The sequence below is a fragment of the Flavimaricola marinus genome (assembly GCF_900184895.1).
Classification (GTDB): Bacteria; Pseudomonadota; Alphaproteobacteria; order Rhodobacterales; family Rhodobacteraceae; genus Flavimaricola; species Flavimaricola marinus.
In genome coordinates, this window is record NZ_FXZK01000001.1 from 1,306,398 (window position 1) to 1,360,749 (window position 54,352).

Annotated in this window: 60 protein-coding genes (2 of these 60 only partly in view); 21 read left to right on the forward strand and 39 right to left on the reverse strand. The window is 62.6% G+C overall.

Annotated features, from left to right (window positions below):
* Nucleotides 1-691: the 5' portion of an ABC transporter substrate-binding protein gene (locus LOM8899_RS06315; RefSeq protein WP_093991228.1), read on the reverse strand. 413 nt of this gene lie to the left of the window's left edge; only the first 691 of its 1,104 coding nucleotides appear in the window; its start codon is at nt 689-691; the stop codon falls past the left edge of the window.
* Nucleotides 692-973: 282 nt separating this feature from the next.
* Between LOM8899_RS06315 and LOM8899_RS06320 the strand changes: the two genes are divergently transcribed.
* Nucleotides 974-1,381, forward strand: coding sequence for a GFA family protein (locus tag LOM8899_RS06320; RefSeq protein ID WP_093991229.1), 408 nt, complete (start codon nt 974-976; stop codon nt 1,379-1,381).
* On the opposite strand, the gene LOM8899_RS06325 is transcribed toward LOM8899_RS06320, so the two are convergent.
* From LOM8899_RS06325 to LOM8899_RS06345, 5 genes are read right to left on the reverse strand one after another with little or no spacing between them, the layout of a single operon-like run.
* The gene (locus tag LOM8899_RS06325) at nt 1,378-2,181 is read right to left on the reverse strand and encodes a GNAT family N-acetyltransferase (RefSeq protein WP_093991230.1); all 804 of its coding nucleotides are present in this window, start codon (nt 2,179-2,181) and stop codon (nt 1,378-1,380) included. The two genes, LOM8899_RS06320 and LOM8899_RS06325, sit on opposite strands and share 4 nt — an antisense overlap.
* Nucleotides 2,178-2,621, reverse strand: coding sequence for a MarR family winged helix-turn-helix transcriptional regulator (locus tag LOM8899_RS06330; RefSeq protein ID WP_093991231.1), 444 nt, complete (start codon nt 2,619-2,621; stop codon nt 2,178-2,180). The genes LOM8899_RS06325 and LOM8899_RS06330 overlap by 4 nt, the downstream gene beginning before the upstream one ends.
* Nucleotides 2,618-3,451 (reverse strand): carbon-nitrogen hydrolase family protein, encoded by an 834-nt coding sequence (locus LOM8899_RS06335; protein ID WP_093991232.1) that lies wholly within the window; start codon nt 3,449-3,451, stop codon nt 2,618-2,620. The genes LOM8899_RS06330 and LOM8899_RS06335 overlap by 4 nt, the downstream gene beginning before the upstream one ends.
* Entirely contained in the window at nt 3,448-3,705 is a 258-nt protein-coding gene (grxC, locus tag LOM8899_RS06340) for a glutaredoxin 3 (protein ID WP_093991233.1), read from the reverse strand. The genes LOM8899_RS06335 and grxC overlap by 4 nt, the downstream gene beginning before the upstream one ends.
* Before the next feature lie 36 nt (nt 3,706-3,741).
* Nucleotides 3,742-4,458 carry a ComF family protein gene (locus LOM8899_RS06345; RefSeq protein WP_093991234.1) on the reverse strand — a complete coding sequence of 239 codons (717 nt, stop codon included), beginning with the start codon at nt 4,456-4,458 and terminating at the stop codon, nt 3,742-3,744.
* Nucleotides 4,459-4,486: 28 nt separating this feature from the next.
* On the opposite strand from LOM8899_RS06345, the gene LOM8899_RS06350 reads away from it, so the two are divergent.
* Nucleotides 4,487-5,317, forward strand: a complete 831-nt coding sequence (locus LOM8899_RS06350) for a methyltransferase domain-containing protein (RefSeq protein WP_093991466.1) — start codon at nt 4,487-4,489, stop codon at nt 5,315-5,317.
* 60 nt (nt 5,318-5,377) lie between these two features.
* Nucleotides 5,378-6,457, forward strand: a complete 1,080-nt coding sequence (gene hemH / locus LOM8899_RS06355) for a ferrochelatase (protein ID WP_093991467.1) — start codon at nt 5,378-5,380, stop codon at nt 6,455-6,457.
* Here hemH and LOM8899_RS06360 read toward each other — a convergent pair.
* The 4 genes from LOM8899_RS06360 to LOM8899_RS06370 all read right to left on the reverse strand — a co-directional run bounded on the left by LOM8899_RS06360 (nt 6,454) and on the right by LOM8899_RS06370 (nt 8,232).
* The gene (locus LOM8899_RS06360) at nt 6,454-6,642 is read right to left on the reverse strand and encodes a hypothetical protein (protein WP_093991235.1); all 189 of its coding nucleotides are present in this window, start codon (nt 6,640-6,642) and stop codon (nt 6,454-6,456) included. The genes hemH and LOM8899_RS06360 overlap by 4 nt on opposite strands.
* Nucleotides 6,643-6,722: 80 nt before the next feature.
* A complete protein-coding gene (locus LOM8899_RS23690) occupies nt 6,723-7,226 on the reverse strand; it encodes an endonuclease/exonuclease/phosphatase family protein (RefSeq protein WP_245820448.1) in 504 nt (167 codons plus the stop codon).
* 15 nt (nt 7,227-7,241) lie between these two features.
* The gene (locus LOM8899_RS23695; RefSeq protein WP_245820449.1) at nt 7,242-7,523 is read right to left on the reverse strand and encodes an exonuclease/endonuclease/phosphatase family protein; all 282 of its coding nucleotides are present in this window, start codon (nt 7,521-7,523) and stop codon (nt 7,242-7,244) included.
* A 100-nt stretch (nt 7,524-7,623) separates the two neighbouring features.
* Nucleotides 7,624-8,232, reverse strand: a complete 609-nt coding sequence (locus LOM8899_RS06370) for a L,D-transpeptidase (protein ID WP_093991236.1) — start codon at nt 8,230-8,232, stop codon at nt 7,624-7,626.
* A gap of 159 nt (nt 8,233-8,391) precedes the next feature.
* Here LOM8899_RS06370 and dalA point away from each other — a divergent pair, with 159 nt between their 5' ends.
* Nucleotides 8,392-8,904 carry a divisome-associated lipoprotein DalA gene (gene dalA / locus LOM8899_RS06375; protein WP_093991237.1) on the forward strand — a complete coding sequence of 171 codons (513 nt, stop codon included), beginning with the start codon at nt 8,392-8,394 and terminating at the stop codon, nt 8,902-8,904.
* Here dalA and LOM8899_RS06380 read toward each other — a convergent pair.
* From LOM8899_RS06380 to hslO, 10 genes are all read right to left on the reverse strand, one after another.
* Nucleotides 8,901-9,551: a DUF1801 domain-containing protein gene (locus LOM8899_RS06380; protein WP_093991238.1), complete on the reverse strand. Its 651-nt coding sequence runs from the start codon at nt 9,549-9,551 to the stop codon at nt 8,901-8,903. The genes dalA and LOM8899_RS06380 overlap by 4 nt on opposite strands.
* Nucleotides 9,552-9,589: 38 nt before the next feature.
* Nucleotides 9,590-10,048, reverse strand: a complete 459-nt coding sequence (locus tag LOM8899_RS06385) for a L,D-transpeptidase family protein (RefSeq protein ID WP_093991239.1) — start codon at nt 10,046-10,048, stop codon at nt 9,590-9,592.
* 128 nt (nt 10,049-10,176) lie between these two features.
* Nucleotides 10,177-11,373, reverse strand: coding sequence for a class I SAM-dependent RNA methyltransferase (locus LOM8899_RS06390; protein WP_093991240.1), 1,197 nt, complete (start codon nt 11,371-11,373; stop codon nt 10,177-10,179).
* On the reverse strand, nt 11,370-11,879 hold the full coding sequence (locus tag LOM8899_RS06395; protein ID WP_133064983.1) for a P-loop NTPase family protein: 510 nt from the start codon (nt 11,877-11,879) through the stop codon (nt 11,370-11,372). The genes LOM8899_RS06390 and LOM8899_RS06395 overlap by 4 nt, the downstream gene beginning before the upstream one ends.
* 8 nt (nt 11,880-11,887) lie before the next feature.
* Nucleotides 11,888-13,738 (reverse strand): ABC transporter ATP-binding protein, encoded by a 1,851-nt coding sequence (locus LOM8899_RS06400; protein WP_093991242.1) that lies wholly within the window; start codon nt 13,736-13,738, stop codon nt 11,888-11,890.
* The gene (locus LOM8899_RS06405; RefSeq protein WP_245820450.1) at nt 13,735-15,600 is read right to left on the reverse strand and encodes an ABC transporter ATP-binding protein; all 1,866 of its coding nucleotides are present in this window, start codon (nt 15,598-15,600) and stop codon (nt 13,735-13,737) included. Before LOM8899_RS06405 ends, LOM8899_RS06400 begins: the two co-directional genes overlap by 4 nt.
* A gap of 4 nt (nt 15,601-15,604) precedes the next feature.
* Nucleotides 15,605-17,464 carry an ABC transporter ATP-binding protein gene (locus tag LOM8899_RS06410; protein ID WP_093991243.1) on the reverse strand — a complete coding sequence of 620 codons (1,860 nt, stop codon included), beginning with the start codon at nt 17,462-17,464 and terminating at the stop codon, nt 15,605-15,607.
* A 180-nt stretch (nt 17,465-17,644) separates the two neighbouring features.
* A complete protein-coding gene (locus LOM8899_RS06415) occupies nt 17,645-18,790 on the reverse strand; it encodes a CCA tRNA nucleotidyltransferase (RefSeq protein ID WP_245820451.1) in 1,146 nt (381 codons plus the stop codon).
* Nucleotides 18,787-19,389, reverse strand: coding sequence for a CoA pyrophosphatase (locus LOM8899_RS06420; protein ID WP_093991244.1), 603 nt, complete (start codon nt 19,387-19,389; stop codon nt 18,787-18,789). Before LOM8899_RS06420 ends, LOM8899_RS06415 begins: the two co-directional genes overlap by 4 nt.
* Nucleotides 19,386-20,387 (reverse strand): Hsp33 family molecular chaperone HslO, encoded by a 1,002-nt coding sequence (gene hslO / locus LOM8899_RS06425; protein ID WP_093991245.1) that lies wholly within the window; start codon nt 20,385-20,387, stop codon nt 19,386-19,388. The genes LOM8899_RS06420 and hslO overlap by 4 nt, the downstream gene beginning before the upstream one ends.
* A gap of 79 nt (nt 20,388-20,466) precedes the next feature.
* Between hslO and LOM8899_RS06430 the strand changes: the two genes are divergently transcribed.
* From LOM8899_RS06430 to LOM8899_RS06445, 4 genes are all read left to right on the forward strand, one after another.
* The gene (locus LOM8899_RS06430; protein WP_093991470.1) at nt 20,467-20,904 is read left to right on the forward strand and encodes an NUDIX hydrolase; all 438 of its coding nucleotides are present in this window, start codon (nt 20,467-20,469) and stop codon (nt 20,902-20,904) included.
* A gap of 126 nt (nt 20,905-21,030) precedes the next feature.
* Nucleotides 21,031-21,819: a GGDEF domain-containing protein gene (locus LOM8899_RS06435; RefSeq protein WP_168770476.1), complete on the forward strand. Its 789-nt coding sequence runs from the start codon at nt 21,031-21,033 to the stop codon at nt 21,817-21,819.
* 96 nt (nt 21,820-21,915) lie between these two features.
* Nucleotides 21,916-23,142, forward strand: a complete 1,227-nt coding sequence (locus LOM8899_RS06440) for an argininosuccinate synthase (RefSeq protein WP_093991247.1) — start codon at nt 21,916-21,918, stop codon at nt 23,140-23,142.
* On the forward strand, nt 23,139-23,597 hold the full coding sequence (locus tag LOM8899_RS06445; RefSeq protein ID WP_168770477.1) for a GNAT family N-acetyltransferase: 459 nt from the start codon (nt 23,139-23,141) through the stop codon (nt 23,595-23,597). Before LOM8899_RS06440 ends, LOM8899_RS06445 begins: the two co-directional genes overlap by 4 nt.
* Here LOM8899_RS06445 and LOM8899_RS06450 read toward each other — a convergent pair.
* Together LOM8899_RS06450 and LOM8899_RS06455 are read right to left on the reverse strand one after the other, a co-directional pair.
* A complete protein-coding gene (locus LOM8899_RS06450; protein WP_093991249.1) occupies nt 23,594-24,286 on the reverse strand; it encodes a sulfotransferase-like domain-containing protein in 693 nt (230 codons plus the stop codon). The genes LOM8899_RS06445 and LOM8899_RS06450 overlap by 4 nt on opposite strands.
* Nucleotides 24,287-24,374: 88 nt before the next feature.
* Nucleotides 24,375-25,274, reverse strand: a complete 900-nt coding sequence (locus LOM8899_RS06455; protein ID WP_093991250.1) for a D-amino acid aminotransferase — start codon at nt 25,272-25,274, stop codon at nt 24,375-24,377.
* Between the two features lie 135 nt (nt 25,275-25,409).
* Here LOM8899_RS06455 and msrA point away from each other — a divergent pair, with 135 nt between their 5' ends.
* Nucleotides 25,410-26,063, forward strand: coding sequence for a peptide-methionine (S)-S-oxide reductase MsrA (msrA, locus tag LOM8899_RS06460; RefSeq protein WP_093991251.1), 654 nt, complete (start codon nt 25,410-25,412; stop codon nt 26,061-26,063).
* A 95-nt stretch (nt 26,064-26,158) separates the two neighbouring features.
* On the opposite strand, the gene LOM8899_RS06465 is transcribed toward msrA, so the two are convergent.
* Together LOM8899_RS06465 and LOM8899_RS06470 are read right to left on the reverse strand one after the other, a co-directional pair.
* On the reverse strand, nt 26,159-27,049 hold the full coding sequence (locus LOM8899_RS06465) for a ribokinase (protein ID WP_093991252.1): 891 nt from the start codon (nt 27,047-27,049) through the stop codon (nt 26,159-26,161).
* A 69-nt stretch (nt 27,050-27,118) separates the two neighbouring features.
* Nucleotides 27,119-29,374, reverse strand: a complete 2,256-nt coding sequence (locus tag LOM8899_RS06470) for an NADP-dependent malic enzyme (RefSeq protein WP_093991253.1) — start codon at nt 29,372-29,374, stop codon at nt 27,119-27,121.
* A 128-nt stretch (nt 29,375-29,502) separates the two neighbouring features.
* Between LOM8899_RS06470 and mutS the strand changes: the two genes are divergently transcribed.
* A complete protein-coding gene (mutS, locus tag LOM8899_RS06475) occupies nt 29,503-32,133 on the forward strand; it encodes a DNA mismatch repair protein MutS (protein ID WP_245820452.1) in 2,631 nt (876 codons plus the stop codon).
* Between the two features lie 68 nt (nt 32,134-32,201).
* Here the strand turns inward: mutS and LOM8899_RS06480 are convergent, their stop codons facing one another.
* Together LOM8899_RS06480 and hrcA are read right to left on the reverse strand one after the other, a co-directional pair.
* Complete coding sequence (locus LOM8899_RS06480; protein ID WP_093991255.1) at nt 32,202-32,759, reverse strand: nucleotide exchange factor GrpE; 558 nt, start codon at nt 32,757-32,759, stop codon at nt 32,202-32,204.
* Between the two features lie 15 nt (nt 32,760-32,774).
* Complete coding sequence (gene hrcA / locus LOM8899_RS06485) at nt 32,775-33,839, reverse strand: heat-inducible transcriptional repressor HrcA (protein WP_093991256.1); 1,065 nt, start codon at nt 33,837-33,839, stop codon at nt 32,775-32,777.
* Nucleotides 33,840-33,972: 133 nt separating this feature from the next.
* Between hrcA and rph the strand changes: the two genes are divergently transcribed.
* Genes rph through hemW form a run of 3 tightly spaced genes read left to right on the forward strand, consistent with a single transcriptional unit; the run spans nt 33,973 to nt 36,451 of the window.
* Complete coding sequence (gene rph / locus LOM8899_RS06490) at nt 33,973-34,680, forward strand: ribonuclease PH (RefSeq protein ID WP_093991257.1); 708 nt, start codon at nt 33,973-33,975, stop codon at nt 34,678-34,680.
* A gap of 3 nt (nt 34,681-34,683) precedes the next feature.
* Nucleotides 34,684-35,292: an RdgB/HAM1 family non-canonical purine NTP pyrophosphatase gene (gene rdgB, locus LOM8899_RS06495; protein WP_093991258.1), complete on the forward strand. Its 609-nt coding sequence runs from the start codon at nt 34,684-34,686 to the stop codon at nt 35,290-35,292.
* Nucleotide 35,293: 1 nt separating this feature from the next.
* Entirely contained in the window at nt 35,294-36,451 is a 1,158-nt protein-coding gene (gene hemW, locus LOM8899_RS06500) for a radical SAM family heme chaperone HemW (protein ID WP_370739301.1), read from the forward strand.
* Here the strand turns inward: hemW and LOM8899_RS06505 are convergent.
* The 7 genes from LOM8899_RS06505 to hemJ form a co-directional block, all read right to left on the reverse strand.
* Nucleotides 36,448-37,335, reverse strand: coding sequence for a ParB/RepB/Spo0J family partition protein (locus LOM8899_RS06505; protein WP_093991260.1), 888 nt, complete (start codon nt 37,333-37,335; stop codon nt 36,448-36,450). The two genes, hemW and LOM8899_RS06505, sit on opposite strands and share 4 nt — an antisense overlap.
* A 19-nt stretch (nt 37,336-37,354) precedes the next feature.
* Nucleotides 37,355-38,152: a ParA family protein gene (locus LOM8899_RS06510; protein ID WP_093991261.1), complete on the reverse strand. Its 798-nt coding sequence runs from the start codon at nt 38,150-38,152 to the stop codon at nt 37,355-37,357.
* Nucleotides 38,145-38,759, reverse strand: coding sequence for a 16S rRNA (guanine(527)-N(7))-methyltransferase RsmG (gene rsmG / locus LOM8899_RS06515; protein WP_245820453.1), 615 nt, complete (start codon nt 38,757-38,759; stop codon nt 38,145-38,147). Before rsmG ends, LOM8899_RS06510 begins: the two co-directional genes overlap by 8 nt.
* Nucleotides 38,756-40,633, reverse strand: a complete 1,878-nt coding sequence (gene mnmG, locus LOM8899_RS06520) for a tRNA uridine-5-carboxymethylaminomethyl(34) synthesis enzyme MnmG (protein WP_093991262.1) — start codon at nt 40,631-40,633, stop codon at nt 38,756-38,758. The genes rsmG and mnmG overlap by 4 nt, the downstream gene beginning before the upstream one ends.
* Before the next feature lie 15 nt (nt 40,634-40,648).
* On the reverse strand, nt 40,649-41,932 hold the full coding sequence (mnmE, locus tag LOM8899_RS06525; RefSeq protein WP_093991263.1) for a tRNA uridine-5-carboxymethylaminomethyl(34) synthesis GTPase MnmE: 1,284 nt from the start codon (nt 41,930-41,932) through the stop codon (nt 40,649-40,651).
* A gap of 30 nt (nt 41,933-41,962) precedes the next feature.
* Entirely contained in the window at nt 41,963-43,234 is a 1,272-nt protein-coding gene (gene rho / locus LOM8899_RS06530) for a transcription termination factor Rho (protein ID WP_093991472.1), read from the reverse strand.
* Nucleotides 43,235-43,363: 129 nt separating this feature from the next.
* Complete coding sequence (gene hemJ / locus LOM8899_RS06535) at nt 43,364-43,813, reverse strand: protoporphyrinogen oxidase HemJ (protein WP_093991264.1); 450 nt, start codon at nt 43,811-43,813, stop codon at nt 43,364-43,366.
* Between the two features lie 416 nt (nt 43,814-44,229).
* Here hemJ and LOM8899_RS06540 point away from each other — a divergent pair, with 416 nt between their 5' ends.
* Genes LOM8899_RS06540 through dnaQ form a run of 4 tightly spaced genes read left to right on the forward strand, consistent with a single transcriptional unit; the run spans nt 44,230 to nt 46,934 of the window.
* A complete protein-coding gene (locus LOM8899_RS06540) occupies nt 44,230-44,829 on the forward strand; it encodes a Maf family protein (protein WP_093991265.1) in 600 nt (199 codons plus the stop codon).
* On the forward strand, nt 44,826-45,659 hold the full coding sequence (locus LOM8899_RS06545; protein WP_093991266.1) for a shikimate dehydrogenase: 834 nt from the start codon (nt 44,826-44,828) through the stop codon (nt 45,657-45,659). The genes LOM8899_RS06540 and LOM8899_RS06545 overlap by 4 nt, the downstream gene beginning before the upstream one ends.
* Entirely contained in the window at nt 45,656-46,255 is a 600-nt protein-coding gene (gene coaE / locus LOM8899_RS06550) for a dephospho-CoA kinase (RefSeq protein ID WP_093991267.1), read from the forward strand. Before LOM8899_RS06545 ends, coaE begins: the two co-directional genes overlap by 4 nt.
* Nucleotides 46,248-46,934 (forward strand): DNA polymerase III subunit epsilon, encoded by a 687-nt coding sequence (gene dnaQ / locus LOM8899_RS06555; RefSeq protein WP_093991473.1) that lies wholly within the window; start codon nt 46,248-46,250, stop codon nt 46,932-46,934. Before coaE ends, dnaQ begins: the two co-directional genes overlap by 8 nt.
* A gap of 3 nt (nt 46,935-46,937) precedes the next feature.
* Here the strand turns inward: dnaQ and secB are convergent, their stop codons facing one another.
* Together secB and LOM8899_RS06565 are read right to left on the reverse strand one after the other, a co-directional pair.
* Nucleotides 46,938-47,459, reverse strand: a complete 522-nt coding sequence (gene secB / locus LOM8899_RS06560; protein ID WP_093991268.1) for a protein-export chaperone SecB — start codon at nt 47,457-47,459, stop codon at nt 46,938-46,940.
* Nucleotides 47,460-47,535: 76 nt separating this feature from the next.
* Nucleotides 47,536-48,024, reverse strand: a complete 489-nt coding sequence (locus LOM8899_RS06565) for an FxsA family protein (RefSeq protein WP_093991269.1) — start codon at nt 48,022-48,024, stop codon at nt 47,536-47,538.
* Nucleotides 48,025-48,133: 109 nt separating this feature from the next.
* Between LOM8899_RS06565 and LOM8899_RS06570 the strand changes: the two genes are divergently transcribed.
* Genes LOM8899_RS06570 through LOM8899_RS06580 form a run of 3 tightly spaced genes read left to right on the forward strand, consistent with a single transcriptional unit; the run spans nt 48,134 to nt 50,462 of the window.
* Nucleotides 48,134-48,796, forward strand: a complete 663-nt coding sequence (locus LOM8899_RS06570; RefSeq protein ID WP_093991270.1) for a Tim44/TimA family putative adaptor protein — start codon at nt 48,134-48,136, stop codon at nt 48,794-48,796.
* The gene (gene mltA, locus LOM8899_RS06575; RefSeq protein WP_093991271.1) at nt 48,793-49,854 is read left to right on the forward strand and encodes a murein transglycosylase A; all 1,062 of its coding nucleotides are present in this window, start codon (nt 48,793-48,795) and stop codon (nt 49,852-49,854) included. The genes LOM8899_RS06570 and mltA overlap by 4 nt, the downstream gene beginning before the upstream one ends.
* Nucleotides 49,854-50,462, forward strand: coding sequence for a Smr/MutS family protein (locus LOM8899_RS06580; protein ID WP_093991272.1), 609 nt, complete (start codon nt 49,854-49,856; stop codon nt 50,460-50,462). The genes mltA and LOM8899_RS06580 overlap by 1 nt, the downstream gene beginning before the upstream one ends.
* On the opposite strand, the gene LOM8899_RS06585 is transcribed toward LOM8899_RS06580, so the two are convergent.
* A complete protein-coding gene (locus LOM8899_RS06585; protein ID WP_093991273.1) occupies nt 50,445-51,665 on the reverse strand; it encodes an MFS transporter in 1,221 nt (406 codons plus the stop codon). The genes LOM8899_RS06580 and LOM8899_RS06585 overlap by 18 nt on opposite strands.
* 108 nt (nt 51,666-51,773) lie before the next feature.
* Complete coding sequence (hslU, locus tag LOM8899_RS06590; protein ID WP_093991274.1) at nt 51,774-53,081, reverse strand: ATP-dependent protease ATPase subunit HslU; 1,308 nt, start codon at nt 53,079-53,081, stop codon at nt 51,774-51,776.
* Nucleotides 53,082-53,222: 141 nt separating this feature from the next.
* Here hslU and LOM8899_RS06595 point away from each other — a divergent pair, with 141 nt between their 5' ends.
* Nucleotides 53,223-53,474, forward strand: a complete 252-nt coding sequence (locus LOM8899_RS06595; RefSeq protein WP_093991275.1) for a BrnA antitoxin family protein — start codon at nt 53,223-53,225, stop codon at nt 53,472-53,474.
* On the opposite strand, the gene hslV is transcribed toward LOM8899_RS06595, so the two are convergent.
* Nucleotides 53,471-54,025, reverse strand: coding sequence for an ATP-dependent protease subunit HslV (gene hslV, locus LOM8899_RS06600; protein ID WP_093991276.1), 555 nt, complete (start codon nt 54,023-54,025; stop codon nt 53,471-53,473). The two genes, LOM8899_RS06595 and hslV, sit on opposite strands and share 4 nt — an antisense overlap.
* Before the next feature lie 126 nt (nt 54,026-54,151).
* Nucleotides 54,152-54,352 carry the 3' portion of a thioredoxin gene (gene trxA, locus LOM8899_RS06605; RefSeq protein WP_093991277.1) on the reverse strand. It continues 120 nt past the right edge of the window, so 201 of the gene's 321 nt are visible here — the last part of the coding sequence; its start codon lies beyond the right edge, outside the window; its stop codon occupies nt 54,152-54,154.

The window sequence follows — 54,352 nt, forward strand, 5'->3', positions numbered from 1 at the left end:
CCAGCGTCCCGGCCTTGCCGATGACGGGAACGAAGTTGCCCGCAGCGTTCAGCTCGGCAAAGAATTCCAGACCGGCTTCGGCGGCGGCCGTGCCCGGCTCTGCGCCGCGGGCCATGCCTGCGGCCATGACCGCGAGGATCGCCTGATTCGACGACCGCGGGTCACCGGCAAGGGCGACAGCACCGGCGTATTCGGGCTTCAGCAGGTCTTCGAAGCTTGTCGGGACGTTGTCGATCAGATCGAGGTTCACGATGAACGACATCACGCCGTAATAGTCGCCATACCAATGACCGTCGGCGTCCTTTGCGCTGTCGGGGATCGAATCCCATGTAGACACTTTGTAGGGCTGCAGCAGCCCTTCTTCCTGAGCGGCCGGGCCAAAGGCCAGACCGACGTCGATCACGTCGGGTGCCTGCGGGCCGGTGTTGCCCATGTTGGCACGGATCGCTTCGAGCTCGTCGGCGCTGCCGGCGTCCGGGTTCAGCTCGTTGACCTCGATATTGGGATACATCTCCTTGAAACCGGCGATGACGTCGCCGTAGCCGCACCAGGTGTGCGGCAGGGCGATCGTGGTGACCCGGCCGTCGGCTTCGGCGGCGGCGACGAGATCATCCATGGATTGGGCGACGCCTTGCGACGCGATAAGCGCAGCGGCGACAAGTGTTGGGGCGAAAGAAATCGAACGGTGCATGTGGCAACTCCCTGTTGCAAAGATGGGTGGCTGTGGTTCCGATGATCCGGACCCTATACCTCCGCAGCGTGTCGGTTGGATGACACTTGAGCCGGACTTTGGCCCAAACTTCGGACCTTGGGAAGCCGTAAACTGACCCGGCGCGCCGACTCTCTGCAACCTGATCGCTTGCGCGCCGTTTGCTTAATATCGCATCCCTTTGCCATCGGCGGCGCCCCTGAAACGAATTGCTGCAGGTGCCGATCGCCGCTAGCCTCTGCACAGCAAAGAGGGAGGGAAGCCATGCTGACCGGAACGTGCCATTGCGGCGCCGTTCAATGGCGCTTTGACGGGATGCCCGAGAGCGCGACGGCCTGTAGCTGCACGATCTGTCGCCGCTACGGCGTGCTGTGGATCTATGATTACGAGGGTGAGAGGATCACCGTGACCGGCCCTCAAACCGCCTATCTGCGCAGCGACCTCGACGAAGACGACGGTGGCATCACCTTCAATTTCTGCCCGACCTGCGGCTGTGTCGCGAGCTGGCGCGGTGTGAATCCGCAAGAGGATGGTCGCCGGAGAATCGCCGTCAACGTTCGCCTGTCCGAGCCAGAGACCGTCGCCCACCTTCCGATCCGCCATTTCGATGGGCTGGAAACGTGGGAAGATTTGCCCGATGACGGGCGCACCGTGGCCCATATGTGGTTCTAGGCCGGGAGTTTGGCGCCGTCGCTGGGTTTGGTCGCGCCGACGATCTGTTCGGCGAGCGCAAAGCCCATTGAGCGGTAGAGCCTGCCTGCGTTGCTGTCTGCCTCGGCGACGATGACGGGCATGGCCTGCGGCGCCCGGCCTAGCGCAAAGGCGTAGGAGTGAAAAAGTAGCGCCGAACAGATGCCCCGTCGCCGATGCGTCGATTTGGTTTCGACCGATTGATAGCGCGCCACCTTTTCATCGTGGAACATGCCCATGTCGGCCACCAACACCTCTCCGTCGAACGCGCCGAACCATGCGCCGAGGCCGTCGGCGATCTGCCGCCGTCTGTTGGCGTTGCGATTCACGAGATAGGGCAGATGCGTGGCCGGATCGTAGCCTTCTTCTGTCGCCGTTTCGAGCATCAGATCAAGCGCCTGCGCCCAGTCTTCATTCCCGAGCAGCGGGCGGATCACGATCCCCTCGGGCGGCTTCGCTGCGCGGATCGGCCCGGTGAGCGTCAGCACGTCGAAGGCTTCGGCCTCGTAGCCAAGCGGGGCGAGGACGGGCGCGATGCTGGCCGGATCCGGCCCAGAAAGATCCCAGACGATGGCCCCGTGCGCGGCCTGTGGGTGATCTGCCTCGAACTGGGCGACCGCATCCAATGGATCGGTGGGCCCAAGAAAGATCACCTGATTGCCGTGCCAGTAATTTGGCTCTGACGGTGTGCGTTGCACGATCCTGTCGGGATATTCCTCGAAGGTGCTGATACCCGTCTGCGCCAGCCGCTCGCTGGCCATGCCGAGGGATCGCATGGTCATTCCGGAAGCTCGAGCGCGCTGCGCAGCGCCCGTAAAACGGGGAGCGACAGGCGGGCCTGATCGGCGCCCGCCTTGGAAACCGCCTCTCCGATGATCGGGATGATCACCGCGACGGCGGCATTCCTGGCTGCCAGCCCGGACGGGCTGATCGACACCAGCTTGCGCCGGGCATCATCCCAATCGGGCCGGATATGGACCCAACCCGCCCATTCGAGCTTGCCCAACGTGTTGGTCATCGCGCCGCGGGTCAGGTTGAAGGTACGGGCGAGCTGCGCGGGCGTCCGCTCGGCTCCGCCGTGGGCCAACTGGTTGAGAACCGAGAAATGCGACAACTCCATCCCCTTGGGCAGAGCCTTGGCCAGCCTGTTGCGGGCAAGCTGGTCCACAGCGAGAATCTCGCTGAAGAGCGTGACGGCAAGGTTGTCGATCTCATTGCTCATTCGGGGCCTTGGTAGGGGCGGTCGTGTGAGAGGGCGGCGATGCGTCCCCGCGCTTTTGCCACTTCCTGCCTGTCCAGATCAACATATGTGATCCCCGGCTCGGTTCCAGCATCGGCCAGAACCTCGCCCCAAGGCGCCACGGCGAGCGTATGCCCGTAGGTGCGCCGGGTCTTGTCGGTATGGGTCGGATGGGTGCCGGTTTGCGCGGGGGCAAGCACGTAGCACCCCGTCTCGATCGCCCGCGTCCGAAGCAGCGTCTCCCAATGCGCCGCACCGGTCACCGGCGAGAAGGCCGCCGGGACGGTCAGGATCTCGGCCCCGGCCTTGGCGAGGGCGCGATGCAGATGAGCGAACCGCACATCATAGCAGATCGTCAGCCCAAGCTCTCCGAACGGGGTCTGCGCCGTGACCGCTCGATCGCCGGGACGATAGGCCGCCGATTCGCGGTAGGTTTCGGTGGGCGAGACATCGACGTCGAACATATGGATCTTGTCATATCGGGCCGCGATCCGCCCGCCGGGGTCGACGACGAAACAGCGATTGGCAAAGCGACCGTCGGCGTCGGTGGTCTTGAGCCCGAGCGAGCCGATCAGCAGCCAGACGCCCAGCGACGCGGCCTCGGTCCGGAGGGCGGCGAGGGTCTGATCGTCGGCCTCGGATTGCAGAACGTCTTCCTGCCATGACCGGCTGCCCGACATGCAATTCGTCATCTCCGGCGTGGCGATGAAGCCCGCACCTGCGCCCGCCGCTTCGCGCATCATCTGGGTGATGACCGGGATATTCTCGGCCGGGTCGTCGCTGGAGCAAAGCTGGAGGAGCGCGGTTTTCATGCCGACAGCAGCGGGTCGAGTTTCCCGGCCCGGTCCAGCTCATAGAGATCGTCGCAGCCGCCGATGTGCTTGCCGTCGATGAAGATCTGCGGGACGGTCCGCCCGCCGTTGGCCCGCTGGGTCATCTCGGCCCGCCGTTCGGGCTGTGCCATGACGTTGACCTCGGAGAAGCTGGCGCCCTTGGATGTCAGCAGCCGTTTGGCCGCGTGACAGAACCCGCAAGTGGGCGTGGTGTAGATTTCGACTGTGCTCATGGTTGATCGTGTCCTTTGTGGAACTCACCCCATGATCTAAGCCTCTTTCGCCGCTCGGGCCAGTAGCAGGACGCAAACATCTTTTGCGCCGGCCTGCATTGCCGCCTCTGTCGCCGCCGAAAGGGTGGCTCCGGAGGTCATCACGTCATCGACGAGCATGACCGATTTGCCCTGCAGCTTTCGCCCGCGTCGTGGATGCGGATGGATCGCGTCCGCCAGCGTATCGAACCTTTGGTCCTGGGTCTTGCCGCCGAGGCTGGCCGTGCGTTTCGTTCGGACCAGCGAATCCGCAAGGAACGGCCTGTCGAGGTGGCGGGCGACGTTCTTGGCCAAGAGGGCCGATTGGTTGTATTTGCGCTGCAACAACCGGGTCCAGTGCAGCGGGATCGGCACGAGAACGGTGTCGTCCTGCAGCATCGGCTGCGCCGCGACCGACATCCACAGGCTGCCGGAGCTGGCGATGTCGGTCCGGTCGCCATGTTTAAGGCCGAGCACCATTTTCCGACCGTTGTCCGCGTAGCGCATGGCCGCCCGCCCCCGTGACCATGGCCGTTCGACCGCCATGCAATCGTCGCAAAGCACGTTCGGGTCGTCGTCGTGCCCCATCAGCGGCGCTCCGCAGGCGTTGCAGACAAGCCCGGCGATGAACGGCGTATCCCGCCAGCAGGGCCCGCAGAGCGCGAAATCCGTCTCGACGAGATCGCCGCAGGTCATGCAACGGGCCGGATAGATGATGCGCAGTGCGCTTTGCATTTTCGTCTCGCCCCCTTACATGAGCGGCATGACCACGCCGCCACCCCTTTTCGACCGCGCCGCCGTAGAGCGCCACCGCGCCCGCGCAGCGCGGGCCCCGGAGCTGTTCCTGCAGGCGCATGTCGCCGATGGATGTCAGGAGAGGCTGGAAGAGGTTAACAGAACGTTTACGGCACCGGCGATTGTCAGCCCGTGGCCGTCGCTGTGGCAGGATCGCCTGCAAGGCGCCCGGATCGTGCCCGACACCGAGGTACTGGATCTGCAAACCGACAGCCACGACCTCGTCGTTCACGCCCTGTCGCTGCACTGGGCCAATGATCCGGTCGGGCAGTTGGTCCAGTGCCGCCATGCCCTGCGCCCGGACGGGATGCTGCTGGCGACCCTCTTTGGCGGGCAGACCCTGCAGGAATTGCGCCGTTGCCTTGCGCAGGCCGAGACGGAAGTGACCGGCGGATTGTCTCCGCGCGTCGCTCCGATGGGAGAGATCCGCGATCTGGGCGGCCTGCTGCAAAGGGCGGGCTTTGCCCTGCCGGTGGCCGACAGCGATGTGATCCCGGTGAGCTATGCCAGCGCCCTGCACCTGATGCGCGATCTGCGGGCCATGGGCGAGACCAACGCCGTCGCTGCCCGACTGACCCGCCCCACCACACGCGCCGTGATGCTGCGCACGGCCGAGATCTATGCCCAGAGCTTTGCCGATGCCGACGGACGCATCACCGCCACCTTCGAGGTCGTCACGCTCACCGGGTGGGCCCCGGCCGCCAGCCAGCCCCAGCCCCTGCGACCCGGTTCCGCCTCGACTCGGCTTGCCGATGCGCTAAAGACGACGGAGACACCCCTTGATCCGTCGGGGAATTGACCGCGACACCAAATCGCCTATTTGAACAGGAAGCCTGAAATGACTGCCAAGGATCGGCCAATGTTCGATGCAACGTCGCCAGCGAATACCGAGACCGTCGCTGTATGCCCTGCCCACGCCCCTTCGGATCATCCCAAGGTCAAACCGGCCCGTGTCGGCATCCTGCTGGCCAATCTCGGCACGCCTGACGGCACAGACTATTGGTCGATGCGCCGGTATCTGAACGAATTCCTGTCGGACAAGCGAGTGGTCGATTACTCGGCCTGGCTGTGGCAGCCGCTGTTGCAGCTGATCATCCTGACCAAGCGCCCCTTCTCGTCCGGGGCCGCATATCGCTCGATCTGGAACACGGAGCGCGACGAGAGTCCGCTATTGACGATCACCCGCGATCAGACCGATGCGATCCGCGCCCAGATGCAGGCCCGGTACGGCGACGACGTGATGGTCGACTTCTGCATGCGCTATGGCAATCCCTCGACCAAGTCCAAGGTCCGCGAGATGGTCGATGCGGGCTGCACCAAGATCCTGTTTTTCCCGCTCTATCCGCATTATGCCGGCGCCACCTCGGCCACCGCCAACGACCAGTTCTTCCGCGCCCTGATGGAGGAAAAGTGGCAGCCCGTGGCCCGCGTCGTCGAGCCTTATTTCGCCAAGCCGGCCTATATCGAGGCGTTGGCGCAATCCATCGAGCGGGCCTATGCCGCGGCGGAGGAAAAGCCGGAGGTGCTTGTCTGTTCCTACCACGGCGTGCCGGAACGCTACCTGCGTGAGGGCGACCCCTATCACTGTCAGTGCCAGAAGACGACGCGGCTGCTCCGCGAGCGGCTTGGCTGGGACAAGACCGAGATCACCACCACCTTTCAGAGCCGCTTTGGCCCCGAAGAATGGCTCAAGCCCTACACTGTGGAAGAGGTCGCCCGGTTGGCTGAGATGGGCAAGAAACGCATTGCGGTTTGCGCCCCTGCGTTCAGCGCCGATTGCATCGAGACGCTGGAAGAGATCAACGAGGAAATCCGCGAGAGCTTTGAACATGCGGGCGGCGAGGCGTTTACCTATATTCCCTGCCTCAACGACGATCCCGCGCACATCGAGGCCTTGTCCGGCGTGATCGAAGACAACCTGCGCGGTTGGCTCGACTAGTTGCTCTTGCCCGCCAGCAGGGCGATGACGGCGACGATCGAAAGCATCATGTAGGGCAGGACCCGGTCCATGGTTTCCTCGCCCGCGGTGGCGTCCAGCACGGCTTGTGGTGCGGGCGTGTAGCTCTGATCGGCGTGGGCGGTCGTGGCGGTTGCGAGGGCGGCTGCGAGGATCAGGGGCTTCATCTGGGGCTCCGGTGGACTGCGTTGTCAGAGCCTAACACGTTGTGGGAACGATTGGACAAGTAAATCCCCGCGGTGCCGCCCTAGATTTCCAGCACGAGCGGGCAGTGATCCGACACTTCCGGATCAAAGATCACGTCGAAATGGCCCACCGCCTCCGGTTGGTCGATCAGCATGTAGTCCGCGAAACGCGCCGGTTTGGTGTAGTGCGAATTGCGGGTGCTGGTGAACCCGCGTGACGTGACCAATTCGGTGAACCCGGCGCGGTGCAGCTTTGTCAGCGTTTCGCTCTCCGGCTCGACGTTGAAGTCGCCGCAAACGACCCGCAGGTCACCCGGCTCGGAGACCTGGTCAGATAGCGCCAGTAGCCTGTCTGCCTGCGCTGCCCGCTCTGGCGTGTCCATCTTGCCAGCCAGATCGCGGAGCCCGTGCATATGGGTGATGCTGACCGGGCGCTGGCGCGCGAAATCATGGACCCGGATCGCGTGGGCGCTGCGCGACCGGGGGTGTTCGCCGTAGCCGTCGGGTGAAAACGCCTTGTGGACAAAGCCTTGGGCCTGACCGATGACCGGGATCGACCGATGCACGAAAGTCGCCAACCCCTATTGAGACGGGATCGCGACGTCACCGTCCCAGAGCACGCCCTGCGCGGCGGGGCAGAACGTCGCGACGTGATCGGGAAGCGCCTTGCAGACATCGGAAAAGAAATTGGCCCGTTGTGGCAGCACATGGTCGCCGTCGCGGTAGGTCAGCCACTCCTGATCCGTTTGCGGACTGTGCACCACTTCTTGCAGGCACAGAACGTCGGGCTGCTCGGCCCCGACATAAGCCACGAGTTCGGCGTGAAGTTTGCCGCCCCAGCCATTCAGGCAAATGATCCGCATCGCTATTCCTCCGTGTGCGCAAGGTGATGGATCGCACACGGGGAGGCAATGAAAAAGGCCCCGCATCGGGGGCCTTGTCCGGTTCCATCGCTGGAACGTGTCAGATCAACAGAACCTGCGTGCCGACGTTGGCCAACTCGAACAGCTCTGTGATGTGCTCGTTGTAGAGGCCGATGCAGCCGTTCGACGACCGGCGTCCGATCTTGCGCGTGTCGTGGGTGCCGTGAATCCGGTAGTATTGCCACGACAAATACAGCGCCAGCGGGCCGAGCGGGTTGTTCGGATCGCCACCCTCGACGACTTCGGGCCATTCGGGATTGCGCTCGCGCATGGACGGGGTGGGCCGCCACGTGGGCGCGACCACTTTTTGCGTGACCGAGGTGGACCCGAGCCGGGTCAGATCGTCGGTCAGCGGCACCGACGTCGGATAGAGCCGGTAGGTGTTGCCGTCCTCGGACCAGAAATGCAGTGCGCGCGACTGGATATCACAAAGGATCGCGCCGTTGTTCAGATTGGCGAAATACGGCTGCCAGTCGAGCGACCGGAAGCTGGAGATGTTGCGCTGCACCTCGTTCAGATCGCGTTCGACCTGTGTCGAGTTCTGCATCGTCTGGGCAAGCGCCGGAGCGGCGAGCGTTCCGCCGAGGGCCGCAGCCGTCGTGGTGATAAATCTGCGCCGGTTCAGGCCGGTTTTTGCATCGCGGGTCATGTGCCTCGTCCATCCTTGGATTGGTTGAGCGCAAATTAGATGTTTCAAGGTCGCGCCGCAAATCAAACTCACGTCAGATCGGCCAGTCTGCGCCGATCCGTGTTTGAAGTGCGTCACGCTTGTCGCTAAGCAAGATGAGGACAATCGGAAGGTGACAGCATGTTGCGGCGGAATTTCTTGATCGGCATGGCTCTTACGGGGCTTGCGGCCTGTTCTTCGGGACGATCAGCGGCCATTGGCCCGGACGGTCTGCCTGTGCAACAGGTCTACCGCATCACGCCCCAGGACGCCGAGGAGATCCCGTTTCGCGTGCTGGACGGGTTGAACACCCTGCGCAGCGCTTCCGGCGCCGGGCCGCTCGTGCTCGACAGCCAGCTTACGGCCGCCGCCGCGACCCATTCACGCGATATGGCCGTGCAGAACCGCCCGTGGCATTTCGGGTCGGACGGGTCCTCACCGATCGACCGGATCCGGCGGGTCGGTTATGCCGGCAACCTTGTCGGCGAGACCATCTCCGAAACCTTTGAAACCGAGCTGGAGACGCTGGCTGCGTGGATCGAGATGCCCGAGACGCGCGCCGTCTTGCTGGATCGCAGCGCGACCCGGATGGGCCTGTCGTGGTATCAGGAAGACGGTGGCAAGATCTGGTGGACCCTCGTTCTGGGCAACTAGGTCTTGAGCTGCTTGTGAGATCCGTCGCACCGCGGAAACCGCTTGGACAGCCCACAGATGCAGTCATGGATCCCTTTGCCCTGCAGGATACGGTCCCGGTAGCCTTCGATCCGTGACGTGCGGGTCTTGGACTGTTTGGCGCCGCCGATGGTCAGGTTGTAGCCCCGCTGCCGCCCTCTGGTCAGGGCCTCGAAGGCGGCCTTGAATTCAGGGTCGGCCGCAAGAACGGCCTGAATTTCCGGCACAAGCTCCAACGGCTCGTCGCGCTTGAAATCGACCTTGGCGCCGGATTTCTGAAGCTCGATGGCTTCTTCGACATAGGCCCGCAGGATCGGCTCCATCTGGCCGACGCCCTGACCCTCGTCGAACTTCATCCAGCGCGAGGCCTGACTGTTTTCACCGGGTTTGAGCAGGATTCCGTTGGGATCACTCATCAACGACCCCTTGAAGAAGCTGACCGCGGCGCAATCCTTGAGCGCGTAGAGCATGGCGACGTTGCCACCGTCATAGGTGTAGCAGGGGTTCCGCCACTTGACGGTCTCGCTGAGTTCCGTGTCGAGCAGGATCGCCCGAAGCGCACGCAATTCGTCACGCCACCGTTTGGCGCTGTCGATCTGGGCTGTGACCTTCGGGTCCGGTTCGCTCATCGCGTCTGCCTTTCGCTGCGGCTCGTCGTGCGATGTGGTCAGGCCCAGATGTAGATCGGTGTCCCGTCACGCACCATCGAGTAGATCTCTTCGATCTCTCTATTACTAACGGCGATACACCCCCACGTCCAATCGTCCTGCCCGCGGTAGCGGTCGGGTGTTCCGTGGATGAAGATGTCCCCACCGGGCGGCATCCCCATCGACTGCGCCACCGCTCTATCATTGGCATTCGGGTAGGAAATGCCCAGCGACAGGTGAAAGCGGCTGTTCGGGTTGCGTCGGTCGATCCAGTATTGCCCCTCGGGCGTGCGCCCGTCGCCCTCGATCCGCTTGTGCCCGGTGGGCGCAAAGCCAAGCTCGAACCGATAGCTCTTGAGCATGGTGTTGTTGTGCATCAACTGCATCTTCCGCTGACCCTTGTAGACCAGCACACTCGTCACGTCCGGCCCGCGATAGGTCAGGAACCGGGGATCCGACGACCCACAGGCCGCGATCATTGAGACGCCACCCAACAAGAGAAACCGCCTGGTAAACTTTGTCACCGAAGTCTGCCCCAAAGAAAGAAATACTCAGTCGCTATACTGTGTTTCGCGCGATCCAGCTAGCGTTCCCTAACACGGTTTCGTCAAGACCGCGTGAACGCGGCAACAACTTCGACGTGATTTGACCAGCGGAATTGGTCGACCACCTGCACCGGCTGCATGGCGTATCCGGAGCTGATCAGAATTCGGGCATCGCGCGCAAAGGTGACGGGGTTGCACGACACCATCGCCACGACGGACGGGCCGCCTTGAGCCAGCTCTCCCATTTGCGATTCGGCGCCGGCACGCGGCGGGTCGATGACGGCTGCGTCGAATTTCGTCAGTTCGTCAGGCAGGAGCGGCCGCCGGAACAGGTCCCGCGTTTCGGTGCTGACCCGCTTGAGCCCGGTGGCGACCCGCCAGCCCGCATCGAGCGCTTTAAGCATGGCCGCTTCGGATTCCACGGCGTGGACCTCGGCCGTTTCGGCCAGCGGCAGCGCGAAGGTGCCGCAGCCGGAAAACAGGTCGACGATCCGGTCGGCCCCCTTGGTGATCCGTTTGACCTCGGCCACGAGCGCCGCTTCGGCATGGGCCGTGGCTTGCAGAAAAGCGCCGGGCGGCGGCACCACATGCGCCCGGCCGAATTTCTGGGCCGGTGGTTGCAGGGTCACGACCGGCTCGTCATTCCAGACCAGCCGCGCGAGGCCGTGGTTTTGAGCAAAGGCCGCCAGTTCGATCCGAAGCCCGGAGGTCAGCGGCTTTTCCGTCAGCACCGCCACGTCCGGCCCCGCGAGGCTGTGGGTGACGATGAAGTTGACCTCGGCCTTGCGGGATGCGGCGATGACCGTCAGCTCTTCGAGCGTCGGGATCAGCGCGGTCAGTTCCGGCAACAGCAGCTGACAGTCCGGCACCGCGACAAGCGTGTCCGAGGCGCGGGCATGGAAGCCGACCAGTGCACCCTTTTTGGTTCGCCGCCCGGACAGCCGCGCCCGACGCCTCGATTGCGCCGGCGATGTGGTGATCCCGGCGATGTCGGTTTCGATCCCTTGCCCTGACAGAGCCTTGGCCACGATCCCGATCTTCCAAGCGGCGACGTAGTCGTCGCGCGCGTGCTGCACGGCACAACCACCACATGATTTGTAGTGCCGACATGGCGCCGCGACCCTGTCTGCCGACGGCGTCAGGATGCGCACGGAGCCGTCTGCCTGCACCTCGACCTCTTCGCCCTGAAGCGTCCGCGCGATCAGGCTGCCGTCGGTGGCCCGGCCCATGCCGTGATGCGTGAGGGTCTCGATTTTCATGTGCTGGCCTTTTGCGGCGAGAGTTGCGCGACAAGGGCGTCAATCTGCGTTTGATTGCGTAGGGTCAATGTCTTTTCCGCCGGAAGCCCGGCAATGAAGGCTGCGTCACGGGCGCGGTTCTTTGTGGCGGTCGTGACGATCCACCAGAGGAATTCAGGTGCGAATTGTTCGGGACACCCCGGTGACATGTCCGGCCGGACGGTTCCGTAATAGCGCCAGATCCGCTTCATCACCCGCCAGAGCCGAGTGACGACACCCAGATCGAGAAACACCACAAGGTCGGCCCGTGCGGCGCGACTGTCGTAGGTTTCCGACAAGCCGCCTTCAAAGATCCATTCGGGGGACTTCTCGACGGCGCGGGCCATCGTCAGCTTTTCCGCTTTGGGCCGCTCGACCCAGCCCGGCATGTGGTGGATATGGTCCATATGGTGCACCGGCAGGCCGGTCACGGCCCCCAGATTCCGGGCAAGCGTCGACTTCCCGGAGCCGGGCGCACCTATGACCATGATCCGGTTCATTCCGCGGCGGATTGGCTTTCGAGATCGTCATCGGTCGACAGGAATCCACCCGACTGCCGGTTCCAATAGCGGGCATAAAGTCCGCCTTGGGCGAGCAGTTCGTCGTGGCTGCCTTCTTCGACGATCCGTCCGGCGTCGAGCACGACGATCCGGTCCATGCTGGCGATGGTCGACAGGCGGTGCGCGATGGCGATAACGGTCTTGCCCTCCATCGCGGCCTCAAGCGCCGTCTGGATCGACGCCTCGACCTCGGAATCGAGCGCCGACGTGGCTTCGTCCAGCACCAGAATGGGCGCGTCCTTGAGCAGCGCGCGGGCAAGAGCGATCCGCTGCCGCTGTCCGCCGGAGAGCTTGACGCCTCGTTCACCGAGATAAGCATCATAGCCGACCCGCTTGCCGAAATCGGTGAGCGACTTGATGAAGCCGTGCGCCTCGGCCCGCTTTGCCGCGTTGATCAATTCCTCTTCGGTGGCCTCGGGCCGCCCGTAGAGAATGTTGTCCCGTGCGGTGCGGTTGAACATGGCGGTCTCTTGCGTGACCATCCCGATCTGACGCCGCAGGCTTTCCTGCGTAACGCCACGCAAATCCTGCCCATCGATGCTGATCGAGCCGGTCTCGGTGTCGTGCAAACGCAAGAGCGTGCTCACCAGCGTGGATTTCCCCGCGCCAGAGGCCCCGACGATCCCGAGCCGTTCACCGGGCGCGATCCTCAGATTGATGTCCTTGATGCCACCGATCTTCTGCCCATAGGCAAAGGTGACATTGTCGAAGACGACTTCGCCATTCGTCACGTCGAGCGGCTTGGCATTCGGATCGTCGACCAGCCCGTGCGGCGGGGTGAGCGTGACCATGCCGTCTTCAACTTCGCCGAGGTTCGAGTAGATCGACATCAGGGTAAAGCTGACCCAGCCGGTCATCTGACCGATCCGCAAGGCGATAGCACCGGCGGCGGCGATGTCGCCCGCGGTGGCCTGACCCTGCCGCCACAGGATCAGCGTGCCGCCGAGCATCATCACCGGGATCAACCCTGCCAGCGTCATCAGCGCCAGCCGGAACCATGCGTTGAGCACGCCCATGTCGGCGGCCTTGAGCCGGAAGATCTCCATCGCGCCAAGGGCGGCCTGATCCTCGTGTTCGGCGTGCGCAAAGAGCTTGACCGTCTTCATGTTGGTGATGGTATCGACCACTTGCCCCGACAGGTTGGCCCGCGCATTCGCCCGTGCCTTGGCCCGTTTGCGGATCCGCGGCAGGAACCATGTGATCAAATAGAGATAGGCCAGCACCCAAAGCCCGAACCCCAAAGCCACCCGCCAGTCGATCGACAGCAGCAGGATCGTGGAGCCGATGAGCGATGCCAACGCAAAACAGAGGGTGTTCACGAATTCCGAGGTGACCTCGGTCACCGCGCTCGACACCTGCATCTGCTTTTGCGCGATCCGCCCGGCAAAATCGCTGTCAAAGAAGCTGATCGAGTGCCCCATCGTCCAACGGTGCAGCTTTGACAGCACCAGGGGCGCAAGGTTAGGTTGCAGCACGATGGTGTTCATCGCCGACGATCCGGACAGCGCAATCGGCCGGATCGCGAGAAACAGGATGGCACAGCCCAGAACGAGCCAGATCTGTTCAGACCAGAATACCTCCGGTGCGCTCAGATCGGTGGCGTCGATCACCCAGCCCAGCGCGAGTGCAGCCAGAACCTCGGTCATGCCGGCGAGTGCGGCGATCAGACCGGACGCCGCCAGAAACCAGCCCGCACCCGACAGACACCACGCAAAGAACCGCCACAGAGTGCGTGGCGGCGGCCCTTCCGCGGGCTGGAAAGGGTCTATCAGTTCTGTGGTTCTCACGCGCTTGCCTCCGAAGTCGCATCGACTCGGATGAAACCACCTGACTGGCGGTTCCAAAACCGGGCATAGATGCCGTCTTTCGCCAAAAGATCATCATGTGGCCCCGCCTCGACGATGCGGCCAGCGTCCAGCACAATGATACGGTCCATTTTTGCAATGGTAGAGAGCCGGTGTGCAATGGCAATGACGGTTTTTCCTTCCATCATCCCGTAGAGCGTCGACTGGATCGCGGCCTCGACCTCGGAATCGAGCGCCGAAGTCGCCTCGTCCAGCACGAGGATCGGTGCGTCCTTGAGGATCACCCGCGCCAGCGCGATCCGCTGCCGTTGACCGCCCGAGAGCTTGACCCCCCGCTCTCCAACATGGGCGTCGTAACCGGTCCGCCCCTGGGGGTCTTGCAGCGTGAGGATGAAGTCATGCGCCTCGGCCTTTCGGGCGGCGGCGATCATCTGTTCTTCGGTGGCGATGGGCTGGCCATACAGGATGTTGTCCCGCACCGACCGATGCAGAAGCGAGCTGTCCTGCGTGACCATGCCGATGGCGGCGCGAAGGCTGTCTTGCTGGACGCCCGCGATATCCTGCCCGTCGATCAGAATCCGTCCCGTCTCTACATCGCGGAACCGCAACAGCAGGTTGACCAGCGAGGATTTGCCCGCCCCGGACGGCCCGACGAGTCCGATCCGTTCGCCGCCCTTGACCGTGAGGTCGATCCCGTCAAGGCCGCCGGAGCCCTTGCCGTAGTGATGGCTCAGCCCCTGATAGTCGATCTGCCCGTTGCTCACCGTCAGCGCCGGCGCGCCGGGTCTGTCGATCACCGTTTGCGGCACGGCGATGCTTTCCAACCCTTCACGGATCGTGCCGAAGTGCTCGAACACCCGCACGGTCATCCACATGATCCAGCCGGTCATGGTGTTGAGCCTGAGCGCCATCGCCACAGCGGCGGCGACTTCGCCAATCGACAGGTGCCCCGCCGACCAGAGCCACAGGGCGGGCCCGACGACCATCAGCATGGCGGCCGAGTTGAAGATCGCCATCGCCCCCTGCTGCATCGCGAACAAGCGCATGAGCGCACCGAACCGCAGCCGGTGCCGCCGCATCGCGCTTTTGGCAAAGGCCTGTTCCCGTTCGGCGTGGGCAAAGAGCTTGACCGTTTCGATGTTGGTGTAGCTGTCCACCACCCGCCCGGTCACAAGGCTGTTGCGGTGGCTAAGCGTTTCCGCCGTCTTGCCCGCCTTTGGCGCGAACCACAGCACAAAGCCGACAAACGCCAAGATCCAGAACGCCATCGGCACGGCAAGTCGCCAATCCATGCCGGTCAGCAGGATCAGCGTGAACACGGCAAAGATCGCAGCCTGCCAGAAGGCTTCGAACGCGAGAAAGGCGCTGTCTTCGACGGCGACGCCGGTGTTGAGCACCCGGTTTGACAGCCTGCCTGCGAAGTCGTTCTGAAAGAAGCCGACGGCCTGGCCCAGCAGGTGCCGATGCGCCCGCCAGCGGACTTGCGGCAGCATGTTTGTCGAGATCCCCGCAAAGAGTATCATCGCGTTCAAACCCACGGCAAACGGGCGCAGCAACAGCAGGAAGATCGCGGCCAACAGGACCTCGCCCCCGTAGTCACCCCAGAATGTCGCCGGGCCGGCGCTCATCAGATCGACCAGCCGCCCTGCATACCAGATCAGGCCAAGTTCCAGCACCGCAACGACGGCCCCGGCCACACCGGCAATCGCGATGACCGTCTTGAACGGCCGGAGATGCGACAGGGCAAAGCGAAGGGGTCGCGCGTCGGGCGTGCTCTCGTGGTATGGGGCGAAGGGATCGACCAGACCTTCGATCCAGACGAATATCCGTTTGATATAGTGCATCGCCCTACTCCGCCGCCGACGCGACACCGGAGCCGTCATCGCCCAGAAATCCGCCAGACTGCCGCGCCCAGAACCGGGCGTAGATGCCATCCTGAGAAAGCAGGTCCTGATGGCTTCCGTCCTCGACGATCCGTCCGTCCGCCATCACGACGATCCGGTCCATCTGCGCGATGGTGGAGAGCCGGTGCGCGATGGCGATCACGGTCTTGCCCTGCATCATGCCGTAGAGCGTATTGAGGATCGCGGCTTCGACCTCACTGTCGAGCGCCGATGTCGCCTCGTCCAAGAGCAGGATCGGCGCGTCTTTAAGGATCACCCGCGCCAGCGCGATCCGCTGCCGTTGCCCGCCGGAGAGCTTGATCCCGCGCTCGCCGACCCGTGCGTCATAGCCCGTGCGGCCGTCGCTGTCCTCCAGCGTCTGGATGAAGTCATGCGCCTCGGCCCTGACCGCGGCGGCGATCATCTCGTCTTCGGTTGCATCCGGCCGCCCATAGAGCAGGTTCTCGCGCACCGACCGGTGCAGCAAGGCGCTGTCTTGCTGAACCATGCCGATGGCACCGCGCAGGCTGTCCTGCGTCAGCATCGAGATGTCTTGGCCGTCGATCTCGATCCGGCCGGTTTCCGCGTCGTAGAACCGCAGGAGCAGCTTGACGAGCGTCGATTTGCCGGCCCCGGACGCCCCGACCAGGCCGACTTTCTGGCCTGCCGGGATGGTCAGGTTGATCGCGTGCAGACCGCCGGTGTCCTTGCCGTAGTGATGGCTCAGATCGCTGATCCGGATTTGCCCCGGGCCCGCCAAGAGCGGTTTGGCCTGCGCCGCATCGATCAGCGTGATCGGCTGGGCGATGGTTTGCATCCCCTCGGACACGACCCCCAGTTCCCGAAAGAAATTCGACACCGCCCACATGATCCAGCCCGACATGGCGTTGAGCCGCAGCGCCAGAGCCGTCGCCGCGACGACCACGCCGACAGTGGCCGTGCCACCCATCCAGAGGATCAGCGACAGCCCGACAACGAGCACGATCAGCAAGCCGTTCAGCAGAACAAGCGCGAAGTCCATGATCGTGTAGAGCCGCATCTCGACCTGAAAGGTCTTCCGGGCTTCTTCGATGGCTTCCTTGGCATAGTCCACCTCGCGGTCGTGGTGTGCGAACATCTTGACCGAGTGGATGTTGGTGTAGCTGTCGACCACACGCCCTGTCACCGCGCTACGGGCGTTGGACGCCGCCTCGGAGGCGGGTCCGATCCGTTTGATCACCCACCGCACGAGCAACAGGTAGGGCACGAGCCACAGCATCATCGGAACGATCAGACGCGGGTCTGCATCGCCCAAGAGCACCGCAGCCCCGATGAGATAGACGATGGCAAAGGCGATCGCGTCGAACAGTTGAAACACCACCTCGCCGGCGGCGGGCGGGGTTTGCATGATCCGATTGGCGATCCGTCCGGCAAAGTCGTTCTCGAACCAGCCGACGGACTGCCGCAGCACATGCCGATGCGCCCGCCACCGCACAAGCGTGCCGAAATTGGGCAGGATCGAGTTGTTGAGCAGGCCGACCTGAAGCACCTGCAGAGCGGGCCGCAAGGTCAGGATGAACACAGCCACGAGGATCAGCTCGACCTTGTGATCGGCCCAGAAGGCGGTCGCCGTCGTGTCCGACAACATATCCGTCAGCCGCCCCATATAGGCGATCAGCCAGATTTCGATCAGCGCCACGATCGCCGAGCTGATCCCGGTGACCACGAACACCTTTTTGAACGGCTGGGCATAGCTTTTCAGGAACGCGAACAGCGTCGCTGGCGGGGTATGGTTTTCCTCATAGGCAACATAAGGATCGACAAGGTTTTCAAAGAAACGAAACATAATGAGGCGCTCCGGTTGAGCGTGAATGGCAATAGGTGAAGGCGGACATTCGGTCCGCCATAACAGGATCAGACCGATTAAATCGCTCGGAGTAGAACCCTGTTATCCATATTGCGTCTCCTCATTGGGTTTGAGGGATTTACCCCAAGAACGCCATTCTGTCACCCCGCAAAATGCGGGTCACTTCAGCAGCGCCTCTTTGGTGAGGGTAAATCCCGAGGCGATCCAGCGGGATTCGACCTGTTTCAGCCGGTCGCCCAGCGCCTTGCCGGATAGCGTCGGCATCAGGTCTTTCGCCGTGACGGGGCAGCTTTTCTCCGCCCCGGCGAGCGCCTCTGCCACCACTGTATGGACCAGTGTCCGCTCTGACGCTGCGGCGCGCAGAGCGAGGATATCGACGGCCAGTTTCCCACCACGTCGATACCCCAACTCGCCGGGCGTTTCGGTGCCTTGCAGGCCGTTGCGAAGGATTTCGAACTGTCGGCTCTCTGCCCGGCTCAACCTCAAGGCGTCGGTCGCGTCGTCGACCCCCAACGCCGCCAGTCGCCGGAGCCAGTCCGGCGCGAGCGCGGCAGTGCGTTCGACATGGATGAGCACGGTGAGAAGCCCGGTCCCCGCCCCCGGCAATATCCGCAGCAAGGCCCCGCAGGACCGCATCGATGCCATTGACGGTGCGGGATCGCGCGCGCCCAGGAGCTTGCGCATCTCGGCACCGATCCGTTCCGCCGAGACATGCTCCAACCCGTCGAGCCCGCTCGCGCAGGCCGCCAGCCCTTCGGCGTCGATCCCGTCATCAGGGTTGCCGTAGATCGCGGTGAACCGGAAGAACCTCAGAATACGCAGGTAATCCTCTGCGATCCGGGCCTCGGCGTCACCGATGAACCGGACGTGCCGCGCCTGTAGGTCCGCCAGTCCGCCCAACGGATCGGCAACGGTTCCATCCGGCCCGGCATAGAGCGCGTTCATGGTGAAATCGCGCCGGGCTGCGTCTTCTGCGATGGTGTCGGAGAACTGGACGGTCGCGTGCCGCCCGTCGGTGTCCACGTCGCGCCGAAATGTGGTGATCTCGTAGGGCTTTCCTGCGTCGATGACCGTCACTGTGCCGTGGTCGATCCCGGTGGGAAGCGCCTTGAGCCCCGCCGACTTTGCCAGCGTCATGACATCGTCGGGGCGGGCGTCGGTCGTGATGTCGATATCGCTGACGGGAGCGCCGAGCAGCGCATTCCGGACGCATCCGCCGACGAACCAAGCCTGATGGCCAGCCTCCGTCAGCATCGCCATCACCTTGCCTGCCTCGGCCACGAAGGGTGCGTCGATCTTGGTCACCGCGCCACACGCTCGGCCAGAGCCCGCAACATGCGCGCCGTTGCGCCCCAGATGTAATACGGCCCGAAAGGCACGGTGTAATAATAACGCTTCCGCCCCTGCCAGCGCCGCCCCTCGACCCGGAAATTGGCCGGGTTGGTGACGTGGCTCAGCGGCACTCGGAAAATCTCGGCCACCTCGCCCGCCTCGGCGCGTTCGTCGAACGGCTCTCGGACGAAGCCGATGACCGGCGTCACGACAAAGCTGGTGACCGTTTCGTGGGTCGGCAAAGTGCCAAGCACTTCGACTCTGTCGGGGTGCAGGCCGATTTCCTCGTCGGCTTCGCGCAGCGCGGCGGCGATGGGATCGGCGTCGCCGGGGTCTTGCTTGCCGCCCGGAAAGGCGATCTGCCCGGGGTGATGTTTCAGACGGGCCGACCGTTTGGTCAGGATCACATCGACTCCATCCCGCCCCTGCTGAAGCGCACAGAGCACGCCGGCGGGCCGCAGCTTGCGTCCTTCTGGAAGGATCAGGCCTGGATTGAGATCGAAATCGGACGAGGTGTCGCCCGGAAGCGCAAGCGCCCGGGCGACGTTTTCGATGGCGTCAGGCCGTGTCATTCGGCCCCGTCGCTGGCGGCGTTCTCGGCCTCGAACCCGACGGATTTGGGATCGAGAACATAGTGCGCGCCACAGAACTGACAGTCCGCGGTGACGGTGCCTTCTTCGGTCGTCATGTGGCCGATGTCCTTGGCGGAGTAGATCGACAGGCTTTGCCGAACCTTATCCTCGGAGCAGGAACAGCCGAACACGACAGGCTGAGGGTCAAAGACCCGCGGGCCTTCCTCGTGGAACAACCTCACCAGAAGCTCGGTCGGCTGCACGGTGGGGCCGATCAGCTCCATCTCCTCGACGGTATCGAGAAGAACGTTGGCGCGGTTCCAGTTCTCGCCTTCTTCCTCGTCGAGCACATCGCTGGCATCGAGCAAGCCGTCTTCGCCGGACGGGCCGTCTTTGGCAAAGGGCGACGCCTTCGGCATGTGTTGCAGCATGACGCCGCCTGCACGCCAGGTTTCACCCTCGCCCGGCAGCTGCGACCGGCCATGCGAGAGCGAGAACCGCGTCGGCAGTTGCTCGGATTGGGCGAAGTAGGTTTCCGCACAGGCCGACAGCGACCCGCCGGCAATCGGCGTGATCCCCTGGTAGGGTGTGTTGCCCTCGCCCTGATCGATCAGGATTGCGAAATAGCCTTTGCCGATCTGGCTGAACGGATCGGCCAACAGATCGAGCCGTTCGGCGTCGTAGCTGGCATAGGCCCGGATCTGAGCCGGCTTCCCGTCGGCAGTCGGACCGTAGTAGTCGGTGGCGATCAGGCGCGCAGGACCATCGCCGCGCACCTGAAGCGACAGCTTCCAGCGCAGTTTCACGGTTTGCCCGATCAACGCGGTGAGCAAAGCCATCTCGGCGACGAGGCTTTCGATCACCGGGGGGTAGTTGTGCTGTGCCAACACATTGTCCAGAACACCGTCGAGACGGGCCACCCGGCCACGAATATCGGACCGGTCGAGTTGGAATGGCAGGACGGTATCGTCCCAGGCTATACGAGCGCCAAGGGTCATGGTCTTTCCTTACAAGGTCGGAGTTGGCATACCGCGTCCATATAGGGTCGTCCAGCGCAGCACCAAGGGGGTGGCAGATATGATCAAACGGTATGGCACGCCACCGCAAACCGGTCGACGCTACAAAATGCGCCCCGGCGTCTATGCCGTTCTGCCGCGAGACGGAATGGTTCTGTGCACGCTGCAGGAGGCTGAAACCGCCGAAATCCAATTGCCTGGCGGCGGGATCGATCCCGGCGAGCACCCTATCGCAGCGCTTCATCGCGAGGTCTTTGAAGAGACCGGCTGGAGCATCGCCGCCCCCCGCCGCATCGGGGCCTTTCGTCGATTCACCTTCATGCCGGAATACGATCTTTGGGCGGAAAAGCTGTGCACCATCTATGTGGCTCGCCCGGTTCGGCGGCTTGGCCCGCCGATCGAGCCAGACCATTCCGCCCTGTGGCTGCAGCCCGAAGCCGCCCGCGATTTCTTGTACAATGAGGGAGATAAAGCCTTCTTGGAACAAGCAGTTCTGTGAATTCATTAACGACTTTCGAGAGTTTCTCCATTATCTTTACAGATTAGGCAGGCCGCGAAAGGGCGGCCAAATCTTTGAGAGGTGCGGTGGGTTTGGAGAATGTGCGCAACTGGATCGGAACGCTTGTTGGCGAAGTCGACGAACCGACTATTCAGCTACTTGAGGCGCTCGCCATGTCCGGCGCGGCGCGGCACCATTCTGCACACCGACAACATCGACGACTGGATCCGTTCCGCAGCGTCACGACGCGGCAAGAGCCCCCATCGCAGGTTCGAGACAGACCTTCACGACGGCCGCTGGCTGATGGCGAGCGAAACCGTTCTGCCGAACGGCTGGAATCTGTTCGTCGGTGTCGAGATCACGGATCTGTTTCAGTCGGAGCAATCCTTGCGCCAAGACCGGGACATCGCCATGAAGGCATCTCAGACAGACGATCTGACCGGAGTGTCGAACCGTCGTCATATCATGGCCTGTCTCGATGATCTGTTGGCGGGGCGTTCGGCCTATGGCCCAGTCCACGGTTGCACCTGTCTGATCGACCTGGACCATTTCAAACTGATCAACGACGATTACGGTCATCCCACCGGCGACCGCATCCTCATGCGCTTTGCCGAGGTCGTTCGCCAGAACATCCGCCCGAAGGATAGCTTTGGCCGCGTCGGCGGCGAGGAGTTTCTGCTGAATTTGCCGGTCACGACGGTGGACGAGGCCCATTGGATACTGAAGCGCCTCTTGGACACGGTCAGCAAAGCGCCTCTTCTCGACTCGGAGCCGGACCTGATTGTCAGGTTTTCCGCCGGCCTGTGCGGTTTCGTCGGCGGCGAAACATCGGGGCAGATCTATCGCCGCTGCGACACGGCGCTTTACAACGCCAAGGCCGAGGGCAGGAACCGGATTCAAATCGCACGGAACTGAGCCGCCGCCCGTTGCATTCAGCAGTCTACCTTGCCCCTAGGGCGGAAACCGAGTATCGCGCGTCGTCAAATATACCTGATTCAAAGGCTATAGCTCATGACCGCCCCCAAGAAAGTCGTCCTTGCCTATTCCGGTGGTTTGGACACCTCGATCATCCTCAAGTGGCTTCAGACGGAATACGGCTGCGAGGTCGTCACCTTCACCGCTGACCTTGGGCAAGGCGAAGAGCTGGAGCCCGCCCGCAAGAAGGCGGAAATGCTGGGTATCAAGCCCGAGAACATCCACATCGAAGACGTGCGCGAGGAATTCGTGCGCGATTTCGTTTTCCCGATGTTTCGAGCCAATGCGCTGTATGAGGGCCTGTATCTCTTGGGCACGTCGATCGCCCGCCCGCTGATTTCCAAGCGTTTGGTCGAGATTGCCGCTGAGTCCGGGGCCGATGCGGTGGCGCATGGCGCGACCGGCAAGGGCAACGATCAGGTTCGGTTCGAACTGGCCGCCTATGCACTCAACCCCGAGATCAAGGTGATCGCTCCTTGGCGTGAATGGGACCTGTCGTCCCGGACCAAGCTGCTCGCCTATGCCGAAGCCCACCAGATCCCGATCGCCAAGGACAAGCGCGGCGAGGCCCCGTTCAGCGTGGACGCCAACCTGCTGCACACCTCGTCCGAGGGCAAGGTTCTGGAGAACCCCGGCGAAGAGGCCCCCGATTACGTCTATCAGCGCACCGTCGCCCCGGAGGACGCCCCAGATACGCCCGAAATGGTGGAGATCACCTTTGAGCGCGGCGATGCGGTGGCGATCAACGGCGAGGCGATGTCGCCCGCCACGATCCTGACCAAGCTCAATGAGTTGGGTGGCAAGCACGGCGTCGGTCGGCTCGATCTGGTCGAAAACCGTTTCGTCGGCATGAAGTCCCGAGGGATCTACGAGACCCCCGGCGGCACCGTCCTGCTGGAAGCGCACCGCGGCATCGAGCAGATCACGCTCGATAGCGGCTCTGGGCACCTCAAGGATTCGATCATGCCGCGCTATGCCGAGCTGATCTACAACGGCTTCTGGTTCTCGCCCGAGCGCGAGATGATGCAGGCCCTGATCGACAAGAGCCAGGAACACGTCAGCGGCACTGTTCGCGTGAAGCTCTACAAGGGTAGCGTTCGCACGGTTGCCCGCTGGTCGGATCATTCGCTCTATTCCGAGGCACATGTGACCTTTGAGGACGATGCAGGCGCCTACGATCAAACGGACGCGCAAGGCTTTATCCAGTTGAACGCCCTGCGCCTGAAGCTGCTGGCCTCGCGCAACAAAAGATTGGCGAAGTGATTACCCTTCGGCCAGTCGAGCGGGATGATTTACACCCGCTCTTCCGGCTGAAGGTGACGGCCGAACAGGACGGCTGGGTCGCGCCCAACGAGTTCACGCTGGCGCAGGCCCCCTATGAAACCGGGGCCTACGTCTTTGCGATCCGCAACGACGATGAGATCGTTGGTTTGCTGGCGATGATCGACTTTCGCGAGCATGCCTATGTGATGGAAGGCGAAGATCGCGAAGCCGCCAATTTGTGGCGGTTGCTGATCGGGGCAGACCATCAGAACAAGGGCTATGGCCGTGCGGCGATGGGTCTTGCCTTTGATTGGGCCAGAGCGCGCGGCAATCCAAGGTTCGGCACCTCGGTCGTGCCCGAGAATGCCGCAGGTCTGGCGTTTTATCGCAGCCTTGGCCTAGAGCCGACAGGGCTGATCGTTGACGGCGAAACCGTGCTGTCCCGCGACCTTTAGAGTTTGAGTTTCGCCAGCTTTTCATAGTGCGGCAGGGCGGCGTCGCGCAGCGCCGCGTCGCGTCCATCGAGCACCGGCAATTCCCCTTCGCCGCCCGCGAACCCCGTTGATTTGTGCACCGCCCCGTACCAGTGATCGGCCCATACGCCATCATAGGGCCGCGCCCCCGCGGGCCATCTGAGCATCGCTGGATCAAATGGCAGACCGATGGCGGCGCAGAGCCTTTCAAGCACACCCTGTGGATTTGCCCGCACGTCAAAGCTATCGATCACGACGCCGCCCAAGTGGTCGTAAAGCTCGGCCTGCCGCTGAAAGCCGATGTCGTTTGACGTGATCTCGGACCGCTTTGCCCCATAGCTTGCGATCACCCGTGCGGGATGTCGGATCAGGTGCACGTTTATGCAATCCTTGGCCCATTCCAGCGGAACGTCCGGCAGCATGTGATGCGTCATCAACTTGAAATAGCTGTGCGGCGTTTCGGCAGTTTGGGCCAGATCGGCAATGACCTGCATGGCATCGGTCGGCTGGGCGGCGAGGATCGCGTCGTTCATCGGGTGGATGATCCCCGTGGCATGCAAGTAGGACGCATAGAACGGCTCGTCCCAAGCCGTTACATCCGCCCTGTTTCCGAAGGCATACATCATCGCTGTCGACAGATTGCGTGGCCCGGACCACACGGCGATTTTCATCTGTTGCTTCCTTTATCGAAATGACGGAGCGGGGGTTTCACACCCCCGCACCCCCGTGGGATATTTTCGACCCAAAGAAGCACTGTGGTCATGCGCCGACGAGGCTTTTGTAGAGACCGCGAAGCCGTTCGGTCATCGGGCCCATTTGGCCCGTGCCGATTTGCCGCCCGTCTATTTCGCCGACTGGCGTTTGTGCTCCGAACGTCCCTGTGAGGAACGCCTCGTCTGCGCCATAGGTTTCGACGAGGCTGAAATTACGTTCGAATACAGGGATGTCGTTGGCTCTGCACAGGTCGATGACCTTTTGCCGGGTGATCCCGTTCATGCAGTAGTCTCCTGTCGATGTCCAAACCTCGCCCTTGCGCACGATGAAGAAATTGCAGGCGTTGGTCGTGTTCACAAAACCATGAACGTCGAGCATCAGCGCCTCGTCGGCGCCGGCCTTTTCCGCGGCGATGCAGGCGAGGATGCAGTTGAGCTTGGAATGGCTGTTGAGCTTGGGGTCCTGGGTCATCGGCAAGCCCCGCTGGTGCGGCACCGTGGCGAGCCGGATCGGCCGCGGGATGGATGGCTGCGAGTGCTCCATGATGATGACGATGGTCGGGCCTGACCGGCTCAGGGAGGGATGCTGGAAGGGCCGCGTCTTGACCCCACGTGTGACCATCAGGCGGGCGTGTGCGTCATGGGTCATGCCGTTCGCTTTCGCCGTATCATCAAGGGCTTGTGCGAGATCGGCTCGCGTCAGACCTATGTCGAGGTCGATGGCCAAGGCCGCCTCGAAGAGCCGATCGAGATGTTCCTCCCGGAACGACCATTTGCCGTGGTAGAGCCGCAGCCCCTCCCAAACCCCATCGCCCAGCATGAAGCCGCTGTCGTACACGCTGACCATCGCCTCGGCCTTTGGTTTCAGAGCCCCGTTGACCCATATCAGGATCGCCTCGTTGCGGACGTCCTCGTGGGCTTGGTGTGTGGTGACGTGATCGGCCATTTGATCCCCCTTTTCGGCGGACGCTAGGCAAATGCGGGAAATGTTCCAAGGGGTAAAAGGGCCGTGATCAGCGCGCTCGGACCGTTGCACGGTTTGGGGCTTTGGGCACAGTGTATCAGACAAAGGAGACCTGTGATGTCTGATTTTCGCAATACATTCAAAATGATAGCTCTGGGCGTGGCGGTTGTCGCCGGCCTCGTTCTGCAATCGACCGGGGCCAAGGCCGATACGATGGTCGTCGCGGGGGGCTGTTTCTGGTGCGTCGAGGCCGATTTCGAGAAGGTGTCCGGGGTCTCGGAGGTTGTTTCCGGTTTTGCCGGCGGGACCGTCGCCAATCCCACCTATCGGCAAGTCACCGCAGGCGGTACAGGGCACTATGAGGTTGTGCAGATCACCTATGATCCAAGCGTCGTCACCTATGATCAGCTTCTTTACCTATTCCTGCGGTCTGTCGATCCGCTGGATGCGGGGGGGCAGTTCTGTGACCGGGGTGAGAGCTACAGGACCGCGATCTTTGTCGAGACTGCGGCCCAACGCCAGTCGGCCGAGAACGCGATTTCCCAAGCGGGTCAGGAACTTGGCCAGCGTATAGCGGTGCGGATCGAGCCGGCGGCCACCTTCTATCCGGCGGACGATTACCATCAGGACTATTACCGCGGCCGCCAGATCGTAGTGACACGGCAAGGTCCGAAGACGCAGGCCAACGCCTATGAGTTCTACCGAAACGGCTGTGGCCGGGATGCCCGTGTCCGCCAAATCTGGGGCGACGACGCACCTTTTCTGAACTGACGTTAACCCGGCCGAATCACCGGTGCGGTCTGCCGTCGGTGTGACGTCGGTATCGCGTCGGTGTCATTTTCAGTATCGGCGCGGGCGGCCGAACGTTACCCCTGCGAACGGTCGGGCTGCAGAAAGGCCTGCACTTCGGCCAGATCGGGGATCGCATCCGCCGCGCCGGGCCGCGTGACCATCAGCGCCCCAGCCCGCATCGCAAGCCCGATGGCCTGGCCCATTGGCATCCCGCGATCGAGCCCGGCGAGGACGTATCCGGTGAAGGTGTCCCCCGCTCCTGTGGTGTCGACGGGGGTCACCGGGATCGCGGGGAAATCTTCGACCGTGCCGGACCGATTGTCGAACCATCGCGCCCCATCGGCGCCGAGGGTGACAATCACATCGTTGACCTCCAACGCGCCGGGGGCAGTGCCGGTGGCCGCCTCGAGCTGCGCCGCCTCCACCTCATTCAGGATGAGAAAGTCGATCAGCGGCAGGACCGCGGCGACGGACTGCGCATCGAACGGTGCTGCGGCATAGCCGACCTTCAGCCCCATCTCGCGGGCCAGGGCGGCAGCCTCGGCCTGAAGGTTCGTTTCGTTCTGCGTGAGGAACCAATCGCCCACCTCTGCCTCGGCCAGCGCCGCGCGGATGGCCTCGATCGGCAGCGCACGATTGGCTCCCGGAAACAGGATGATGCTGTTCTCACCATCCTCAGCCACGGTGATGATGGCATGACCGGACGGCACATCCAGCCGCTTGATCCAGCGGTTGTCGACGCCGTACTCGGTGAGCCGGTCCACGGCCCAGCCTCCCTCCGGCCCGACCGCCCCGATATGTCCGATGCGCGCGCCGGCACGGGCGCATGCGACGGACATGTTGGCGCCTTTGCCGCCCAACCCGGTGGTCAGATCGGTCGCGGCCAAGGTCTCACCCGGTGCGAGGATATGGTCCACGGCATAGACATGATCGGCATTGATCGAGCCGAGGTTCCAGATGGTCATCGCGCTGCCCTTTGCTTCTTTGGGTCAAAAATATCCCCGCCGGAGGCTCCCACCTCGCCGCAACCACCGTCAGCCGACATTGCAGGCCGCCATGATCGCCATATTGAGGATGTCGTTCGAGGTCGAGACCGACGAACAAATCTGGATCGGCTTGTCGACCCCGGTCAGGATCGGCCCGATCACCGTTGCCCCTGCCATTTCCTGCATCAGCTTGACCGAGATCGAGGCCGAATGCCGGGCCGGGACCACCAGCACGTTTGCCGCTCCGGTGAGCCGGCTGAACGGATAGTGCTCTTGCGCCTTAGGGTTCAGCGCCACATCCACCGTCATCTCGCCTTCGTACTCGAAATCAACGTTGCGCCCGTCCAGCACCGCTGCCGCCTCGTACATCTTGGTCGCCCGCTCCGAGACCGGGTAACCAAAGGTCGAGAACGACAGGAACGCCACCCGCGGGGTCAGCCCCATGTGGCGCGCCACGCCGGCACCCCGTTCGGCGATGTCGGCCAGATCGTTCTCGTCCGGCCATTCGTGCACCAGCGTATCCGCGATCAGCACGATACGCCCCTTGTGCAGCACCACGCTGACGCCGACCGCCCCATCGGACGGCTGCGCGTCGAAGACATGGTTCAGCAGTTCCAGCACATGCGCCGATTTCCGCGTGGCCCCGGTGACCATCCCGTCGCCATGCCCATGCGCCAGCATCAGCGCGGCAAAGACGTGCCGGTCCCGCGAGGCCAACCGGTGGATGTCCTGCCGGTCGTGCCCTTTGCGTTGCAGCCGCTCGTAGAGGAAGGTCTTGTAGGTCTCCAGATGCTCTGTGTTCGCCGCATTGACGACTTCGAGCTCGGCCACCGCGTCGGGCATCCCGATGGCCGTCAGCGCTTCGGCCACCTCCGCTTCGCGCCCGACGACGAGCGCCTTGCCCAAGCCCGACCGCTGGTAGGCCACCGCCGCCCGCAGCACCCTCAGATCGTCGCCCTCGGCAAAGATCATCGTCGATTGCGCCGCCCGCGCCCGGGCATGAATGCCCCGCAGGATCGAGGCGGTCGGGTCCATCCGGACCTTGAGGCTTTCCTCATACCCCTCCATGTCGATGATCGGCCGCCGCGCCATGTCGGTATCCATACCGGCCCGCGCCACATAGGGCGGGATCCGGTGGATCAGCCGCGGATCGAACGGCGTCGGGATGATGTAGTCCCGTCCGAACGACAATTTGCGCCCATAGGCCATGGCGACCTCGTCGGGCACATCCTCGCGTGCCAATTCGGCCAGAGCCTCGGCGCAGGCGATTTTCATCGCGTCGTTGATCGCCCGCGCATGGATATCGAGCGCCCCCCGGAACAGGTAGGGAAAGCCGAGCACGTTGTTGACCTGATTGGGATAGTCGCTCCGCCCGGTGGCCACGATGGCATCGGACCGCACGGCGTGCGCCTCTTCGGGCGTGATCTCGGGATCGGGGTTGGCCATTGCAAAGATCACCGGGTTCGGCGCCATCCTTTCGACCATCTCCGGCGTCACCGCCCCTTTGGCCGATACTCCGAGGAACACGTCGGCCCCGTCCATCGCCTCGGCCAGGGTCCGGGTGTCTGTCTGCGCCGCGTGCGCCGATTTCCACTGGTTCATACCCTCGGTGCGTCCTTGGTAGATCACCCCCTTGGTGTCGCACATGATGCAGTTGTCGTGCTTGGCCCCCATGCTCTTGAGCAGTTCAAGGCATGCGATCCCCGCCGCCCCTGCTCCGTTGAGCACGATCCGCACGTCCTCGATCTTCTTCCCCGAGATATGCAGCGCATTGATCAGCCCCGCCGCACAGATCACAGCCGTGCCGTGCTGGTCGTCGTGAAAGACCGGGATGTCCATCTCTTCCTTGAGCCGCTGCTCGATGATGAAGCATTCGGGCGCTTTGATATCTTCGAGGTTGATCCCGCCGAAGGAGGGGCCAAGAAGCCGCACGGCGTTGCAGAAGGCATCCGGGTCTTCGGTGTCGATCTCGAGATCGATCGAGTTCACGTCGGCGAACCGCTTGAACAGCACCGACTTGCCCTCCATCACCGGCTTTGATGCCAGCGCCCCGATATTGCCGAGCCCCAGAACCGCCGTCCCGTTGGAGATCACCGCCACAAGGTTTCCCTTGTTGGTATAGTCATAGGCCAGCTCCGGGGTCTTGGCGATTTCCTCGCAGGGGATCGCCACGCCGGGCGAATAGGCCAGCGACAGGTCGCGCTGCGTCGTCATCGGGACGGTAGCCTGAATCTCCCACTTGCCGGGCGATGGCTCTAGGTGGAAATTCAGAGCATCCTCGCGGCTGAAGCGCGGCTTGGTCATGTGGTGTCCTCCCTAGACTGCCCTGCGTTGATAGCGGGGTTCCACCGTTCGCTGCAACGGCTCTGTTTTCGACTTTCGTCGCTAACAGCGGGTGGTTAGTGTCCGGGACACGCAGCCGGGGGGCCGAAATGACCGAGACCGTCACGCCAATGATGGCGCAATTTCTGGAGATCAAGGCGGGGTATCCCGACGCCTTGCTGTTCTACCGGATGGGCGATTTCTACGAGATGTTCTTTGACGACGCGGTCGCCGCCAGCGCCGCGCTCGACATCACCCTGACAAAGCGCGGCAAACATGCCGGCGCCGATATTCCGATGTGCGGCGTGCCGGTTCATGCCGCGGAGGGCTATTTCCTGACGCTGATCCGCAAGGGTTTCCGGGTGGCCGTCTGCGAGCAGATGGAAGACCCATCGGAGGCCAAGAAACGCGGATCGAAATCGGTCGTCCGCCGCGATGTCGTCCGCCTCGTCACCCCCGGGACGCTGACCGAAGACACCCTGCTCGACGCCCGCCGCCACAACTATCTTGCCGCCTATGCCGAGATCCGGGACGAAGGCGCGCTGGCCTGGGTCGATATTTCGACCGGCGCGGTCTCTGTCATGGCGTGCAGCCGGATGCGGCTTGGCCCGGAACTGGCCCGACTGACCCCGCGCGAGGTCTTGGTGTCCGAGGCGCTCGAATCCGAGCTGGCCGAGGTGGTGTCGGATCTGGGTGCTGCGATGACCGGGCTGGGCCGCACCGCCTTTGACAGCACCAGTGGCGAAAAGCGGCTTTGCTCCGTCTATGGCGTCGCCTCTCTGGACGCGTTCGGCAGCTTTACCCGGACCGAGATCTCGGCGCTCGCGGGGCTGGTCGAGTATCTCGACATTACCCAAAAGGGCAACATGCCGCTGCTGCGCCCGCCGGTGCAGGAAGGCGACAGCCCGGTCATGCAGATCGACGCCACCACGCGCCGGTCGCTGGAGCTGACCCATGCGATGGGCGGCGGGCGGCAGGGATCGCTGCTGTCGGTGATCGACCGGACCGTGACCGCCGCCGGAGCGAGGCTCTTGGAGCGCCGGCTCGCCTCGCCTGCCTGCCGCGCCGACGTGATCGGCGAACGGCAGGCTTCGGTGCAATTCATGCTGGAACAGGGTCGATTCCGAGAGGATCTGCGCGAGGCTCTGCGTGGTGCTCACGACGTGGATCGGGCCTTGTCCCGACTGGCGCTGGATCGTGGCGGGCCGCGCGACATGGCTGCCATCCGCAACACGCTGGAGGTGGCGGACAGGGTCAACGCCGCCTGCCAAGCCCATGAGTTGCCGCCGGTTCTGACTCTCGCGGCGCGGCACCTGACCGGTCACGACGATCTGCGGGATCTGCTCGGCGAGGCCCTCGTCGCGGAGCCGCCGGTCCTGTCGCGCGACGGCGGGTTCATCGCGCCGGGATATGACGCCGATCTGGACGAGGCCCGCAAGCTACGCGACGAGGGGCGCAGCGTGATCGCGGGAATGCAGTCCGACTACGCCGCGCTGGCCGAGGTGCCGAGTCTGAAGATCAAGCATAACAATGTCTTGGGCTACTTCATTGAGACCACGGCCACCCATGCCGAAAAGATGATGGCCGCACCCCTCAACGAGACGTTTATCCACAGGCAGACGACCGCCAATCAGGTGCGTTTCACGACGGTCGATCTCAACGAGATCGAGACCCGCATTCTGAATGCGGGCGGCCACGCGCTCGACATCGAAAAGCGGCTCTATGCCAGCCTGAAAGAGTCTATCGTCGCGGCCGCCGGGCCTTTGGGCGCGCTTGCGGCGGCCTTGGCCGAATTCGACCTTGCCGCCGCGCTGGCGGATCTGGCCCAGCGCGAAAACTGGTGTCGGCCGGTGATCGACGACAGCCGCGCCTTTGAGGTGACGGCAGGCAGGCACCCGGTGGTAGAGCAGGCGCAGGCCCGGCTCGGCGCGCCGTTTGTCGCCAACTATTGCGCGTTGACCGAGGCGCCGATCTGGCTGCTCACCGGTCCGAACATGGCGGGTAAATCGACCTTTCTGCGCCAGAATGCGCTGATCGCCGTACTGGCGCAGATGGGCAGCTATGTGCCGGCCTCGGAGGCGCATATCGGGATCGTCAGCCAGATCTTCAGCCGGGTCGGGGCGTCGGACGATCTGGCGCGGGGGCGGTCGACCTTCATGGTCGAGATGGTGGAAACCGCGGCCATCCTGAACCAGGCCGACGACCGGGCGTTGGTCATCCTTGATGAGATCGGACGTGGAACGGCGACCTATGACGGCCTCAGCATCGCCTGGGCGACGCTGGAGCATCTGGCCGAAGTAAACCGCTGTCGCGCGATTTTCGCGACCCACTATCACGAGATGGCCGCCCTCGCATCGCGGCTGGACGGTGTGGAGAATGCCACCGTGACGGTCAAGGAGTGGGACGGCGACGTCATCTTCCTGCACGAAGTGCGCAAGGGCACGGCGGATCGGTCCTACGGGGTGCAGGTCGCCCGGCTCGCCGGTTTGCCGACGCAGGTCGTCGAACGGGCGAAGGTCGTTCTGGAGGCGTTGGAAAAGGGCGAGCGCGAGGGCGGTGGCCGCAAGGATGCGCTGATCGACGATCTGCCGCTGTTCTCGGCAACGCCCGTCCAGCCCGCTCCCCCCCAAAAGGTTTCGGCCGTCGAGGATCGACTTGCCGGAATTCTACCGGACGAGTTGAGCCCCAGAGAGGCGCTTGCCCTCGTCTATGAACTGCGGACGCTCATGGACGAGGCGTAGCGTCTGTCTTCATCTTGGCAGAAAACTCCCGCCGGAGGCGAACGGTGGGGTATTCCCCACCGATCCGATCAGGAGGCAGGTGTCGACGAAACGCCGACCTGCGCCGGCCGCAAGAGCCGGTCGTGGAGCCAGAAGCCTTCGGTCATCACCTGGATGATGTCGCCTGCTTTGGTGCCGGGAACAGGTGCCTCGAACATCGCCTGATGCGTCTGCGGATCGAATTTGTCGCCCACTTCCGGGACGATGGGCTGCACGCCGTGCTTGCCAAAGACGCTGATCAGCTCGCGCATGGTCAGCTCGATCCCTTCGATCAGGGCCGCTTGCGCTTCGCGCTGCTCTTCGGTCACCGATTGCAGGGCGCGGCGCATGTTGTCGTAGACGGGCAGCATGTCGCGGGCCATGCGTGAGGGACCGTAGTTCTCGGCCTCGCGCCGATCTCGCTCGGCCCGCTTGCGTGTGTTCTCGGCATCGGCCAGCGCCCGCATAAAACGGTCTTTCAATTCGTCGCGCTCGGCCCGGAGTGCCTCGAGTTCGTCATAACCTTCTTCGGCCTGTTCCGCCTCGATGGCGTCAGCTTCTGCGGCCATTTCATCAAGGGATTGAGGTTCTGCGTCACGCTCTGCCATTGTCACTTCTTTCCTTCAGGTCCGGTCGGACAGGAGTCTGCCGACCAGTTGCGCTGTATAATCCACGATGGGCACGATGCGCCCATAGTTGAGACGGGTGGGGCCGATCACTCCGACCGCCCCGATGATCTTTCGGTCGGCGTTCATATAAGGAGAAACGACGAGACTGGAACCCGAAAGTGAAAAGAGTTTGTTCTCGGAGCCAATAAAAATGCGAACGCCTTCGCCTTCCTCGGTGAGTTCCAGAAACTGGGCGATATCGCGCTTGCGTTCGAGGTCGTCGAAGAGCGTACGGATTCGATCCAGATCAGCCCCGTCTTCGTCCTTGCCGAGCAGGTTGCCGCGCCCCCGGACGATCAGTCGTTCGCCCTGTTCACCCTGATTGATCCACGTGGCCAGCCCGTTCTCGACGAGAGCGGCGGCGAGGCCGTCGATCTCTTGCCTGCGTTTGCTGATCTCGGCGCTGATCGCACCGCTCAGCTCGCTGAGCGTCCGACCTTCGGCGATGGCGTTCAGGAAGTTCGCGGCCTCGCGCATGGACGACGGTGTTTGCCCCGGCGGCGGCGCGAAGATCCGGTTTTCCACGTGCCCGTCGGCAAAGACCAGCACGACGAGTGCCCGCTCGCGGCTGAGCGAGACGAATTCGATATGTTTGATCGGCGCTTCGTGTTTTGGCGTCAGAACGAGGCTCGCCCCGTTCGTGACACCGGACAGCGCCGAGCCGATCCGGTCGAGCAGCGTCGACACGTCGCCGCCGTTGTCGCCCATCGTCTGATCGAGCTTGGCCCGGTCGTCGCCTGCCAGATCTCCGACCTCGAGCAAACCGTCGACGAACATCCGCAGCCCCATCTGCGTCGGCACCCGCCCGGCGCTGACATGGGGGCTGCCCAACAGCCCGAGGTATTCCAGATCGTTCATCACGTTGCGGATCGTGGCCGCGCTGACCTGTTCGGACAGCGTTCGGCTGAGCGTGCGCGATCCGACCGGGGCGCCGGTTTCAAGATAGCCCTCGACGACCCGGCGAAAGACCTCGCGGGACCGGTCGTTCATCTCTTCGATTCGGGGCGGCTTGTTTTCCATTTCTCTGCCTGTCTGGGGGGCGAGCCAATTAAAGCCTTAAGTGCGCCGGGGTCAATGCGATATGCCGAACGGGCTTGGCATCGGCCCCTGCCCCACGTATCCCGAGCCCAACACAATTCAGAGAGGTTTCACCATGCGTCCATCCGGCCGTCAGATCAACGAAATGCGCGAAGTGTCGATCGAAGTGGGCGTGAACCGCCATGCTGAAGGATCTTGCCTGATCAAGATGGGCCACACCCATGTGCTGTGCACCGCGTCTATCGACGAAAAGGTGCCGCCCTTCATGAAGAATTCCGGGCTTGGCTGGGTGACCGCCGAATACGGCATGCTTCCCCGGGCCACCAACACCCGGATGCGCCGCGAGGCCAAGACCAGCCAGAGCGGTCGCACCCAAGAGATCCAGCGCCTGATTGGCCGCTCCTTGCGCGCGGGCGTCGATCGCGTTGCCTTGGGCGAGCGTCAGATCACCATCGACTGTGACGTGATCCAAGCCGACGGCGGCACACGCTGCGCGTCGATCACCGGTGGTTGGGTCGCCCTGAAGCTGGCGGTCAACAAGTTGATGAAGGCCCGTCTGATCACATCCGATCCGCTGATCGAGCCCGTGTCGGCCCTGAGTTGTGGTATCTATGCGGGCCAGATGGTCATGGACCTCGACTATCCCGAGGATAGCGAAGCGGGCGTGGACGGCAATTTCGTCATGACCGGCGGCAAGCTGATCGAAGTGCAGATGTCGGCCGAGGGTTCGACCTTTAGCCGCGAGCAGATGGACGGTCTGCTTGATCTGGCGACGGAGGGCTGTGTGCAGCTTCGCGCCGCCCAATTGGCGGCGGTGGCCTGATCCATGCGCCGCTTTGAGGAGAAGGAGCTGATCGTCGCGACCCATAATGCGGGCAAGCTCGAGGAGATCGCGGACTTGCTGTCTCCGTTCGGTGTGTCGTTGTCATCCAACGCGGATCATGGCCTGCCAGAGCCGGATGAGACCGAGGACAACTTCATCGGAAACGCCCGGATCAAGGCGCATGCGGCGGCACAGGCGACGGGTCTCCCTGCCCTTGCGGACGATTCCGGGATCACCATTGACGGTCTGGGCGGTGCGCCCGGCGTCTATACCGCCGATTGGGCGGAGACACCGAATGGCCGGGATTTCGTGATGGCGATGACCCGCGCGTGGACCGAACTGGAAGCTGCCGGCGCCCCGGAGCCCCGGACGGCGACCTTCTGCTGCACGCTGGTGCTGGCTTGGCCCGACGGTCACGACGAAGTGTTCGAGGGCAAGATGCCCGGACGTATCGTCTGGCCGATGCGCGGCGATCAGGGGCATGGTTATGATCCGATTTTCCAACCGGAAGGCTATGACATCACCTTTGGCGAGATGGACCGCTGGGAAAAGAACAAGATCAGCCACCGCGCTGATGCTTTTGCCAAGCTGGTGAAGGGCTGCTTTGCCTGATCTGACAGATCATTGGCGGGACGGCGGCTTTGGACTCTATGTCCATTGGCCGTTCTGCCAGTCGAAATGCCCCTATTGCGATTTCAACAGCCATGTGGTGGCGCAGATCGATCAGAACCGGTGGGCCGAGGCCTATGTGAGCGAGATCAGGCGCGTCGCGGGAGAGACGCCGGGCCGCGTCATGCGGTCGGTATTCTTTGGCGGCGGCACGCCCAGCCTGATGGAGCCGTTTGTCGTTCAGGCCGTACTCAACGCGGTTCGCGACGCCTGGCCAATGGCCAATGACGTCGAGATTACGCTGGAGGCCAATCCCACGAGCGTGGAGGCGACCCGGTTCGCGGGCTATCGCGACGCGGGCGTCAACCGTGTGTCGATGGGCGTTCAGGCGTTGAACGATCCGGATCTGAAGGCGCTGGGCCGTCTGCATTCGGTTGCCGACGCGATGGCGGCCTTCGAGGTTGCGCGGGACGTGTTTGACCGGGTGAGCTTTGATCTGATTTATGCGCGGCAGGGTCAGACGGTCGAGGCGTGGCGTGACGAGTTGCGACAGGCGCTGGATATGGCGGTCGATCACCTGTCGCTCTATCAATTGACCATCGAGGACGGCACGGCGTTTGGCGATCGGTTTGCCGCAGGCCGTTTGCGCGGCTTGCCGGATGAGGACCGCTCGGCGGATATGTGGGAGGTGACGCAGGAGGTCACGGCCGCGGCGGGGTTCTCTTCCTATGAGGTGTCTAATCACGCCAAAGACGGCTGCGAGAGTCGTCACAACCTGATCTATTGGCAGGGTGGTGACTATGTCGGCATCGGACCGGGCGCGCATGGCCGGGTCACGTTGGACGGTGTCAGATTTGCGACAGAGGCGCCCAAGGCGCCGCTTGAATGGCTTCGGCGGGTGGCGACTTTGCAGTCTGGCGAGGACCTGCGTGAACCGCTCACCCGTGAGGATCACGTGGCGGAGTTCCTGATGATGGGCCTTCGGTTGCGGGAAGGGGTTCGGCTTGACCGTTTGGAGGCGTTGGCGGGCGACTCTTTTGATTTCAATATCAATGCGTTGCGCGAAATCGGTATGATTGAGACCGACGACCGGCGGCTTTGGGTTACCGAGGCGGGCCGGCCCGTTTTGAACGCGGTTTTGCGGCGGTTGTTGGGCGCCTAGCCGCCCGACAACGCCCTGAGCAAGTCGTCCAACTGTTCGAGATTCCGATAGCGCAGGATCAGGCTCCCGCCCTCTTTGTCAGGCTGCTGCTCGATGCTGACACCCATGTTCAGGGTCGCTGCGAGTTCTTGCTCGATCTGGATTGTATCGGCGTCTTTGCGGGGCTTTTCGCGGGCAGGGGCCTTCTTTGGCTCTGTTCCGTCTGTCTTTGCCAGTTTCTCGGCCTCACGGACGGAGAGCTTTCCGGTGATGATGCGGCGGGCCAGTTCGCTGGCCTTTGGATGGCCAACGAGCGCGCGGGCGTGACCGGCGCTGAGAGAGCCGTCGACGACGTAGAACTGCACGTCGTCGGGCAGATTGAGTAGACGCATCAGGTTGGCGATGTGGCTTCGGCTTTTGCCGAGGGCGGTGCCGAGCTGATCCTGAGTGTGGCCGAAGCGATCCATGAGCTGCTTGTAGCCGGCGGCTTCGTCGATTGCGTTGAGATCGGACCGCTGGATGTTTTCGATGATCGCGACTTCGAGGACTTCTGTATCCGTGTATTCGCGCAGGATGACCGGCACTTCGTGCAATTGTGCGAGCTGAGCGGCACGCCACCGGCGCTCGCCGGCAACGATCTGGTAGCTGCCTTCGATATTCGGGTCGGGCCGGACGATCAGCGGCTGGATGATGCCTTTTTCGCGGATGGAGGCCGCGAGATCGTCGAGCGCGTCTTCTCGGAAGGTTCGCCGGGGCTGATCCGGATTTGGCAGAAGCTTCTCGACCGGCACACGCAAATCGGGACGACGCGGTGCGTCCGGCGCATCGGATTCGGGTGTGACGTCGGCCATGAGCGCGGAAAGGCCGCGTCCGAGACCACGGGTGCGGTTGGTTTTGTCGGCCATGGGAGGATCCTTTCCGGTATTAGCGTTCGCGGGCGATGAGTTCGGCGGCAAGATCACGGTAGGCCGAGGCTCCGCGCGATCCGCTGTCATAGTCGAGCACGGGCATGGCGAAGGATGGCGCTTCGCTGAGCCGGACGTTGCGCGGGATCACGGTCTTGAACACGAGATCCTTGAGATTGTCGCGGGCGTCGGCCTCGACCTGTTGGGACAGGTTGTTGCGCCGGTCATACATCGTAAGGATCACGCCTTCGATGCGCAGGTCCTTGTTCGCGGTTTGCCGCACTTCCCGCAGAGTGAGCATGAGCTGGCTCAGACCTTCGAGCGCGAAGAATTCGGTTTGCAGCGGCACGACGATGGAGTGTGCGGCGACCATGGCGTTGACCGTCAAGATATTGAGCGATGGCGGGCAATCGATCAGGATGTAGTCGAACTCAAAGGGCTCCATGTCGGGGCCGCGGAGTGCATCGTGCAGCAGAAAGCTGCGCTTTTCGTTTGCGATAAGGGCGATATCAGCGGAGCTCAGATCGGTCGTGGCAGGGATGATTTTCAGGTTTTTGACGTTGGTGTCCTGAATGGCTTCGGTGGGGCCGGCGTCGCCCAGCACGAAATCGTAGGTCGTCACTTCGCGTTCTTCGGCCGGTATCCCGAGGCCTGTGGACGCGTTCCCCTGGGGATCGAGGTCGATCAATAGCACCTTGCGACCGGACTCAGCGAGGGCTGCGCCCAAGTTGATCGCAGTTGTGGTCTTGCCAACACCGCCCTTCTGATTGGCCACGGCGAGAATTTTGGCGCTGCGCAGAGCGATGAGGTCAGGCACGAGTGATCCTTTCTAGGCGCAGGATGGTCGCTTCGGGATTGGTATGGCTGGTGTGGGTCTGAAGGTCAAAGCCCCAGTCAGCACGAGCGTCGTCTATTTCAGTTTGTGCGTTCTTGCCCTTTGGCAGCAGTGCGATTCCGTCGGGTGCGAGGTGTCTTGCGACCAACGGCAGGAGGTTTGGCAATGGGGCCAGCGCCCGTGCGGTCACCACGTCGGCACCTAACGGCGCGACCTCATCGATGCGATTTGGCCGGATTGTGGCGGAGAGCCCCAGTTCGCGGGTGCAGGTTCGCAAGAACGCGGCTTTTCGTTGATCGCTTTCGATTAGAGTGACTTCGGTGTCCGGGGACAGAATCGCGATGACGATGCCTGGTAGCCCCCCTCCGCTGCCGAGATCGGTCCATGTTTTTGGCGCTGTGGGCGCCAAGGGCAGCAGTTGAGCGGAATCGAGTATATGCCGTTCCCATAGGTCGGGAAGGCTTGCGGGGGCAACGAGATTAATCTTTGGCGTCCATTTGCGGATCAGATCACCGTATTGCTCCAGCTTTGCCATTGTTTCACGTGAAACATCCCAGCCGGGAAGCAACATGCGCTTTGGTTCGCTCATGCCAGTTTCGCCACAGATTGCCGCTTTAGCTTGGCCGAGAGGAGCAGAAGCGCCGACGGCGTCATTCCATCGATCCGCGCGGCATGGCCGAGGGACGCAGGTCGAGCTCGCGTCAACTTGGTTTTCAACTCCGTCGAGAGGCCGGAAATGTCGTCATAGGTGAAATCTGCTGGTATTTCCTGATGTTCTTCGCGCTGAAGCGTGTCGATGTCTTTTTGCTGACGCGCCACGTACGTTGCGTACAGAGCATCGCGCTTGAGCTGCTCTTGAATGGATATTGGAATATCTCCAAGCTCTGCATTCAAAGCAATGAGATGAGAGAATTCGGCGTCGCTCAATGCAAGCGCCTCCGTCATGGTCCGCCGTTCCTTGTCGGGATTGATCTTGATCCCCTGCCCGGCCAATTCGCGTGCGGTGACGCTCACGGCGTCGAGCCGGGACTTGGCCGCCTTCAGCTGCTCTGTTTTCGCGGAGAAGTGCGACCAACGATCCTCCTTAACCAACCCGAGCTCACGTCCGGTTTCGGTCAGCCGCTGATCGGCGTTATCTGCGCGCAGCGAAAGCCGGAACTCTGCCCGCGAGGTGAACATCCGGTAGGGTTCGGATACGCCCCGCGAGATGAGATCGTCAATCATGACGCCGATATAGGAGGTAGCGCGGCTGAAATGAAAGGGCTCTGCATCCTTCGCCGCGCGGGCGGCGTTCAGGCCAGCGACCAGCCCTTGCGCCGCCGCTTCTTCGTAACCGGTCGTGCCGTTGATCTGCCCGGCCAGATAGAGCCCGGGCACGGTCTTGACTTGGAGCGCGGGCGTCAGTGCTCTGGGATCGACATAGTCATATTCGATGGCGTAGCCCGGCTGTAGTATGACGGCATTCTCCAGCCCGCGGAGAGATCGAACGTAGCTTTCCTGCACGTCCTCTGGAAGCGAGGTTGAGATGCCATTCGGGTAGACGGTGGAGTCTTCCAAGCCCTCTGGCTCGAGAAAGACCTGATGGGAGTCCTTATCCCCAAACCGGACAATCTTGTCCTCGATCGAGGGGCAATAGCGCGGGCCGATTCCGTCGATATGGCCCCCATACATGGCGGATCTATCTAGGTTTGCCCGGATAATGTCGTGCGTTCGTTCGTTGGTGTGGGTGATACCACAAGAGATCTGCCGTGCCTGAACTGATGTTCCCATAAAGGAAAACAGCGTCGGCTCATCGTCGCCCGCTTGCATCTCGAGCCCCGACCAATCGATTGTCCGCCCGTCGAGCCGGGGTGGTGTTCCGGTTTTCAGCCGGCCAAGCGGCAGCCCAAAGGTGGACATGCGCTCAGCCATCTTGATCGACGGTTGTTCGCCCATTCGGCCACCGGGCGACGAAACATCGCCGATGTGTATGACGCCGCGAAGAAATGTTCCCGTCGTCAGGACCACCGAGCGGGCGCTGATTTCAGCGCCGTCGCCCAGAATGACTCCACGGACGACATCGCCGGCCATGATTAGATCCGTCGCCTCGCCTTCGATGATCGACAGGTTTTCAAGGCGCGCCATCTGACGTTGCATCTCAGCCCGGTACCGCGCGCGGTCGGCCTGTGCACGGGGGCCCTGCACCGCTGGCCCCTTGCGCCGATTCAACAAGCGGAACTGGATTCCGGCGAAATCCGCCACTTGCCCCATGACACCGTCCAGCGCGTCAATCTCGCGAACGAGGTGCCCTTTACCAAGGCCGCCGATCGCCGGGTTGCAGGACATCACTCCGATGGATGCGGAGTGCAAAGTGATCAGCGCGGTCTTGGCCCCAGCTCGCGCCGAAGCAGCCGCCGCCTCACAACCCGCGTGGCCACCACCAATGACAATCACGTCGAAATCCAATTGTTTCACGTGAAACACTCCTAACTGCCAAGCCTACTTGCCGATGCAAAAGCTACTGAAGATCTCGCCAAGAATATCCTCGACATCGACGCGCCCGACAAGTGAGTCGACGCATCTGATCCCGGAGCGCAGTTCTTCTGCCAAAACATCGGCGAGTTCAATCGCATTCGGCAGCAAGCTCGTCGCGACGTCCAGATGCCCCCTTGCCTCGACCATCGCTATGCGATGCCGCTCCCGCAGTGCCGCGCCAATCATCGCGGTTCGACCGCTGAGTTCTACGCCGATGGCCTCAATAAGCTCATCGACGCCCTGACCCGTCAAAGCCGAAATGGTCAGCCCAGCACCCGTATTCACATCCGACTTCGCCACGACGATCAGGTCGCCTGGTTCGACCGGCATGGACGGTGCCTCGCCTGCAAGCACGAGGTGAATCCGCATGTCGGCCGCCATCGCCCGCTCCCTGCCCCGGTTTATGCCGATTGCCTCGACGGAGTCCCCGGCATCACGGAGGCCGGCCGTATCGAGTAGCGTCACAGGCAGTCCGTCCAACGTCATCCGCACTTCGATCACGTCGCGTGTCGTTCCCGCGATCTCGGACGTGATCGCCGCCTCACGTCCTGACAACCGATTGAGCAATGTCGACTTGCCGACGTTGGGCGCGCCAACGAACGCGACTTCGAACCCGTCGCGCACCCGCTCTGCCATACGCACACCGTCGGATTGCGCCTTCATGTCGGTCATCACATCCCGAAGAAGCTCTGTGACCTCGGGTGTCACGTCGACTGGCACCTCTTCGTCTGCGAAATCAATCGTCGCCTCAATGAGGGCGGCCGCTCGGATCAGCTTTTGACGCCAGATCGTGGCCAGATCGCCTAGTGCTCCCTGAAACACCTGCATCGCCTGCCGCCGTTGCGCTTCGGTTTCCGCGTCGATCAGATCGGCCAGACCTTCGACCTGCGCCAGATCAAGTCGCCCGTTCTCCAGCGCCCGTCGTGTGAACTCGCCCGCCTCGGCCTGCCGCAGCCCGGGCCGATCCGCCAGAAGCCGTAGCACGGCGTCGACGATCGCGATGCTGCCATGCAATTGCAGCTCAACCACAGCCTCGCCGGTGAAGCTCTGCCCCTTGGCGAAGCTCAACACGAGGGCTTCGTCGACCACCTCACCGTCCGGACCCCGAACCTTCCGAAGGCTCCGTCCCGCGACGGGCAGATCCCCGACCAGTGGCACAAGCGCCTCGCGGGCCGCTGGTCCGGAAATTCGGATGACGGCAACGCCCGCACGCCCCTGCGCCGAAGCCAAGGCAAAGATCGTATCCATTGATTTAAGCCTTTGTTATTAAATAATAACTCAGGTGTTCATCGAGTCGAAGAAATCGGAGTTCGTCTTGGTCTGCCGCAGCTTTCCGATCAGAAATTCGATCGCGTCGGTGGTGCCCATCGGGTTCAGAATCCGACGCAACACATAGGTCTTGGCCAGATCCGACTTGTCCACCAACAGCTCTTCTTTCCGCGTGCCGGATTTGAGGATGTCCATCGCCGGGAAGACCCGCTTGTCGGCCACCTTCCGGTCCAGAACGATCTCGGAGTTACCCGTGCCTTTGAATTCCTCGAAGATCACTTCGTCCATTCGGCTTCCGGTGTCGATCAACGCGGTTGCGATGATCGTCAGCGATCCACCCTCTTCGATGTTCCGCGCCGCACCGAAGAACCGCTTGGGTCGTTGCAGAGCGTTCGCGTCCACACCACCGGTCAGCACCTTGCCCGAGGACGGTACGACGGTGTTGAACGCCCGGCCGAGCCGGGTGATCGAGTCGAGCAGGATCACGACGTCACGCTTGTGCTCGACCAGCCGCTTTGCCTTTTCGATCACCATCTCGGACACCGCTACGTGCCGCGTGGCCGGTTCGTCGAATGTCGAGGACACGACCTCACCCTTGACCGACCGCTGCATGTCCGTGACTTCTTCGGGCCGCTCGTCGATCAACAGAACGATCAGATAGCACTCCGGGTGGTTCTTCTCGATCGAGTTGGCGATGTTCTGCAACAGCACGGTTTTACCCGTCCGCGGCGGCGCAACGATCAGACACCGCTGCCCCTTGCCCACCGGCGCCACGAGATCGATGATCCGCGCAGACCGATCCTTCACGGTCGGATCGTCGATTTCCATCTTCAGCCGCTCGTCGGGATAGAGCGGTGTCAGGTTGTCGAAGGCGACCTTGTGCTTGGCCTTTTCCGGGTCCTCGAAGTTGATCGATTCCACGGTCACAAGCGCGAAATACCGCTCGTTGTCGTTCGGCTCCTTGATCACGCCTTCGACGGTGTCCCCTGTCCGCATCGAATACTGACGGATCATGTCCGGCGAAACATAGATATCATCCGGACCGGGCAGATAGTTCGCCGAGGGGCTCCGCAGGAACCCGAACCCGTCCTGCAGCACTTCGAGAACACCGTCTCCGCCGATGACCCAGTCTTCGTCCGCTCGCTCGCGCAGAATGGCAAACATCATGTCGCCCTTGCGCATGGTGGATGCGTTTTCGATCTCGAGCTCTTCGGCGAGAGACAACAGATCCTTGGGGCTCTGGGCCTTGAGGTCGGCAAGGTTCAGACGGTCGAGAGACATGGCAATATCCTGATGCAACCCGATCAAACGGGTCGTCTTGGGCAAATTTTTCATCGTGAAGCGCCGCTGTTCCCGGACGGGACGGCTTTTCTCAGCTAAGCCAACTGACCATCCGAGTCAATATCCGCCTCAGAACGGTCGCACCACGACGGCGATCACGATGACGAACATGAGCACCGTCGGCACCTCGTTCATCATTCGGTAGGTCCGGCCCGTCCGGGTATTCGTCCCCGCCGCAAACTCCTTGCGCCGCGCCGCCAGCCATCCGTGCATCCCGCTCATGCCCAGCACCGCCGCGAGCTTGGCCCAAGACCACACAGCCCCCCAGTCAAAGGCTCCCAGCCCGATGAGGATCAGTCCGAACACCCATGTCGCGATCATCGCCGGGTTCATGATCACCCGTAGCAGCTTTTCCTCCATCGTCTGGAGCGTGAGATCCAGTTCCGATCCTGCGGTCGCTTTCTCTGCGTGATAGACAAACAGCCGTGGCAGGTAGAACATCCCCGCCATCCAGGCGATCACCGACATGATGTGAAGCGCCTTGATCCAGGGATAGAATGTCATCAGCGCATCGAGCATCGGTCGTTCCTTTTTCCAGATCTCTTTACCTTTAATAAATAAAAAGAAAAGAAAAGATGATGATGTATTAGGCCACTGGATAAGTCTCTGAAAACCGATTCATCCAATGCTTTATCCACAGCTCCAGAAATTTGTCACGACGACAGAGAATCAATCTGGACACTTCTAACCCACTGAAGACAGGAAATAAAATTTTCGTCTCGGCTTTTACAAATCCAACATCGGTCCATTGACTCTCGCGCCAATATAAAAGCATCAACACTCCGATTTTATCCTTCTCCACAGTGGATATCTTCCGCGAAACCGCCGATTTGTGCTCAATGGTATACAGCTCTTGCCCCCTGTCGCGCCTGCCGTCACCTTACCCCCAAAATCATCCGCCCGATGTCCTCAGATTTGCCCGCAGAGTTGTCCACATGTCCGAACCCCTGATCCTTGCCTCCGGCTCCCAGATCCGTGCGACGTTGCTCCGGAATGCCGGTCTGACCTTCACCACCGAAACACCCCGCGTGGACGAGGAGGCGATCAAGGCCGCCCTTCTCGCCGAGGCCGCCTCACCCCGCGATATTGCCGATACGCTGGCTGAAATGAAAGCCGCCAAGGTCGCTGCCCGCCATCCCGAAGCCATCGTCATCGGCTGCGATCAGGTTCTCGAATTCGACCGCGCGCTCCTGTCCAAAGCCGACAGCCCGGACACCGCCATTGACCAGATCACCGCGATGCGGGGCAAGACCCATCGCCTCTTGTCCGCTGTCGTTCTTTATCAGGATGCAAAGCCGATCTGGCGTCACGTCGGCACCGTCCGCCTGACCATGCACGCCATGTCCGACGACTGGATCGCGGACTACGTGAGCCGCAACTGGGACAGCATCCGTCATGCCGTCGGCGCCTACAAACTAGAACAAGAAGGTGTTCGCATGTTCTCTCGCGTGGAGGGAGATTACTTTACCGTTCTCGGCCTGCCCCTGCTCGACCTCTTGTCATATCTTCAATTGCGCGGGACAGTATCGTCATGACCCATTCCATCATCCCCCTCGCTGGCGTGATCGGTTGTCCGATCTCGCATTCGAGATCTCCAAAGCTCCACAAGTTCTGGCTTGCCCGATACGGGCTCGCCGGCGACTACGTTCCGCTTCATGTGACAGAGGCCGACCTGCCCGGCGTGATCCGTGCCTTGCCCAAGATGGGCTTTGTCGGGGCAAATGTTACCATCCCGCACAAGGTCTCGGTGTTGTCCATCGCCGATCAGGTGAGCGACCGCGCCACGCTGATCGGCGCGGCGAATACATTGGCATTTGGCGCAGATGGACGGATTTATGCCGATAATACAGATGGTTACGGATTCCTCGCCAATCTCAGACAGGGTGCGCCGGATTGGGATCCCAGCGCCGGACCTGCCGCTGTGCTTGGTGCCGGTGGTGCTGCCCGCGCGGTGATTTCATCGCTGATCGAGGCGGGCACCAAGGAGATCTATCTCACCAACCGGACCCGCCCCAAGGCAGAAACGCTCCGGCACGATTTCGGCTCCCGGATTACCGTGGTCGATTGGGTGCAGGCGGGCAATATGCTCGAGGATGCCACCACGGTCGTCAACACCACGTCGCTCGGCATGACCGGTGCCGCCGAGTTCCGTGTCCCTCTTGACGGGTTGCGCCGTGGCACCGTCGTGACCGATCTGGTCTATACGCCGCTTCGCACCAAGCTGTTGCAGGAGGCCGAGGCGGCGGGCTGTGTCACGGTCGATGGTCTTGGTATGCTCATCCACCAGGGTGTGCCCGGTTTCGAACGGTGGTTCGGTCGCCGTCCGGAGGTCGACGATCTTGTGAGACAGGAGATGTTGTCATGACGTTTCGTCTTGGCCTGACCGGCTCTATCGGTATGGGCAAATCGACCACAGCGCAGATGTTTGCCGATGAAGGTGTCCCTGTATGGGACGCCGACGCCGCCGTTCACCGCCTTTATGCCAAGGGCGGCGCTGCAGTCAAAGTCCTGCAGGACGCCATGCCGTCCGTCGTGCGCGACGGAGAAGTGTCCCGCGAGCTGATCAAGCAACGTATCGCTGAGGATCCCAATGCCTTGGCATGGGTCGAGCGTCATGTGCACCCGCTGGTCGCTGCGGACCGTGCCCTGTTTGCCGAGAATTCCACGGCGCCCATCACCCTCTTTGACGTGCCGCTCCTGTTTGAAACAGGATCGGAGCGTTGGATGGATGCGGTTGTCGTCGTGAGTGCCCCCGCCGAGGTGCAGGAGGCCCGTGCGATGGCCCGGCCCGGCATGACGAGAGAGCAGCTTGACCTGATCCTGTCGCGCCAGATGCCGGACGCTGACAAGCGGGCGCGGGCCGACTATATAGTCAGCTCCCTGACTATGGATGGCGCTCGCGCCTCTGTCCGGGAAATCCTGGCCCAAATCAAAGAGAGCCTGCCCGATGCAACTGCGTGAAATCGTCCTCGATACGGAAACCACGGGCTTCGACCCCGAAGAGGGTGACCGCATTGTCGAGATCGGAGCCGTGGAACTGATCAACCACGTCCCGACCGGCCGCACCTATCACCAATACATCAACCCCCAACGCTCCATGCCGCAGGAGGCGTTTGAAGTGCACGGATTGGGCGACGATTTCCTGCGCGACAAGCCGCTGTTCGCGGATATTGCGGATGCTTTCGTGAAATTCATCGGTGCGGACCGCTTGGTGATCCACAACGCCTCGTTCGACATGAAATTCCTGAATGCCGAATTGCGCTGGCTCAACCGGCCGCAACTGCCGATGGATCAGGCCCTCGATACGCTGGCGATTGCCCGCCGGCGGTTTCCCGGATCGCCCGCGTCGCTCGATGCCCTGTGCCGCCGGTTCAACATCGACAACTCGAACCGCACCCTGCACGGCGCCCTGCTCGACAGTGAAATCCTGGCGGAAGTCTATCTGGAATTGATCGGTGGCCGTCAGCCTGATCTGGTGCTCGCCCCGGAACAGACCAAGGGTGAAACAGCGACCGCCGGCAGCTGGCGTCCGCGCCCGAGGCCGCAACCGCTCCCCTCGCGCCTGACCGAGGAGGAAGCCGCCGCCCATGCCGAATTCGTGGCGAAACTGGGCGACGACGCTGTCTGGACGAAGCTCTGAGCCTCAAGCCTGTGCGGGTTTGCCGGCCTGTGCTTCTTGGGCCCGCCGGGCCAGTTCGTTGCGATAAAGTGCAAGGAAATCGATGTTTTCGAGGTTGATCGGCATGAAGCCGCCATCCCGCGTCACGTCGCTGACGATCCGCCGCACGAAGGGGAATGTGATCCGCGGGCATTCGATCAGCAGATAGGGGTGCATCTGCTCCTCCGGCACGCCTTCGATCACGAAGACACCGGCGTATTCCAGCTCGAGCAGAAAGATCGTATCGCCGGATTCCTTGGCTTTGGACGTCACCTTGATCTTGGTGATCACTTCATACTGATTGTCGGCCCCACGCTTGCGCGCATCGAGATTGACCTGAACCGAAGCCTCGGGCTGAATGTTGCCTTGCAGCCCCTTCTGCGCGAGCACATTCTCGAACGACATATCGCGGATATACTGCGCGATCACGCGCTGGGTGATCTTGGGCTGGGCTGCGGCAGCCGCATCGGGCTTCGCAGCGCCGTTGGTTTCTGGTGCGTCGGACATCTGTGTTCTCCCTGACGAATGTCTGTTTGGCACACCGTCTAGCAGGCCGCGCACCGCGCCTCAATGCCTGCTCGGATCAGTGCTTGGTCCAACCGGAAGGTTCGTGCGTCGGGTTCTTGCGCGGTGGTACCTCTTCGTATTCGCCGTCGATGACCCGGTCGTCCGGCCGTCGCCGGTGCATGTCGCCCGGAGCGCCCTGCCCCATGGTGAAGGACTGCACCTTGATCCGTTCCCTCAGCTTGCGCATCACGAAGAGCCTTACTCCCGGCACCAGCAAGGCAAAACCGACCGCATCGGTGAAGAACCCCGGTGTCAGCAGCAGCGCCCCGGAGACGAGGATCATGGCCCCGTGTGCCAGATGCTCGGTCGGGTCGGACAACTCCGAGAAGGATTGCCGCATGTCACCCAGAGCCTTGGCCCCCTGCGAGCGCACCAGAGCGGTGCCGGCGATGGCCGTCAGGACCACGATCAGCAGCGTTGGCCAGAGCCCGATCCATCCGCCAACCTGGATGAAAAGACCGATTTCGATCAACGGTACTGCCAAAAAGGCAAAGAACAGCCACATTTCGAGGGCCCTCCAATGAAGTATCACTGGGCGTGGTGGACTTGACCGCACCCAAGCCCTACATAGGTAATCAATGACGGTTTACTATGCCCGTCGTAAAGAGGCGTCCATGAATTCACCGATTATCCAGTTGCTTGTGCTTGCCGGAATCGCGGTTTTTCTCATTCTGCGTTTGCGCAGCGTGCTGGGAACGCGCGAGGGTTTTGAAAAGCCCCCGATCGCGCCGCCCGAAAAGTCCCGGCGCCGTGCTGGCCCCGATCTAGAGGTCATCGAAGGTGGCCCGGACCGCGACATCACCGATCATGTCGAGGAGGGCAGCGACGCTGCCAAAGCTCTGTCCGGGATGAAGGGCGTTGACCCGTCATTCAACGTCCGCGAGTTTCTTCAGGGTGCCCGTGGTGCCTATGAGATGATCCTCATGGCGTTTGAGAACGGCGATATGGCCAGCGTGAAGCCGTTCCTGTCCGAGGACGTCTATGCCGCCTTCGCCAGCGTGCTCGAGGCCCGCGAGGCAGAGGGCATGACCGTGCAGGCCACGTTCGTCGGCATCAGCGAGCTTGGCGTTCGTGATGTGACCTTTGACCGCACCACCCGCGAAGCCGAGATGACCATCAAGTTCGTCGGAGAGCTGACGGAGGTTGTTCGCGACCGGGCCGGAGAGATCGTCGACGGCAACCCGAATGCGATCAAACGCCAGAAGGATATCTGGACCTTTGCCCGCACGATGGGCAGTGACGATCCGAACTGGATCCTCGTCGCCACGGGCGAATGAACTTCGGGTCTTGTGCGGCGGCGGTCCTCACAGGACTCGTTTGGACTGGAAATGCCGTGGCCGAGCCCAAGATCACTCTTCTGGAATTCGAGCAACTGTCGGGCTGGGCGGAGGATGATCCATCCGAGGCCCTTGCCGCATTTTCGGTCACTTGCGGAGATATGCGTCGCCAGGATTGGCAATCCCTTTGCGCCATTGCCAAGGAGGCCGACGATGCCCGCTCGTTCTTCGAGCTATTCTTCAAGCCGGTTCTGATCGAGGACGACGAGCCCGCTCTGTTCACCGGCTATTTCGAGCCTGAACTGCCCGGATCCCGATCCCCGGATGCCCGTTTCCGCTATCCGCTTTATGCTGTGCCTTCGGACATGCCGGAGGGGCCTTGGTTGACCCGCCAGGAGATCGACGAAGGTGCGCTGGCCGGTCAGGGCCTCGAGATCGCATGGCTGGAAGACCCGGTCGACCTGTTCTTCCTGCAGGTTCAAGGCTCTGGCCGCGTTCGCCTTTCGGATGGGTCGATGTTGCGCGTGGGATACGGTGGTTTCAACGGCCATCTCTATTCTTCGATCGGGGCCGAACTGGTCGCCCGCGGCATTTACGAGTGGCATCAGGTCTCGGCCGACGTGATCCGGTCCTGGGTGGCCCGCAATCCGGACGAGGGGCAGGCCCTTCTCTGGACCAACCCGTCCTACGTGTTCTTTCGCGAGGTGTCCGAGGTGCCGGCCGAGCTTGGCCCCTTGGGGGCGATGAACCGCTCGATCACGACCTTGCGCACCGTGGCCGTCGATCCGGCCTTTGTTCCGCTGGGCGCGCCGGTCTGGATCGAGAAGGCGGGCGAGACCCCGATGAACCGACTGATGATTGCGCAGGATACCGGCTCTGCGATAAAGGGCGCGCAGCGGGCGGATATCTTTTTCGGCACTGGCCGAGAGGCCGGCCGCCAGGCCGGTCGTATCCGCGATCCCGGTCGCATGGTCGTGTTGATGCCGATCCAGCGGGCCTATGCCATGCTGCCAGACGTACTGGGAGCCGACGGCCTAGATGGATTGGCAGACGGCTGATGCGCAGGCCCCGGCATCTATCGCCCGAGGAACGGGACTTGTGGAACCTTGTCGCGCGGCAGGCAAAGCCACTCGACCAACGCCGGCCCTCAGCCAAAACGCCCAAGATGCCCGAGCCGTCGAAGCCTGACCCTGTTCCGGCCCCGAAACAGAACTTTGCCGCCGATCCCTTGCCGCAATTCCGTGTCGGCCAGAAGGCCGATCACAGCCGCAACCACGACCTTATCCCGGGGCTGGCCGAGCAGATGGGCAAGGCGCCTGTCCAGATGGATGCCAAGCATTTTGGCAAGCTCAAGAAGGGCAAGTTGGTCCCCGAAGCCCGGATCGATCTACACGGCATGACGCTGGCCGAGGCACATCCTGCGTTGACCGGGTTCATCCTGTCGTCACATTCCCGCGGCTTGCGCCTGGTTCTGGTGATCACCGGCAAGGGCAAGCTCAAGGATTATGAGGCCCCGATGCCGGTTCGCCACGGGGTTTTGCGCCATCAGGTGCCGCAATGGTTGAACCTGGCGCCGCTGCGCCCGCTGATCCTGCAGGTGACGCCGGCTCATCTCAAGCACGGCGGTCACGGAGCCTACTACGTTTATCTACGCCGTGGCCGCTAGCGGTCCGGCGCGTTTGATCCCGATGGCGGCGCACAGCGCGGCGAAAAGGAAGTAGAACGCGATGGCCCACATCTGATCGGGGAAATCGATCCCACGGTCGATGAGAAATCCGGTGATCCCCGGCCCGAGTGCCGTGCCCAGAACCATGATTGCAGTTGCTGCGGCCTTGATCGATCCGGCATGCCGGGTGCCGTAATATTCCGCCCAGAACGCATTCGGGACGGTGGCCTGCATCCCGGCTCCGAGTGCAAAGAGGCAGAGGCCCAAAGCGGCGACGGGGATCGTGGGGGCTTCGGCCATTACCCCGAATGATGCGGCGAAGGGCAGAAGATAGAAGGGGATCATCCGCCCGGTCCCGAACCGATCAATCGCCCAACCCGCGCCGAAGGTCGCCAGCGTCGCGACCACGATGAACAGCGGATTGAGCGCCACGAAATCGACGAGCGCCCAGCCCTTGACCCGTGTCAGATGCACCTGCTGGAAGAACAGCGCGGTGCCCCATGTCGGCGGCCCGAGCAGCAGCGGCACGAGAAACCAGAACAGCGGGTGCCGCAGCATCTGGTTTCGAGTCCAATGCATGCCGTTCATGCCGGTCACATCGGATTCCTCGGCGATGGATTGCGGCGTCCGCTCCAGCCGCAAGAGGTAGGCGATGATCGGCAAGACCACGACGACCATCACGGCGGCGACGATCCAAAGCCGTTCCCACGCGACCCAAGTGAGCAGCGAGACGAAGATCACCGGGAGGATGGCCTGCCCGATCCCGAAACCCGTGGCCGAAATGGACAGCGCCAGCCCGCGCGTCGCGACGAACCACCGCGCCATGGCCACGACCGAGAGGTGCACCAGCATCCCTTGCCCGAAGAACCGCAGTGCAAAGATGACCGGGACCAGCATCCACGCCGCTGGAATCCACGCCATCAACAGACACGTCAGCGCCAAGCCGATCAGGATGACTGGGGCGAGGGCGCGGACCCGGAAGGTGTCGGTCAGCCCGCCCATCCAGATCATCACCATGGCCGATACAGTTGTGCCCAGAGTGTAGATCGCGCCCCATTGTCCGTCGGTCAGGGCAAACTTCTCCATGATCTCGCCGGCGAAGAGCGAGATGAAGTAGGTTTGCCCGAATGAGGAGGTGAACGACAGCAGCACGCCGGCCAGAAGAAAGGCCCAGTTGGCCGCAAGGAAACGCAAAATTCGCATTTCCTATCGGTTTCACCAGATCGCGGAAAAGGGAAGCGCTTTGTGGCGGAACGCGTCAGATCCCGTCCGGCTGGCGGTCGATTTGCCGCAACCGGACGGGATTTTGGGTCACAGCACGTAGCGGCTGAGGTCTGTCGAGCGGCTGAGTTCGCCCAGATGGGTTTCGACGAAGGCGGCGTCGACGGTGACTTCCTCACCGCCCCGGTCGGGGGCGTTGAAGCTGAGATCCTCGAACACTCGCTCCATCACGGTATAGAGCCTGCGCGCGCCGATATTCTCGACCGCTTCGTTGACCTCTGCGGCGATCTTGGCGAGGGCGGCGATGCCGTCGTCGGTGAAGCTGACGATCACGTCTTCCGTGCCCATCAGCGCGGTGTATTGCCGAGTGAGCGCGTTGTCCGTCTCGGTCAGGATGCGCACGAAGTCTTCTTCGGTAAGCGCCCGCAGCTCGACCCGGATGGGCAGGCGACCCTGCAATTCGGGCAGCAGATCGGACGGCTTGGCCACATGGAACGCGCCCGAGGCGATGAACAGGATGTGGTCCGTCTTGATCGGGCCGTGCTTTGTGCTGACGGTGGTGCCTTCGATCAGGGGCAGCAGATCGCGCTGAACCCCTTCGCGGCTGACATCGGCGCCTCGTGCGTCGGCGCGGGCGCAGACCTTGTCGATCTCGTCGAGAAAGACGATGCCGTTCTGCTCGACCGCTTCGAGCGCCGCCTTGGTGACGGTTTCGTCGTCGAGCAGCTTGTCAGCCTCGTCCGCGATCAGCAGGTCGTAGCTGTCTGCGACTGTGACCTTCTTTTTCACGGTCCGGCCACCCATCGCTTTGCCGAACAGGTCGCTTAGGTTCATCATCCCGCCCATGCCGCCGGGCTGGCCGGGGATCTCGAACCCGCCCATCGGATTGGACGTGTCTTGCAGCTCCAGTTCGATGATCGTGTCGTCCAGCTCGCCGGTCTTGAGCTTGCGCCGGAACAGGTCGCGGGTGCCGTCGCGGGCGTCGGTTCCGGCGATGGCGGTGATCACCCGCTCTTCGGCGGCCTTCTGCGCGGCGGCCTTCACGTCGTCGCGCATATACTCCCGAGTTTCGATGATGGCGGATTCGATGAGATCGCGAATGATCTGCTCGACGTCACGGCCGACATAGCCGACCTCGGTAAATTTGGTCGCCTCGACCTTGATGAACGGCGCACGCGCGAGTTTGGCCAAGCGGCGACTGATCTCGGTCTTGCCGACGCCGGTGGGGCCGATCATCAGGATGTTCTTGGGATACACCTCGTCGCGCAGATCGTCGCCAAGCTGCTTGCGCCGCCAGCGGTTGCGGAGCGCGACGGCGACGGCCCGTTTGGCGTCTTTCTGCCCGATGATGAACCGGTCCAATTCGGAAACGATCTCGCGGGGGGTGAGGTCTGTCATGGTGTTGTCCTTTTGCCTCAACTCTACCTGTGGGGGCATCGTGCCACTTCCACGATAGATGTTGGTGTTGACAGGTTGTATATACAACGGCGTATTCTTTGGTGACTCCAATGGTTTGATTGTCGTCCGGTGAATTTGCCCATGCGCAAGGTGTTACGGAAACTGCCGCCATCCGGTGCGGCCCCTGAGACCCCGCCCGAACCACCCGAGCCCGAGGTCCCTCTGGTGGACTGGGATGAAGTGCCGGCGGAGGCGTCTGGCCGCAAGAAGATGATTTCATTGCGCGTGGATGCCGATGTGCTTTCCTTTTTCCAGAGTGAAGGGAAGGGCTATCAAACCCGGATGAATGCGGTGCTTCGCAGCTATATGCACGCCCGGAAAGACCGCCCCTAGCCGATGGTTTCGACGGTCAGATTGCCGTTGGTGTAGACGCAGATGTCGGCGGCGATTGCCATGGATTTGCGGGCCACGTCTTCGGCGGACAGGTCCGTCTCCATCATCGCGCGGCCGGCGGCGAGCGCGTAGTTGCCGCCCGAGCCGATGGCGGTGACGTCATGCTCTGGCTCGAGCACGTCGCCGGCGCCGGTGATCACGAGCAGCTCCTTGCCGTCGGAAACGATCAGCATTGCTTCGAGCTTTTGCAGGTATTTGTCGGTGCGCCAGTCCTTGGCAAGCTCGACGCTGGCACGGGCCAACTGGCCGGGCGTCGCCTCCAGCTTCTTTTCCAGCCGCTCCAGCAGGGTGAAGGCATCGGCGGTCGATCCGGCAAAACCACAGATCACCTGATGCCCGCCGGGGGCGATCCTCCGCACCTTGCGGGCGGTGCCTTTGATCACGGTTTGACCGAGCGACACCTGTCCGTCGCCTGCGATCACCACCTTGCCGCCTTTGCGCACGCCGATGATCGTGGTGCCGTGCCATCCGGGAAATTCTTGTTTGGCCATATTTGATCCTCGCTTTGCCCCTATATGCGGGTGCGGAGGCCGTCCTGCAACGCCGGGCATGAAAAAGGCGCCGCAATGGGCGCCTTTGTCGGTGGTTGGCTTCGTCGACCTGGTCGACGCGCCGGGTCACATGGATTGCTTGATCCAGCTTTCCAAAGCGGCCTTGGGTGCGGCGCCGGTCTTGTTCGAGACGACTTCGCCGTCCTTGAACATGAACAGGGCAGGGATGCCGCGCACGCCCATCTGGGCCGGGCTGTCAGGATTTTCGTCGACGTTGACCTTCACGACCTTGACCTTGCCTTCGTAGGCTTCGGAGATCTCTTCGAG

Bases quoted from the DNA above. Each gene is read 5' to 3' on its own strand.
- LOM8899_RS06440 (WP_093991247.1), top strand. From the start codon at position 21,916: ATGACCGCCCCCAAGAAAGTCGTCCTTGCCTATTCCGGTGGTTTGGAC.
- hemH (WP_093991467.1), top strand. From the start codon at position 5,378: ATGTTCGATGCAACGTCGCCAGCGAATACCGAGACCGTCGCTGTATGC.
- mnmE (WP_093991263.1), bottom strand. From the start codon at position 41,932: ATGGATACGATCTTTGCCTTGGCTTCGGCGCAGGGGCGTGCGGGCGTT.
- LOM8899_RS06420 (WP_093991244.1), bottom strand. From the start codon at position 19,389: ATGACACGGCCTGACGCCATCGAAAACGTCGCCCGGGCGCTTGCGCTT.
- LOM8899_RS06385 (WP_093991239.1), bottom strand. From the start codon at position 10,048: ATGATCGCGGCCTGTGGGTCGTCGGATCCCCGGTTCCTGACCTATCGC.
- hemJ (WP_093991264.1), bottom strand. From the start codon at position 43,813: ATGCTCGATGCGCTGATGACATTCTATCCCTGGATCAAGGCGCTTCAC.
- LOM8899_RS06345 (WP_093991234.1), bottom strand. From the start codon at position 4,458: ATGCAAAGCGCACTGCGCATCATCTATCCGGCCCGTTGCATGACCTGC.
- LOM8899_RS06570 (WP_093991270.1), top strand. From the start codon at position 48,134: ATGAATTCACCGATTATCCAGTTGCTTGTGCTTGCCGGAATCGCGGTT.
- msrA (WP_093991251.1), top strand. From the start codon at position 25,410: ATGTCTGATTTTCGCAATACATTCAAAATGATAGCTCTGGGCGTGGCG.
- LOM8899_RS06360 (WP_093991235.1), bottom strand. From the start codon at position 6,642: ATGAAGCCCCTGATCCTCGCAGCCGCCCTCGCAACCGCCACGACCGCC.
- LOM8899_RS06540 (WP_093991265.1), top strand. From the start codon at position 44,230: ATGTCCGAACCCCTGATCCTTGCCTCCGGCTCCCAGATCCGTGCGACG.
- rsmG (WP_245820453.1), bottom strand. From the start codon at position 38,759: ATGAGCGAACCAAAGCGCATGTTGCTTCCCGGCTGGGATGTTTCACGT.
- dalA (WP_093991237.1), top strand. From the start codon at position 8,392: ATGTTGCGGCGGAATTTCTTGATCGGCATGGCTCTTACGGGGCTTGCG.
- secB (WP_093991268.1), bottom strand. From the start codon at position 47,459: ATGTCCGACGCACCAGAAACCAACGGCGCTGCGAAGCCCGATGCGGCT.
- LOM8899_RS06325 (WP_093991230.1), bottom strand. From the start codon at position 2,181: ATGACCATGCGATCCCTCGGCATGGCCAGCGAGCGGCTGGCGCAGACG.
- mutS (WP_245820452.1), top strand. From the start codon at position 29,503: ATGACCGAGACCGTCACGCCAATGATGGCGCAATTTCTGGAGATCAAG.
- LOM8899_RS06410 (WP_093991243.1), bottom strand. From the start codon at position 17,464: ATGTTTCGTTTCTTTGAAAACCTTGTCGATCCTTATGTTGCCTATGAG.
- hslV (WP_093991276.1), bottom strand. From the start codon at position 54,025: ATGGCCAAACAAGAATTTCCCGGATGGCACGGCACCACGATCATCGGC.
- LOM8899_RS06380 (WP_093991238.1), bottom strand. From the start codon at position 9,551: ATGAGCGAACCGGACCCGAAGGTCACAGCCCAGATCGACAGCGCCAAA.
- coaE (WP_093991267.1), top strand. From the start codon at position 45,656: ATGACGTTTCGTCTTGGCCTGACCGGCTCTATCGGTATGGGCAAATCG.
- hrcA (WP_093991256.1), bottom strand. From the start codon at position 33,839: ATGGAAAACAAGCCGCCCCGAATCGAAGAGATGAACGACCGGTCCCGC.
- hslO (WP_093991245.1), bottom strand. From the start codon at position 20,387: ATGACCCTTGGCGCTCGTATAGCCTGGGACGATACCGTCCTGCCATTC.
- LOM8899_RS06335 (WP_093991232.1), bottom strand. From the start codon at position 3,451: ATGAAAACCGCGCTCCTCCAGCTTTGCTCCAGCGACGACCCGGCCGAG.
- LOM8899_RS06565 (WP_093991269.1), bottom strand. From the start codon at position 48,024: ATGTGGCTGTTCTTTGCCTTTTTGGCAGTACCGTTGATCGAAATCGGT.
- LOM8899_RS06595 (WP_093991275.1), top strand. From the start codon at position 53,223: ATGCGCAAGGTGTTACGGAAACTGCCGCCATCCGGTGCGGCCCCTGAG.
- rph (WP_093991257.1), top strand. From the start codon at position 33,973: ATGCGTCCATCCGGCCGTCAGATCAACGAAATGCGCGAAGTGTCGATC.
- hslU (WP_093991274.1), bottom strand. From the start codon at position 53,081: ATGACAGACCTCACCCCCCGCGAGATCGTTTCCGAATTGGACCGGTTC.
- mltA (WP_093991271.1), top strand. From the start codon at position 48,793: ATGAACTTCGGGTCTTGTGCGGCGGCGGTCCTCACAGGACTCGTTTGG.
- LOM8899_RS06320 (WP_093991229.1), top strand. From the start codon at position 974: ATGCTGACCGGAACGTGCCATTGCGGCGCCGTTCAATGGCGCTTTGAC.
- LOM8899_RS06470 (WP_093991253.1), bottom strand. From the start codon at position 29,374: ATGACCAAGCCGCGCTTCAGCCGCGAGGATGCTCTGAATTTCCACCTA.
- grxC (WP_093991233.1), bottom strand. From the start codon at position 3,705: ATGAGCACAGTCGAAATCTACACCACGCCCACTTGCGGGTTCTGTCAC.
- LOM8899_RS06455 (WP_093991250.1), bottom strand. From the start codon at position 25,274: ATGGCCGATCACGTCACCACACACCAAGCCCACGAGGACGTCCGCAAC.
- LOM8899_RS06390 (WP_093991240.1), bottom strand. From the start codon at position 11,373: ATGAAAATCGAGACCCTCACGCATCACGGCATGGGCCGGGCCACCGAC.
- rho (WP_093991472.1), bottom strand. From the start codon at position 43,234: ATGTCTCTCGACCGTCTGAACCTTGCCGACCTCAAGGCCCAGAGCCCC.
- LOM8899_RS06430 (WP_093991470.1), top strand. From the start codon at position 20,467: ATGATCAAACGGTATGGCACGCCACCGCAAACCGGTCGACGCTACAAA.
- LOM8899_RS06330 (WP_093991231.1), bottom strand. From the start codon at position 2,621: ATGAGCAATGAGATCGACAACCTTGCCGTCACGCTCTTCAGCGAGATT.
- LOM8899_RS06585 (WP_093991273.1), bottom strand. From the start codon at position 51,665: ATGCGAATTTTGCGTTTCCTTGCGGCCAACTGGGCCTTTCTTCTGGCC.
- LOM8899_RS06450 (WP_093991249.1), bottom strand. From the start codon at position 24,286: ATGAAAATCGCCGTGTGGTCCGGGCCACGCAATCTGTCGACAGCGATG.
- LOM8899_RS06370 (WP_093991236.1), bottom strand. From the start codon at position 8,232: ATGACCCGCGATGCAAAAACCGGCCTGAACCGGCGCAGATTTATCACC.
- LOM8899_RS06350 (WP_093991466.1), top strand. From the start codon at position 4,487: ATGACCACGCCGCCACCCCTTTTCGACCGCGCCGCCGTAGAGCGCCAC.
- rdgB (WP_093991258.1), top strand. From the start codon at position 34,684: ATGCGCCGCTTTGAGGAGAAGGAGCTGATCGTCGCGACCCATAATGCG.
- LOM8899_RS23695 (WP_245820449.1), bottom strand. From the start codon at position 7,523: ATGCGGATCATTTGCCTGAATGGCTGGGGCGGCAAACTTCACGCCGAA.
- LOM8899_RS06405 (WP_245820450.1), bottom strand. From the start codon at position 15,600: ATGCACTATATCAAACGGATATTCGTCTGGATCGAAGGTCTGGTCGAT.
- LOM8899_RS06465 (WP_093991252.1), bottom strand. From the start codon at position 27,049: ATGACCATCTGGAACCTCGGCTCGATCAATGCCGATCATGTCTATGCC.
- LOM8899_RS06480 (WP_093991255.1), bottom strand. From the start codon at position 32,759: ATGGCAGAGCGTGACGCAGAACCTCAATCCCTTGATGAAATGGCCGCA.
- LOM8899_RS06505 (WP_093991260.1), bottom strand. From the start codon at position 37,335: ATGGCCGACAAAACCAACCGCACCCGTGGTCTCGGACGCGGCCTTTCC.
- LOM8899_RS06395 (WP_133064983.1), bottom strand. From the start codon at position 11,879: ATGGTCATAGGTGCGCCCGGCTCCGGGAAGTCGACGCTTGCCCGGAAT.
- LOM8899_RS06580 (WP_093991272.1), top strand. From the start codon at position 49,854: ATGCGCAGGCCCCGGCATCTATCGCCCGAGGAACGGGACTTGTGGAAC.
- LOM8899_RS06545 (WP_093991266.1), top strand. From the start codon at position 44,826: ATGACCCATTCCATCATCCCCCTCGCTGGCGTGATCGGTTGTCCGATC.